Source organism: Sphingobium limneticum, assembly GCF_008710155.1.
GTDB lineage: Bacteria > Pseudomonadota > Alphaproteobacteria > Sphingomonadales > Sphingomonadaceae > Sphingobium > Sphingobium limneticum.
The window spans coordinates 1-55638 of sequence record NZ_VYPZ01000014.1 but is presented as its reverse complement, the minus strand read 5'-3'; the positions used below and the strand labels follow the sequence as shown (position 1 = coordinate 55638).

General features: G+C 64.2%; 56 protein-coding genes and 2 tRNA genes (1 of these 58 only partly in view). 35 read left to right on the top strand and 23 right to left on the bottom strand.

All coding sequences use genetic code 11. The features are described from left to right. The 4 genes from F4U94_RS16025 to pgl form a co-directional block, all read left to right on the top strand. Positions 1-2071: the 3' portion of a 3-hydroxyacyl-CoA dehydrogenase NAD-binding domain-containing protein gene (locus F4U94_RS16025; protein ID WP_150412012.1), read on the top strand. It extends 107 nt beyond the left edge of the window; the window shows 2071 of its 2178 coding nt (coding positions 108-2178); its start codon lies off the left edge, out of view; its stop codon occupies positions 2069-2071. A 93-nt stretch (positions 2072-2164) separates the two neighbouring features. Further along, positions 2165-3160 (top strand): UDP-glucose 4-epimerase GalE, encoded by a 996-nt coding sequence (gene galE, locus F4U94_RS16020; protein WP_120249559.1) that lies wholly within the window; start codon positions 2165-2167, stop codon positions 3158-3160. After that, on the top strand, positions 3157-3636 hold the full coding sequence (locus F4U94_RS16015; protein WP_120249558.1) for a YbaK/EbsC family protein: 480 nt from the start codon (positions 3157-3159) through the stop codon (positions 3634-3636). The genes galE and F4U94_RS16015 overlap by 4 nt, the downstream gene beginning before the upstream one ends. Positions 3637-3640: 4 nt before the next feature. Beyond that, on the top strand, positions 3641-4333 hold the full coding sequence (gene pgl, locus F4U94_RS16010) for a 6-phosphogluconolactonase (protein WP_120249557.1): 693 nt from the start codon (positions 3641-3643) through the stop codon (positions 4331-4333). Positions 4334-4356: 23 nt separating this feature from the next. Here the strand turns inward: pgl and F4U94_RS16005 are convergent, their stop codons facing one another. Further along, a complete protein-coding gene (locus tag F4U94_RS16005) occupies positions 4357-4620 on the bottom strand; it encodes a hypothetical protein (RefSeq protein ID WP_120249556.1) in 264 nt (87 codons plus the stop codon). A gap of 56 nt (positions 4621-4676) precedes the next feature. On the opposite strand from F4U94_RS16005, the gene F4U94_RS16000 reads away from it, so the two are divergent. After that, positions 4677-5813 (top strand): pyridoxal phosphate-dependent aminotransferase, encoded by a 1137-nt coding sequence (locus tag F4U94_RS16000; RefSeq protein ID WP_120251958.1) that lies wholly within the window; start codon positions 4677-4679, stop codon positions 5811-5813. A gap of 228 nt (positions 5814-6041) precedes the next feature. On the opposite strand, the gene F4U94_RS15995 is transcribed toward F4U94_RS16000, so the two are convergent. Together F4U94_RS15995 and F4U94_RS15990 are read right to left on the bottom strand one after the other, a co-directional pair. Then, positions 6042-6227 (bottom strand): hypothetical protein, encoded by a 186-nt coding sequence (locus tag F4U94_RS15995; protein ID WP_120249555.1) that lies wholly within the window; start codon positions 6225-6227, stop codon positions 6042-6044. 79 nt (positions 6228-6306) lie between these two features. Then, a tRNA-Leu gene (locus F4U94_RS15990) sits at positions 6307-6391 on the bottom strand. A 154-nt stretch (positions 6392-6545) separates the two neighbouring features. Between F4U94_RS15990 and F4U94_RS15985 the strand changes: the two genes are divergently transcribed. The 6 genes from F4U94_RS15985 to F4U94_RS15960 all read left to right on the top strand — a co-directional run bounded on the left by F4U94_RS15985 (position 6546) and on the right by F4U94_RS15960 (position 12732). Then, on the top strand, positions 6546-6980 hold the full coding sequence (locus F4U94_RS15985) for a MerC domain-containing protein (RefSeq protein WP_120249554.1): 435 nt from the start codon (positions 6546-6548) through the stop codon (positions 6978-6980). Positions 6981-7151: 171 nt separating this feature from the next. Next, the gene (gene zwf / locus F4U94_RS15980; RefSeq protein ID WP_120249553.1) at positions 7152-8615 is read left to right on the top strand and encodes a glucose-6-phosphate dehydrogenase; all 1464 of its coding nucleotides are present in this window, start codon (positions 7152-7154) and stop codon (positions 8613-8615) included. Beyond that, positions 8608-10434 (top strand): phosphogluconate dehydratase, encoded by a 1827-nt coding sequence (gene edd, locus F4U94_RS15975; protein ID WP_120249552.1) that lies wholly within the window; start codon positions 8608-8610, stop codon positions 10432-10434. The genes zwf and edd overlap by 8 nt, the downstream gene beginning before the upstream one ends. Before the next feature lie 120 nt (positions 10435-10554). Beyond that, the gene (gene glk, locus F4U94_RS15970; RefSeq protein WP_120249551.1) at positions 10555-11529 is read left to right on the top strand and encodes a glucokinase; all 975 of its coding nucleotides are present in this window, start codon (positions 10555-10557) and stop codon (positions 11527-11529) included. A 2-nt stretch (positions 11530-11531) separates the two neighbouring features. Continuing rightward, positions 11532-12152 (top strand): bifunctional 4-hydroxy-2-oxoglutarate aldolase/2-dehydro-3-deoxy-phosphogluconate aldolase, encoded by a 621-nt coding sequence (gene eda / locus F4U94_RS15965; RefSeq protein ID WP_120249550.1) that lies wholly within the window; start codon positions 11532-11534, stop codon positions 12150-12152. 67 nt (positions 12153-12219) lie between these two features. Then, positions 12220-12732 carry a hypothetical protein gene (locus F4U94_RS15960; protein WP_150412011.1) on the top strand — a complete coding sequence of 171 codons (513 nt, stop codon included), beginning with the start codon at positions 12220-12222 and terminating at the stop codon, positions 12730-12732. A gap of 146 nt (positions 12733-12878) precedes the next feature. Here the strand turns inward: F4U94_RS15960 and F4U94_RS15955 are convergent, their stop codons facing one another. The 3 genes from F4U94_RS15955 to hemB form a co-directional block, all read right to left on the bottom strand. Then, the gene (locus F4U94_RS15955) at positions 12879-13463 is read right to left on the bottom strand and encodes a gamma carbonic anhydrase family protein (RefSeq protein WP_120249548.1); all 585 of its coding nucleotides are present in this window, start codon (positions 13461-13463) and stop codon (positions 12879-12881) included. Between the two features lie 13 nt (positions 13464-13476). After that, positions 13477-15723, bottom strand: a complete 2247-nt coding sequence (locus F4U94_RS15950; RefSeq protein WP_120249547.1) for a spermidine synthase — start codon at positions 15721-15723, stop codon at positions 13477-13479. A 61-nt stretch (positions 15724-15784) separates the two neighbouring features. Then, on the bottom strand, positions 15785-16780 hold the full coding sequence (gene hemB, locus F4U94_RS15945) for a porphobilinogen synthase (RefSeq protein WP_120249546.1): 996 nt from the start codon (positions 16778-16780) through the stop codon (positions 15785-15787). 184 nt (positions 16781-16964) lie between these two features. Between hemB and F4U94_RS15940 the strand changes: the two genes are divergently transcribed. Together F4U94_RS15940 and gloA2 are read left to right on the top strand one after the other, a co-directional pair. Beyond that, entirely contained in the window at positions 16965-17354 is a 390-nt protein-coding gene (locus F4U94_RS15940; protein WP_120249545.1) for a hypothetical protein, read from the top strand. A 42-nt stretch (positions 17355-17396) separates the two neighbouring features. Beyond that, on the top strand, positions 17397-17786 hold the full coding sequence (gene gloA2 / locus F4U94_RS15935) for an SMU1112c/YaeR family gloxylase I-like metalloprotein (protein ID WP_120249544.1): 390 nt from the start codon (positions 17397-17399) through the stop codon (positions 17784-17786). A 5-nt stretch (positions 17787-17791) separates the two neighbouring features. On the opposite strand, the gene F4U94_RS15930 is transcribed toward gloA2, so the two are convergent. Next, a complete protein-coding gene (locus F4U94_RS15930) occupies positions 17792-19372 on the bottom strand; it encodes a M28 family metallopeptidase (protein WP_120249543.1) in 1581 nt (526 codons plus the stop codon). Positions 19373-19494: 122 nt separating this feature from the next. On the opposite strand from F4U94_RS15930, the gene F4U94_RS15925 reads away from it, so the two are divergent. From F4U94_RS15925 to F4U94_RS15895, 7 genes are all read left to right on the top strand, one after another. Then, a complete protein-coding gene (locus F4U94_RS15925; RefSeq protein WP_232015838.1) occupies positions 19495-20256 on the top strand; it encodes a head GIN domain-containing protein in 762 nt (253 codons plus the stop codon). Then, positions 20208-21035: a GIN domain-containing protein gene (locus tag F4U94_RS15920; protein ID WP_120249541.1), complete on the top strand. Its 828-nt coding sequence runs from the start codon at positions 20208-20210 to the stop codon at positions 21033-21035. Before F4U94_RS15925 ends, F4U94_RS15920 begins: the two co-directional genes overlap by 49 nt. 54 nt (positions 21036-21089) lie before the next feature. Further along, positions 21090-21368, top strand: coding sequence for a type II toxin-antitoxin system RelE/ParE family toxin (locus F4U94_RS15915; protein ID WP_120249540.1), 279 nt, complete (start codon positions 21090-21092; stop codon positions 21366-21368). 10 nt (positions 21369-21378) lie between these two features. Beyond that, the gene (locus F4U94_RS15910; protein WP_120249539.1) at positions 21379-21663 is read left to right on the top strand and encodes a HigA family addiction module antitoxin; all 285 of its coding nucleotides are present in this window, start codon (positions 21379-21381) and stop codon (positions 21661-21663) included. A 267-nt stretch (positions 21664-21930) separates the two neighbouring features. Beyond that, positions 21931-22233 (top strand): LysR family transcriptional regulator, encoded by a 303-nt coding sequence (locus tag F4U94_RS15905; RefSeq protein WP_232015837.1) that lies wholly within the window; start codon positions 21931-21933, stop codon positions 22231-22233. 355 nt (positions 22234-22588) lie between these two features. After that, positions 22589-23860, top strand: a complete 1272-nt coding sequence (locus F4U94_RS15900) for an ammonium transporter (RefSeq protein WP_120249538.1) — start codon at positions 22589-22591, stop codon at positions 23858-23860. A 4-nt stretch (positions 23861-23864) separates the two neighbouring features. Further along, positions 23865-24713: a glycosyltransferase gene (locus tag F4U94_RS15895; RefSeq protein WP_120249537.1), complete on the top strand. Its 849-nt coding sequence runs from the start codon at positions 23865-23867 to the stop codon at positions 24711-24713. Here F4U94_RS15895 and F4U94_RS15890 read toward each other — a convergent pair. Next, the gene (locus F4U94_RS15890) at positions 24710-26041 is read right to left on the bottom strand and encodes an MFS transporter (protein WP_120249536.1); all 1332 of its coding nucleotides are present in this window, start codon (positions 26039-26041) and stop codon (positions 24710-24712) included. The two genes, F4U94_RS15895 and F4U94_RS15890, sit on opposite strands and share 4 nt — an antisense overlap. A gap of 187 nt (positions 26042-26228) precedes the next feature. Here F4U94_RS15890 and cyoA point away from each other — a divergent pair, with 187 nt between their 5' ends. Genes cyoA through F4U94_RS15855 form a run of 7 tightly spaced genes read left to right on the top strand, consistent with a single transcriptional unit; the run spans position 26229 to position 33010 of the window. Next, positions 26229-27347: a ubiquinol oxidase subunit II gene (cyoA, locus tag F4U94_RS15885; protein ID WP_120249535.1), complete on the top strand. Its 1119-nt coding sequence runs from the start codon at positions 26229-26231 to the stop codon at positions 27345-27347. Between the two features lie 5 nt (positions 27348-27352). Further along, positions 27353-29353 (top strand): cytochrome o ubiquinol oxidase subunit I, encoded by a 2001-nt coding sequence (gene cyoB, locus F4U94_RS15880; RefSeq protein WP_120249534.1) that lies wholly within the window; start codon positions 27353-27355, stop codon positions 29351-29353. Between the two features lie 5 nt (positions 29354-29358). Next, positions 29359-29982, top strand: a complete 624-nt coding sequence (cyoC, locus tag F4U94_RS15875) for a cytochrome o ubiquinol oxidase subunit III (protein ID WP_120249533.1) — start codon at positions 29359-29361, stop codon at positions 29980-29982. Continuing rightward, entirely contained in the window at positions 29979-30425 is a 447-nt protein-coding gene (gene cyoD / locus F4U94_RS15870; protein ID WP_120249532.1) for a cytochrome o ubiquinol oxidase subunit IV, read from the top strand. The genes cyoC and cyoD overlap by 4 nt, the downstream gene beginning before the upstream one ends. After that, a complete protein-coding gene (locus tag F4U94_RS15865) occupies positions 30422-31141 on the top strand; it encodes an SURF1 family protein (RefSeq protein WP_120249531.1) in 720 nt (239 codons plus the stop codon). Before cyoD ends, F4U94_RS15865 begins: the two co-directional genes overlap by 4 nt. Next, complete coding sequence (locus tag F4U94_RS15860) at positions 31138-32487, top strand: ATP-binding protein (protein WP_120249530.1); 1350 nt, start codon at positions 31138-31140, stop codon at positions 32485-32487. The genes F4U94_RS15865 and F4U94_RS15860 overlap by 4 nt, the downstream gene beginning before the upstream one ends. Further along, the gene (locus tag F4U94_RS15855; protein WP_120249529.1) at positions 32477-33010 is read left to right on the top strand and encodes a response regulator transcription factor; all 534 of its coding nucleotides are present in this window, start codon (positions 32477-32479) and stop codon (positions 33008-33010) included. Before F4U94_RS15860 ends, F4U94_RS15855 begins: the two co-directional genes overlap by 11 nt. Positions 33011-33031: 21 nt before the next feature. Here the strand turns inward: F4U94_RS15855 and F4U94_RS15850 are convergent. Then, positions 33032-33105: transfer RNA gene (locus tag F4U94_RS15850), tRNA-Gly, on the bottom strand. A 46-nt stretch (positions 33106-33151) separates the two neighbouring features. After that, entirely contained in the window at positions 33152-34063 is a 912-nt protein-coding gene (locus tag F4U94_RS15845) for a sugar kinase (RefSeq protein WP_120249478.1), read from the bottom strand. Between the two features lie 167 nt (positions 34064-34230). Between F4U94_RS15845 and F4U94_RS15840 the strand changes: the two genes are divergently transcribed. Together F4U94_RS15840 and F4U94_RS15835 are read left to right on the top strand one after the other, a co-directional pair. Further along, positions 34231-36195: a hybrid sensor histidine kinase/response regulator gene (locus F4U94_RS15840; RefSeq protein WP_150412014.1), complete on the top strand. Its 1965-nt coding sequence runs from the start codon at positions 34231-34233 to the stop codon at positions 36193-36195. A 97-nt stretch (positions 36196-36292) separates the two neighbouring features. After that, positions 36293-37222 carry an alpha/beta fold hydrolase gene (locus tag F4U94_RS15835; RefSeq protein ID WP_120249477.1) on the top strand — a complete coding sequence of 310 codons (930 nt, stop codon included), beginning with the start codon at positions 36293-36295 and terminating at the stop codon, positions 37220-37222. On the opposite strand, the gene F4U94_RS15830 is transcribed toward F4U94_RS15835, so the two are convergent. Beyond that, positions 37178-38110 (bottom strand): NAD(P)H-dependent flavin oxidoreductase, encoded by a 933-nt coding sequence (locus tag F4U94_RS15830; protein WP_120249476.1) that lies wholly within the window; start codon positions 38108-38110, stop codon positions 37178-37180. The two genes, F4U94_RS15835 and F4U94_RS15830, sit on opposite strands and share 45 nt — an antisense overlap. A 240-nt stretch (positions 38111-38350) precedes the next feature. Between F4U94_RS15830 and F4U94_RS15825 the strand changes: the two genes are divergently transcribed. Beyond that, positions 38351-39409 (top strand): hypothetical protein, encoded by a 1059-nt coding sequence (locus tag F4U94_RS15825; RefSeq protein ID WP_120249475.1) that lies wholly within the window; start codon positions 38351-38353, stop codon positions 39407-39409. Positions 39410-39504: 95 nt separating this feature from the next. Further along, positions 39505-39636: a hypothetical protein gene (locus tag F4U94_RS25370; protein ID WP_282957473.1), complete on the top strand. Its 132-nt coding sequence runs from the start codon at positions 39505-39507 to the stop codon at positions 39634-39636. A 341-nt stretch (positions 39637-39977) separates the two neighbouring features. On the opposite strand, the gene F4U94_RS15820 is transcribed toward F4U94_RS25370, so the two are convergent. Continuing rightward, positions 39978-40319, bottom strand: a complete 342-nt coding sequence (locus F4U94_RS15820; RefSeq protein ID WP_120249474.1) for a DUF2794 domain-containing protein — start codon at positions 40317-40319, stop codon at positions 39978-39980. Beyond that, complete coding sequence (gene epsC, locus F4U94_RS15815) at positions 40319-41026, bottom strand: serine O-acetyltransferase EpsC (RefSeq protein ID WP_120249473.1); 708 nt, start codon at positions 41024-41026, stop codon at positions 40319-40321. Before epsC ends, F4U94_RS15820 begins: the two co-directional genes overlap by 1 nt. A gap of 180 nt (positions 41027-41206) precedes the next feature. Here epsC and F4U94_RS15810 point away from each other — a divergent pair, with 180 nt between their 5' ends. Further along, positions 41207-41980, top strand: coding sequence for a sulfite exporter TauE/SafE family protein (locus F4U94_RS15810; protein ID WP_120249472.1), 774 nt, complete (start codon positions 41207-41209; stop codon positions 41978-41980). Positions 41981-42019: 39 nt separating this feature from the next. Further along, positions 42020-42949: a hydrogen peroxide-inducible genes activator gene (locus F4U94_RS15805; protein WP_120249471.1), complete on the top strand. Its 930-nt coding sequence runs from the start codon at positions 42020-42022 to the stop codon at positions 42947-42949. Here F4U94_RS15805 and F4U94_RS15800 read toward each other — a convergent pair. From F4U94_RS15800 to pgsA, 3 genes are read right to left on the bottom strand one after another with little or no spacing between them, the layout of a single operon-like run. After that, positions 42946-43389 (bottom strand): molybdenum cofactor biosynthesis protein MoaE, encoded by a 444-nt coding sequence (locus F4U94_RS15800; RefSeq protein ID WP_120249470.1) that lies wholly within the window; start codon positions 43387-43389, stop codon positions 42946-42948. The genes F4U94_RS15805 and F4U94_RS15800 overlap by 4 nt on opposite strands. Further along, positions 43386-43640 carry a molybdopterin converting factor subunit 1 gene (gene moaD, locus F4U94_RS15795; protein ID WP_120249469.1) on the bottom strand — a complete coding sequence of 85 codons (255 nt, stop codon included), beginning with the start codon at positions 43638-43640 and terminating at the stop codon, positions 43386-43388. Before moaD ends, F4U94_RS15800 begins: the two co-directional genes overlap by 4 nt. A 4-nt stretch (positions 43641-43644) precedes the next feature. Continuing rightward, positions 43645-44208, bottom strand: coding sequence for a CDP-diacylglycerol--glycerol-3-phosphate 3-phosphatidyltransferase (pgsA, locus tag F4U94_RS15790; protein ID WP_120249468.1), 564 nt, complete (start codon positions 44206-44208; stop codon positions 43645-43647). Positions 44209-44338: 130 nt separating this feature from the next. On the opposite strand from pgsA, the gene F4U94_RS15785 reads away from it, so the two are divergent. Further along, a complete protein-coding gene (locus F4U94_RS15785) occupies positions 44339-45649 on the top strand; it encodes an MFS transporter (RefSeq protein WP_120249467.1) in 1311 nt (436 codons plus the stop codon). A 20-nt stretch (positions 45650-45669) separates the two neighbouring features. On the opposite strand, the gene F4U94_RS15780 is transcribed toward F4U94_RS15785, so the two are convergent. Further along, complete coding sequence (locus F4U94_RS15780; RefSeq protein WP_120249466.1) at positions 45670-45867, bottom strand: hypothetical protein; 198 nt, start codon at positions 45865-45867, stop codon at positions 45670-45672. A gap of 108 nt (positions 45868-45975) precedes the next feature. Between F4U94_RS15780 and F4U94_RS15775 the strand changes: the two genes are divergently transcribed. Further along, entirely contained in the window at positions 45976-48030 is a 2055-nt protein-coding gene (locus tag F4U94_RS15775; protein WP_120249465.1) for a transglycosylase domain-containing protein, read from the top strand. A gap of 337 nt (positions 48031-48367) precedes the next feature. On the opposite strand, the gene lpdA is transcribed toward F4U94_RS15775, so the two are convergent. The 6 genes from lpdA to F4U94_RS15745 all read right to left on the bottom strand — a co-directional run bounded on the left by lpdA (position 48368) and on the right by F4U94_RS15745 (position 55571). After that, positions 48368-49768, bottom strand: a complete 1401-nt coding sequence (lpdA, locus tag F4U94_RS15770) for a dihydrolipoyl dehydrogenase (RefSeq protein ID WP_120249464.1) — start codon at positions 49766-49768, stop codon at positions 48368-48370. A 1-nt stretch (position 49769) separates the two neighbouring features. After that, positions 49770-50162 (bottom strand): lysozyme inhibitor LprI family protein, encoded by a 393-nt coding sequence (locus F4U94_RS15765; protein WP_120249463.1) that lies wholly within the window; start codon positions 50160-50162, stop codon positions 49770-49772. Positions 50163-50203: 41 nt separating this feature from the next. Next, the gene (gene odhB / locus F4U94_RS15760) at positions 50204-51454 is read right to left on the bottom strand and encodes a 2-oxoglutarate dehydrogenase complex dihydrolipoyllysine-residue succinyltransferase (protein ID WP_120249462.1); all 1251 of its coding nucleotides are present in this window, start codon (positions 51452-51454) and stop codon (positions 50204-50206) included. Positions 51455-51462: 8 nt separating this feature from the next. Then, positions 51463-54258: a 2-oxoglutarate dehydrogenase E1 component gene (locus F4U94_RS15755; RefSeq protein ID WP_120249461.1), complete on the bottom strand. Its 2796-nt coding sequence runs from the start codon at positions 54256-54258 to the stop codon at positions 51463-51465. A gap of 89 nt (positions 54259-54347) precedes the next feature. Next, positions 54348-55232 carry a succinate--CoA ligase subunit alpha gene (gene sucD, locus F4U94_RS15750; RefSeq protein WP_093013212.1) on the bottom strand — a complete coding sequence of 295 codons (885 nt, stop codon included), beginning with the start codon at positions 55230-55232 and terminating at the stop codon, positions 54348-54350. Between the two features lie 48 nt (positions 55233-55280). Continuing rightward, on the bottom strand, positions 55281-55571 hold the full coding sequence (locus tag F4U94_RS15745) for a GIY-YIG nuclease family protein (RefSeq protein ID WP_120249460.1): 291 nt from the start codon (positions 55569-55571) through the stop codon (positions 55281-55283). Positions 55572-55638: the final 67 nt, after the last annotated feature.

The following is a 55638-nucleotide window of genomic DNA, read 5'->3' as shown; positions in this document are numbered from 1 at the left end:
GGATGCCGCGATCACGCGCATCGCGTCGGAAGAGGGCATCAAGGGCGCGGTCATCGCGTCGGGCAAGGGCAGCGGCTTCATGGCCGGCATGGACCTGAAATATTTCGGCGCGACGCTGGCGACCAGCGATGGGGAACGCCCTGCCCCCTCCGCGATCTTTGACAAGCTGTTCGTGCTGAACGCTTTGTTCCGTCGCCTGGAAACCAGCGGCAAGCCGATCGCCTGCGCCATAGAAGGCACCTGCGTCGGTGGCGGGTTCGAACTGGCGCTGGCCTGCCATCGCCGTTTCGTCGGCGACAGCAGCAAGACGCAGTTGGGCCTGCCCGAAATCCTGATCGGCCTCTTCCCCGGCGGTGGCGGGTCGCAGCGCCTGCCGCGCCTGATCGGCGTGCAGGCCGCGCTGATGTACATGCTTCAGGGCAAGCTGTTCCGCCCGGCCGAAGCGGCGATGCTGAAGGCGGTGGATCAGGTCGTGCCGCAGGGCACGGCGGTCGAAGCTGCGCGTGCATGGGTGAAGGCCAACCCGACCGCCAACACCCAGCCCTGGGACGTCAAGGGTTTCAAGGTTCCGGGCGGCGCGGGCGGCTTCAACCCCGCCTTCGTCCAGACCATGGCCGGCGCCCTGCCGATGACGCTGAAACAGACGCAGCGCAACATGAACGCGCCGATCGCTTTGCTGTCGGCCGTCTATGAAGGCATCACCTTGCCGATGGACCGGGCGATCCGGATCGAAAGCAAATATTTCGCCAAGGTCGCCGCCGATCCGCAGGCATCGAACATGATCCGCACCCTCTTCGTCAACAAGCAGGCGGCCGAACGCGGTGCGCGCCGCCCCAAGGATCAGCCCAAGGCAGCGACGACCAAGCTGGCCATGCTGGGCGCGGGCATGATGGGCGCTGGCATCGCCACCGTCGCGGCGCAGGCGGGGATCGAAGTCGTCCTGTTCGACCGCGACCTGGCCTATGCGGAAAAGGGCAAGGCCCATGTCGAGGCGGTTTTGAAGAAGCGCCTGGGCAAGGGCATGACGCCCGAAAAGCTGGAAGCCACGCTGGCCCGCGTGACCCCCACCACCGACTATGCGGCGCTGGCCGGCGCGGATTTCGTGATCGAAGCGGTGTTCGAGGATGTGAGCATCAAGGCGGAAGTGACCAAGCAGGTCGAAGCCGTGCTGGGCGCCGACACCATCTTCGGCTCCAACACCTCCACTTTGCCGATCACCAAATTGGCGCAGGCCTGGACCAGGCCGGAGAATTTCATCGGCGTCCACTTCTTCTCGCCAGTCGAGAAGATGCCGCTGGTGGAAATCATCCTGGGCGAAAAGACCGGCCCGGCCGCCATTGCCAAAGCGCTAGATTTCGTCGCCCAGATCAAGAAGACGCCGATCGTCGTGCATGACAGCCGCGGCTTCTACACCTCGCGCAGCTTCGGCACCTATGTGCAGGAAGGTGCGGAGCTGGTCGGCGAAGGCGTCAACCCGGCGCTCATCGAAAATGCCGGCAAGCAGCTGGGGATGCCCACCGGCCCTCTGGCCGTCAGCGACGAAGTATCGATCGAGCTGGGCTGGAAGATCATGAGCGCAGCCAAGAAGGAACTGGGCGACGCCTATGTGCCCCAGGGGTCGGACGACATCATGGTCAAGATGGTCGAGGCCGGACGTCTGGGCCGCAAGAATGGCAAGGGCTGGTACGATTATCCCGAAGGCGCGAAAAAGCATCTGTCGCCGGCACTGGGCGAGATGTTCCCGCGCGCGGCCGAACAGCCCGATGTCGAGGCGGTGAAAGAACGCCTCCTCTATCGCCAGCTGATCGAATGCGCCCGCTGTTTCGAGGAAGGCGTGCTGGAAACGCCGGAAGATGGCGACATCGGCGCGATCTTCGGCTGGGGTTTTGCGCCTTATACCGGGGGGCCATTCAGCCATATGGACACGGTCGGGATCGCCCACGTCGTGGCCGTGCTGGACCGTCTGGCCGCCGAGCATGGCCCGCGCTTTGCGCCCACCCAGCAGTTGCGCGACATGGCGGCGAGCGGCGGGCTATTTTATCGGCCGGCACCCATACAGGCTGCCGCATAAGCTGTTCCCCGGCGAAGGCCGGGGAACAGCCCCTATAAATCGCAACGACACTCGGCTAGGTCTTCCCGAATATTTCGGGGAGACTTTTTTCTTATGAGCAAACCCACGGTACTGGTCACGGGCGGCGCGGGCTATATCGGCAGCCATGCTGTGCTGGCGCTCAAGGACGCCGGCTATGGCGTGGTGGTGATCGACAATCTGGTCACCGGCTTCGATTGGGCCGTACCTGAAGGGGTACCGCTGGTGCGCGGCGACATTGCCGACCAGCCGCTGGTGGAAGCGACGTTGCGCGACCATGACATAAAGGCGATCATGCACTTCGCCGGCTCTGTCGTCGTGCCGGAATCTGTCGAGAACCCGCTCAAATATTATCACAACAACAGCGCCAAGACCCGCGACCTGATCGAGAGCGCGGTGCGGGTGGGCGTGCCGCATTTCATCTTCTCGTCCACTGCCGCCACCTATGGCACGCCGGATGTAGAGGCTGTGCGGGAGGATACGCCGCAGCGGCCGATCAATCCCTATGGCATGTCGAAGCTGATGACCGAATATATGCTGCGCGATGTGGCGGCGGCGCATCCGATGAACTTCTGTGCGCTGCGCTATTTCAACGTCGCGGGCGCCGATCCGCAGGGTCGGACCGGCCAGTCGACCGCCGGCGCGACCCACCTGATCAAGGTCGCGGTCGAAGCCGCGCTGGGCAAGCGGGAAAGCGTCGGCGTGTTCGGCACGGATTTCGATACGCCCGACGGCACGGGCGTGCGCGATTATATCCATGTCACCGATCTGGCCGCCGCGCATCTGCTCGCGCTGGAGGCACTGATCGCCGAGCCGACGCGCAATCATCTGCTCAATTGCGGCTATGGCCGGGGCTTTTCAGTGCTGGAAGTGCTGGATGCGGTCGACCGCGCGACCAACAATCCGATCAAGCGGGTCATGGCGCCGCGCCGGGCAGGCGATCCGGGCCAGTTGATTTCGGACAATGGCGCGATTCTGCGGACATTCCCCTGGACGCCGCGCCATGCCGATCTGGACCAGATCGTGACCCATGCGCTGGCCTGGGAGCGCAAGCTGGGCGAGCGCGGATGAGCGAGGCGAGCGTCCGCGCTTTCTTCGCGACCCATGCCCCCGACGTCAGCCTGATCGATCAGGGTGTCAGCACCGCGACGGTGGCGGACGCTGCCGCCGCGCTGGGCGTGGAACCGGCGCGGATCGCCAAGACGCTGTCGCTGCGCATCGGCGATACGGTCGTACTGGTCTGCGCACGCGGCGACGCGCGCCTGTCCAATGGCAAGGCCAAGGCGGCGCTGGGCGCGAAACCGCGCATGCTGGGCGGGCATGAGGTGGAGGAATTGACCGGCCATCCGGTCGGCGGCGTGTGCCCGTTCGGCCTGCCCACGCCCCTGCCCGTCTATTGCGACGTGTCGCTGCGCGATTTCGCCACCGTCTTTCCGGCCGCCGGGTCGCGCACCACGTCGGTCGAACTGACGCCGGATCGACTGGCGGCCTTGACCGGCGCGACATGGGTGGACATTTGCACCCTACCAGACGCCATCGCGGAGTAGCCTCATGCCGACCGAACATCTTTTCGCCACCGGGGCGCAGGCCGCCGCCGATATCGCCACGCGCATCGCCACGCTGCTGGCCGAGGGAATCGCCGCGCGCGGGGTCGCCAGCATCGCCGTCTCAGGCGGCCGTTCGCCCCGCCCGGTGCTGGAGGCGCTCAGCGCGGTCGACCTCGACTGGAGCAAGGTCGTCGTGACGCTGGTGGACGAACGCTGGGTCGCGCCCGACAGTGCCGACAGCAATGAACGTCTGGTGCGCGAGACATTGTTGCAGGGAGCGGCGGCAAAGGCCCGCTTCGTGCCGATGAAGAATGACGCGGCGGATGCCTATGCCGGGCAGGCTGCGGTGGAGGCGGAGTTCGCCACACTGCCCTGGCCGCTCGACATCATATTGCTGGGCATGGGCGATGACGGCCATACCGCCTCGCTCTTCCCAGAAGGCAAGGAACTGGCGGACGGGTTGGCGAGCAAGGCGCTGACCATCGCCGCCACGCCACCTGTCGCGCCGCACCAGCGCATGTCCCTGACCGCCCATGCGATCGTGCAGAGCCGCCATATCTTCCTGCAAATCAGCGGCGCAGGGAAGAAGGCCGTCTATGATCGCGCACTGGCGGGCGGCGCCGTGGAGGAACTGCCGATCCGACTGGCGCTGTTGCAAGACGATGTGCCGGTCGAGGTGTGGATCGCAGACGCGTAATTCCTCTCCTTGCAGGGGAGGATTTAATCCCGCACGTCATGTTTGGAAATCAGATAGCGCCACACACCCACGGCATTGATCCCCAGCAGCGCAATATTCTGCCAGCCGATCCCCTCGCTATCCTTGTCCAGAAATCCCCAGCCGATCAGCGCGATCGAACTGGTGACGAACAGCACGAATGCCCATCCGGTTATGCGTCGGCCCAGATTGAGCGAAACGACCAGCGCCGCGATGGTCGCCGCCCCCGCACCATAATATTGCAGGACGGTGAGCAGCGTCTGATCCATGGCGGCACAACGCCCGCCTTATGGACATGGTTGCGGCGGCACTCTACGTCCCGGCCATGGTTGCCGACATCTCCCCCTTCCACGCCATCGCGATCAGCCGCGAGGCCCATGCCCTCGAAGCGCAGGGGCGATCCATCCTGCACATGGAATTCGGCCAGCCGTCGACCGGCGCGCCGGCCGAAGCGATCGCCGTCGCGCACCGCGTGCTGGACACCGAACCGATGGGCTATTGGGAAAGCCCGGCGCTGAAGGAACGGATCGCGCGCCATTATGGTGAGGCGCATGGCGTGGCGGTCGATCCGGAACAGATACTGCTGACCTGCGGCGCGTCGCCTGGCCTTGTGCTGGCGCTGACCAGCCTGTTCGCGCCCGGTGCCCGCGTCGCCACCGCGCGGCCGGGCTATGTCGCCTATCGCAACAATCTGAAGGCGCTCTATCTGGAACCGGTGGAGGTCGCCTGCGGCCCCGCCGAACGCTACCAGATCAGCGCCGACGCGCTGGCCGCGATCGATCCCGCCCCCGATGGCCTGATCCTCGCCAGCCCCGCCAATCCCACCGGCACGATCATCCCAGCGGACGAGCTGGCGCGAATCGCGCAGGTCTGCGCGGACCGCGGCATCCGTATCATTTCCGACGAAATCTATCATGGCCTCAGCTTCGGCGAGCCGGCCCGGTCGATGCTGGAATATGCGCCCGACGCACTGATCGTGAACAGCTTTTCCAAATATTACAGCATGGCCGGCTGGCGGCTGGGCTGGATCGTGGTGCCGCCAGCGCTGATCGACGTGGCGCGGGCGCGGATGGGCAACCTGTTCCTGACGCCGCCGGTGCTGGCGCAGCGCGCGGGCCTGACCGCCTTCGATTGTACCGAGGAGTTGGAGGGGCATGTCGACAACTATCGCCGCAACCGGCAATTGCTGCTGGACGCCCTGCCCGCGCTCGGCCTTGCCAGCATCGCGCCGCCCGACGGGGCCTTCTACATCTATGCCGACATCAGCCATCTGACCAATGACAGCCTGAGTTTCTGCCAGAAGCTGTTGCGCGAAACCGGGGTGGCGACGGCGCCGGGCGTGGACTTCGATCCCGTGGACGGCCACCGCTTCATCCGCTTCAGCTTCGCGGTATCGACGGATCGGGTCGAGGATGCGATCGCGCGCATGGTGCCATGGTTCCAGGCGCAGGGCGGGCGTTAAGCGTTGACGGAAAAGGCCCGCTTTCTTAGCCCTCTCCCGTCTTCACGGGAGAGGGTTGGGTGAGGGTGTTCTGTCCAACTTTCCTGAGATTGGCTTCCAGAAAGAAGACCCTCACCGACATCGACTAGGCAGCAAGCTGCCAAGTCTCCGTAGCCTCTCCCGTGAAAACGGGAGAGGGAAAGTCAAGCGCCTGCGATAGCCCGCTTCCAGCCCGTCCGCCCCTTCAAATCACCGCACCGTGCGCTTGTAGAGATGCACCAGCCACAGCCCCGTCAAAACCGCCACCGTCAACAAGCGCGGCGGGAGTTTTTCGATCGCGTGGGGCACGCTCCAGAAGAGCGCATCGCCCACGCTGATGACGATCAGCACAAACAGACCGAACAGCAAGGGCGGCAGAATATGACGAGCCTTCATGGAATCGGCATAGCATGGCCGCAGGCCGTCCGCGACAGTGGGACCCCGATAATCGAAACTACAATGTCGGGAATGCCAGTGGTGCGGGTGGTCGGAATCGAACCGACACTCCTTGCGGAACCGGATTTTGAGTCCGGCGCGTCTACCAGTTTCACCACACCCGCACGGCTGGTTCGGCGCAAATGACAAAATCCGGCGCGGGCGTCCAGCCGAAAATCAGCATGAGGCATAAAAGGCCCTCCCGTCGCTTGACAGCATGGGGTGTCGCGCCCACATGCCGCCCAGAATATGTAATGTTATATCATTGATTGGATCGTCATGGCCTCCTTCCCCGACCAGCAGCCCGCCGCGCACTGCCCGAGCGCGCAGGACGGGAGCGTCTCGCGCGCACCCACCGCCTGGATGGACGGCCTCGCGCTCTGCGCTTCCTCGCTCTGCACCCTGCACTGCCTGGGCCTGCCGCTGCTGTTCGCGCTCCTCCCCGCATTCGCCAGTCGCATCGATCCGGGCGAATCCTTCCACCTCGTCATGCTGGCGCTGGCGGTGCCGACCAGCCTGTTCGCACTGGTGCAGGGCCGGCGTCGCCATGGCGGGTGGGCGCCCCTGCTGATCGGAATCGCCGGACTGACGCTGATGAGCGTCGGCGCCCTCATCGCTGAAGATGCGCTGGCCGAAACCCTCTGGACCGTCGCGGGCAGCCTGATGCTGGCGGGCGCACACATCCTCAACTGGCGGCGCGGGCTGGCCCGGTAAAGCGGTCCGCCTGATCCGATTCGCGAAATATCCGGCGCTTGCGACAACCGCCCTGTCATGATGTTGCTGCAAACCGGCTTCCACGATAGCCTTCTTGCGTAACGATCCGCGCGCGCTATAAGGGCGGCCGTGCAGACATAGATAATTTCAAAAACGGAGAAGGACCATCCTTTGACCGAGCCGTCTGCTACGTTCCTGTTATTTGGTGCCACCGGCGATCTGGCGCGCCGGATGATATTTCCCTCGCTCTACAATCTGCTGTCCGATGGGCTGCTGCCTGACGATTTCCTGATCGTCGCGTCCGGCCGATCCGAAATGGACGACGCCGCCTTCCGCAAGGAGGTGGACGATGCGCTGCGCCAGTTCCTGGCCGCCGACCGCTATGATGCCGATGTCGCCGCCCGCTTCGGCGCGATGATCGGCTATCAACCGGTCGATGCCGGCAATGCCGACCAGTTCGCGAAACTGGCCCAGCGGATCGACGGTCGGCTGGAGCGCGGCCTGTCGGTCTATCTCTCCACCCCGCCCTCGCTCTTCGCACCGACCGCGCAGGGCCTGGCCGACGCCGGCCTCATCACGCCGCACACGCGGATCGCGATGGAAAAGCCGATCGGCAAGGATCTCGCCTCATCGAAGGTCGTGAATGACGGCATCGGCGCCCTGTTCGCCGAAAGCCAGATTTTCCGCGTCGACCATTATCTGGGCAAGGAAACGGTCCAGAATCTGCTGGCGCTGCGCTTTGGCAACGTCATGTTCGAACCGCTGTGGAACACCACGGCGATCGACCATGTGCAGATCACCGTGGGTGAGACGGTCGGGCTGGAAGGCCGCGTCTCCTATTATGACGGCGTGGGCGCGCTGCGCGACATGGTGCAGAATCACATCCTGCAAATTCTGTCGATCATCGCCATGGAGCCGCCCGCCCGCATGGACCCGACCGCCGTGCGCGACGAGAAGGTGAAGGTGCTGCGATCGCTGCGTCCCATGACCGACGAAACGGTCAAGACGCACAGCGTGCGCGGCCAATATACGCCGGGCGCCGTCAGTGGTCAGATCGTCACCGGCTATGCCGACGAACTGGGCCAGCCGTCCGATACCGAGACGTTCGTGGCCTTGAAGGCCTATATCGACAATTGGCGCTGGCAGGGTGTGCCCTTCTACCTGCGCACCGGCAAGCGCATGCCCGCGCGCCAGTCCGAAATCGTGATCCAGTTCAAGCCGGTGCGTCACAGCATCTTCGGCCGCGACGGGCATGGTACGGGGCTGGAGCCGAACACGCTGGTCATACGCTTGCAGCCGGAGGAATATATCCGCCTCGCCATCATGAGCAAAAGGCCGGGGCTGGAACGGCAGGTGAAGCTGGACGAGGTGACGCTGGACGTCTCGCTGACCGCCGCCTTTGCCGGGCAGCGCCGCCGCATCGCTTACGAACGATTGATCCTGGACCTGCTGGCCGGTGACCAGACCCTCTTTGTCCGCCGTGACGAGGTGGAGGCGCAATGGACATGGATCGATTCGATCATCGACGGGTGGAAAGAGGCCAATGTGAAGCCCGCCGCCTATTCTTCGGGGAACTGGGGTCCGTCTTCGGCCATTGCCCTAATCGAACGAGACGGAGCCAGCTGGCATGACTGAATTGAATCCGGTGATCGCAAAGGTCACCGACCGCATCGTGCAGCGCAGCGCCGCTTCGCGTCTGAAATATCTGGACCTGATCGAACGGGGCCGCGACGCCGGCACCAATCGCGCGCAACTGTCCTGCGGCAATCTGGCCCACGCCTTTGCCGCCAGCGGCGACGACAAGGCGGTGATCCGCACCGGCGCGGCGATGAACATCGGCATCGTGACGTCCTATAACGACATGCTATCGGCGCATCAGCCCTATGGCCGCTATCCGGAGATCATCAAGATCGCCGCGCGCGAAGTCGGCGCCACGGCGCAGGTGGCCGGCGGCGTGCCGGCCATGTGCGACGGCGTGACGCAGGGACAGGCGGGCATGGACCTGTCGCTGTTCAGCCGCGACACGATCGCGCTCGGCACCGCAGTCGCGCTCAGCCACGCCATGTTCGAAGGCGCGATGCTGCTGGGCATTTGCGACAAGATCGTGCCGGGCCTGCTGATCGGCGCGCTGCGTTTCGGTCATCTGCCGACCATCCTGATCCCGGCCGGCCCGATGCCATCGGGCCTCGCCAACAAGGAAAAGGTGCGCATCCGCCAGCTTTATGCCGAAGGAAAAGTCGGCAAGGACGAACTGCTGGAATCCGAAAGCGCCTCCTACCATGGCGCGGGCACCTGCACCTTCTACGGCACGGCCAATAGCAACCAGATGATGATGGAGATGATGGGCCTGCACATGCCCGCCGCCTCATTCGTCCATCCAGGTACGAAGCTCCGCACCGAACTGACCCGCGCGGCGACGCATCGCATTGCGGAAATGGGCTGGGATGGCGACGATTATCGTCCACTGGGCCATTGCATCGATGAAAAGGCGATCGTCAACGCGATCATCGGCCTGATGGCGACGGGCGGATCGACCAATCATGCCATCCATTTGCCCGCCATCGCGCGGGCGGCGGGCATCCATATCGACTGGACCGACTTTGCCGAGATTTCGGACGTCGTGCCGCTGCTCGCGCGCGTCTATCCCAATGGTTCGGGCGACGTGAATAATTTCCATGCGGCCGGCGGCATCAGCTTCGTGATCCGCGAATTGCTGGGCGCCGGACTGCTGCATGGCGATATCCTGACCGTCGCGCGCGGCGGCATGGCCGGCTATGGGCAGGAACCGGTGCTGGAAGACGAAAAGCTGGTGTGGCGCGACGTGCCTGCGTCGCGCGACGAAGCGATCCTTCGCCCCGCCGCCAACCCGTTCCAGGCCGATGGCGGCATGAAGCTGCTGGAGGGCAATCTGGGCCGCTGCGTCATGAAGGTGAGCGCGGTGGACAAGGAACGCTGGACGATCGAGGCGCCCGCCGCCGTCTTCCACGATCAGGACGATGTGCTGCGCGCGTTCAAGGCCGGCGAACTGGAGCGCGACGTCGTGGTCGTGGTCCGCTTCCAGGGGCCAAAGGCCAACGGCATGCCGGAACTGCACAAGCTGACCCCGGCGCTGGGCGTCTTGCAGGATCGCGGGTTCAAGGTCGCCTTGCTGACCGACGGCCGCATGTCCGGCGCATCCGGCAAGGTGCCCGCCGCCATCCATCTGTCGCCCGAAGCCTTGGCGGGCGGCGCGATCGGCAAGCTGCGCGATGGCGATCTGGTGCGGGTCTGCGCGGAGACGGGCGACGTCACGGCGCTGGTCGATGCGGCGACATGGGACGCACGGGACATCCCCGCCGCTCCGCCCCCGCCCTACGACACCGGCCGCGAACTGTTCGCCCTCTTCCGCCATCATAGCGATCTGGCCGAACAGGGCGCGTCGCCGATCCTGGCGGCGATGGAAAGCGAGATTTGAACCATTAATCCTCGTCATTCCCGCGAAGGCGGGAATCCATCTCCTGACATCGCGGCCAGCCTCTAGGCCCGGAGATGGATCCCCGCCTTCGCGGGGATGACGAATAGAAAGGGTCTGAACATGACCGACATCATCGCCGCCGACATCGGCGGAACCAACGCCCGCTTCGCCCGCGCCTCGCTCGATGAAAAGGGCGTGCCGACGCTCGGCACCGTGCGCAAATATAAGGTCGCCGACTATCCCAGCCTGCAAGCCTGCTGGGCCGCCTTCGCGCAGGACGAACAGAAGGAAGGCGACGGCGACCTGCCTCGCGCCGCCTCCATCGCCTTCGCCACCGCGATCGGGCGCGACGTCATCAAGCTGACCAACAGCAATTGGGTGATCCGCGCCGATACGCTGGCCAGCGACATCGGCGTCGATACCGTACGCCTCGTCAACGATTTCGAGGCGGTGGCCCATGCGGTATCCCGCCTGCCGGCCGAAAACCTGCCTTTGCTGTTCGGGGAGGATCGCCCCTTCCCCACCGATGGCGGCGTGACCATCCTTGGCCCCGGCACGGGCCTGGGCGTCGCGATGATCGCTTATGATCAGGGCCATCCCCATGTGATCGCGACGGAAGGCGGCCATCTCGACTTCGCCCCGCTCGACCATATCGAGGAGAAGATCCTCTCTTACCTGCGCGACAAGTTCCTGCGGGTGTCGACCGAACGGATCGTGTCCGGGCCCGGCCTCAATTATATCTACAAAGCGCTGGCGACGATCGGCCATGATCGGGTCATGCTGATGGAAGACCCAGAATTATGGCAGGCGGCGCTCGATGGCAGCGACGAATTCGCCCGCCGCGCGCTCGACCGCTTCTGCCTTTGCTATGGCTCCGTCGCGGGCGATCTGGCGCTGGCCCATGGCCCGCACAGCGTGGTGCTGGCCGGCGGCCTGACTCAGCGGATGAAGGATTTTCTGCAAACGAGCGGGTTCCACACTCGCTTCAAGGCGAAGGGCCGGTTCGAAAGCCTGATGGCGACCGTGCCGATCCGCTGCGCCATTCATGATGAAATAGGGCTGTTCGGCGCTGCCGCAGCGTTCAGGGAGAAGTGATAATGAGCAAGCTGACCGTCGAACAGGTGATGGACCTCGCCCCGGTAATCCCGGTGCTGGTGGTGGATCGGGTCGAGGATGCGCTGCCGATCGCGCGCGCGCTGGTCGCGGGCGGCCTGCCCGCGCTGGAAGTCACGCTGCGCACCCCCGCCGCGCTGGACGTGATCCGCGAAATGGCGAAGGTCGAAGGCGCGGTCGTCGGCGCCGGCACGGTGCTGAACCCCGCCCAGCTGGACGCCGCGATGGAAGCCGGCGCGCGCTTCATCGTCAGCCCCGGCCTCACCAAGTCGCTGGGCAAGGCCGCGATCGCCGCGAAAATCCCCTTCCTGCCCGGCACCGCCACGGCCGGCGACATCATGCGCGGCATGGACATGGGCCTCACCCATTTCAAATTCTTCCCGGCCGAAACATCCGGCGGACTGCCAGCGCTCAAGGCGCTCGCCGCCCCGCTCCACACCGCCCGCTTCTGCCCCACCGGCGGCATCACGCCGCAAAGCGCGCCCGAATGGCTGGCCCAGCCCTTCATCAAATGCGTCGGCGGCAGCTGGGTCGTGCCCAAAGGACCGGTCGATCCCGACAAGATCGAAGCGCTAGCCCGCGAAGCCGCGGCATTGCCGCGCTGAGATCGGCATATTGGGGACAAGATGCGGGGCCATTGCGCCCCGCATCTTGTCCGCCTAGATGAAGCCTATGAATCCGCGCCGTCTCCTTGCCGCCCTGGCCCTGTTCCTGTCCGGCTGTGCCGGCGCGCCGCAAAGCTATCCCTCGCTCGCCAAGCGCGCGGTGGAAAGCGCCCCCGTCGCGAAGATCAGCCCGCCCTCCGCCCCTGTCCCGGCCGATGCCGCCCTGTCGGCGGAAATCGCCAAATATATGGGTCAGGCAGACAAGGGCGCAGCCGCCTTCGACGCCGCTTATGCCAAGGCCGACAAGGCGGTGCGGGCCGCATCGGGCGCAGCCGTATCGAGCGACCCATGGGTCGCGGCACAGGTGACGATCAGCGCGCTCGAATCCGCCCGCAACGACAGCGTGTCGGCGCTCGCCAGCCTCGACACCCTCTATGTCCAGCGCAGCAAAGCGGTTGCCGATGGCAAGGCCGCCGGTAGTCTTGAGGATGTGGACGCCGCCCGCAGCGCCGCGCTGGCGCTCGTCGACCAGCAGAATGACCGCATCGACGCGATGAAGACGCGATTGCCGCAGCCCTGACGGGCAGCAGAAACTGACGTCAGCGATAACGTCATCCCGGGCTTGACCCGGGATCCCGCTTTTCTTTCGATCCCGGCTTTGGGAAGGCAGCGGGACCCCGGGTCAAGCCCGGGGTGACGACGCTTGGGTATTCCGCTACGTCCGCCTTATTCCCCCATCGCCTTTACTGCGCCCTTATGCGCCTTGGCGTTGTGGACATAATGATCCACCCCTTCGCGCATATCCAGGATCGCTTCGTCGCTCAGGTCGCGCATATATTTGGCCGGGCGCCCGGCCCATAGCTGGCGGTGCAGCACCCGCTTGCCCGGCGACAAAAGCGCCCCCGCCGCCAGCATCGCGTCGCTCTCCACCGTACAACCGCTCATCACGATCGCGCCCAGTCCCACAAAGGCCCGATCCTCCAGCACGCAGCCATGGATCATCGCCATATGGCCGATCAGCACATCGTCGCCGATGATCGCGGGATAGCCATCTGCCGGTCGCCCGTCCGCCCGGTCGCCGGGGCTGTCGCAATGGATGACGCTACCGTCCTGTACATTGGTCCGCGCGCCGATCCGCACCCGGTTCACGTCGCCGCGAATAACGCAATTATACCAGATGCTGGCATCCTCGCCGATCTCGACGTCGCCGATAATGCGGCATCCCGGCGCGATGAAGGCGCTGGGGTGGATGCGTGGGACTTTGCCGTTGAAGGGGATGATGCTGACATCCGGATAATCGCTGGCGGCCATTGCGGCTTTCCTCTCAAGGTCTGATTTTCAGCACGGGCAGGATACTGGCGTGATCATCGGTCCAGGCCGAAAATCCCGGTCGGGGCTTCAGATATTGCCATTGTTCGCGGCCGGACAAGGCGACCAGCCGGTCCAGTTGGGCCGGATCGCGCGACAGGGCGACCCAGATCGACGCCGCATAGTTGCGATCCGCGTCCCGCTTGTCGGGCAGATAATGGCGCAGCCGCACATGCCATCCTGCCGCCGCCGCATCGCCCGCGACCACTGGACGCAGATCGAGATAGCGGTTGGAGATATGGATCAGCAGGACGCCATTGCGCGCCAGCCGCCGTCCGTAAATGTCCAGCGCCTCCCGCGTCAGCAGGTGCATCGGGATGGAATCGGAAGAGAAAGCGTCGATCACCAGCAGGTCCGCCCCGCCCACAGGCTGCCGCGCCAGCGTCATGCGCGCGTCGCCGATGATGATGTTCGCTCTGGGCTGGCATCGCGACAGGAAGGTGAAGTCGGCCGGATCGCGGGCGATCGCCACCATCGCCGGGTCGATCTCGTAAAAATGCCATGTCTGGCCGGGGCGAATATAACAGGCCAGCGTCCCCGCACCCAGGCCGACCACATCGATCCGCGCGCGCGGCCCGAACAGCGCCGGCGCATTGCGCATCGCCAGCCCCACGCCCGAAGCCGGCGCATAATAGCTGGTCGGGTCCAGTTCCCTGTCCTTCGCCCGGTTCTGAATACCGTGCAGCGTCGTGCCGTGGAACAGGATGCGCTCGCCCGCTCCCCGGTCAGCATCCCTGTTCGCCACGCCATAGACCCCGAAATAGCTGCGGGTCAGCATGCCGCTGGCCGATTGGGACAATTTCTCCCACCCGCTCAGGCACAGCATCAGATAGACGAGCATCCCCGCCGTCAGCCAGCGATGCCCCAGCGCCACTATCGACAAGCCGATGATGGTGACGAAGCTGATGGTCTTGAAAATCTGCGTATCGAGTCCGGGTACCAGCCCGCCGCCGACCAGCGACAATATGAGGCCGATAAGCAGGATGATCGTCGCCAGCCAGACACGCCGCTGCGGATTTTCCCAGATCAGGCGCGGCAGACGCAAGGCCGCCTCCCGATCCGGCAGCAACAGCGCGGCCGCCGCCAGCAGGATCGGATATTCATAGGTCCAGTCGAAGATCAGCGGCGCGATCAGGGCGCAGAACAGCCCGCCCAGCATGCCGCCTACCGACATCAGCAGATAGAAACGGGTCAGATGCGCAGGCGCCGGCCGCAATTCGTAGAGCCGGGCATGGAGCGCGGTCGATGCCACGAACAGCACGGCCACGATGCCCAGCGCAATGAAGACGGGGAAATGGACGCCGCCGGTAAAGGCGATGCAGGCACCGATCAGCAGGATCAGCGGCGCAATCGACACGCAGAAGTCCGCGCCGCCCCGCCCCGCCGCAAAGGCCAGCGAGAAGCTGAGCAGATAGAGGCCCAGCGGCACGATCCACAGCAACGGCATGGCGACGATATCGGTGGTCAGGTAGAGGCTGGTCGCCAGCATCAGGCCCGATGGCACGGCCGACAGCGCCAGCCAGTGCAGCATGCGCCGGGTGCCCGGCGGCGGCGCGTCGCTCGCCTCCACCGCCACTTCGCCGGGGCTGTCCGCCGGCAATCGCCTTGCGCTCATATAGACCAGGAAGAAGAGCGCCCCATAGCCGAGCGACCAGAGGATGCTTTGCGCCTTCAACGCCAGCAACGGCTCCACCAGCAACGGATAGGCGATCAGCCCGGCAAAACTGCCCAGGTTCGACGCGGCATAGAGCGGATAGGGATCGCGTCCTTCCGACAGCGCATACCAGCGTTGCAGCAAAGGCGCCTGCGCCGCGACCACGAAGAAGAGCGGGCCGATCGACGCGCCCAGCAGCCACAGCACCCACAGGGCCGGCTCGATATCGGCGGACGGTTGCCACCCCATCAGGCCGATCGGCAGGAAAATGGCGGAAATCAGGAACAGGCCGAGGTGGATCAGCGCCTGCCGCCGCGCCGGAACACGGCCCAGCAGATGTGCGTAGGCATAGCCCGCCAGCAGCAGCGCCTGATAGACCAGCATGGCGGAATTCCACACCGACGGCGCCCCGCCCAGACGCGGCAGCGCCATGCGGGCGATCATCGGCTGGACCAGGAACAGCAGGAACGACCCCGCACAGATCGTGACGACGAAGCGGGTACGCGTGCCTATCAAATTCCGGTCCTCCTGCCGCCCGGCCCCTGTCATGGGGCAGCAGGCGGGCAGGACACAAGCAGGATTGTGGCAGAAGACGAACGATGTCGGTGGATTACCCGCCCAACAACCGCGCCGCATGCAGCGCATGATAGGTCAGCACGCCCGAGCAACCGGCGCGCTTGAACGCCATCAGCGTTTCCAGCACCATCGTGTCGCGATCCGCCGCACCGGCGGCGACCGCATGTTCGATCATCGCATATTCGCCCGACACCTGATAGGCGAAGACCGGCACGGCGAAGCGGTCGCGCACGCGCGCGACGATGTCCAGATAGGGCAGGCCCGGCTTCACCATCACGCTGTCGGCGCCCTCGGCCAGGTCCAGCGCCACTTCGCGCAGCGCTTCCTCGCCATTGGCGGGGTCCATCTGGTAATTTTTCTTGTCGCCCTTCAGCAACCCGCGCGATCCCACCGCATCGCGGAACGGGCCGTAGAAGGCGCTGGCATATTTGGCGGCATAGGCCATGATCTGCACATTGGCATGGCCGCCCTGTTCCAGCGCGGCGCGGATCGCGCCGACCCGGCCGTCCATCATGTCGCTGGGCGCGATGATGTCCGCGCCCGCCGCCGCCTGGTTGAGCGACTGGCCGACCAATATGTCGATGGTCGCGTCATTGAGGACATAGCCGGTATCGTCCAGCAGCCCGTCCTGCCCATGGGCGGTATAGGGGTCCAGCGCCACGTCGGTCAGGATGCCGATATCGGGCACCGCATCCTTGATCGCGCGGATCGCCCGGCACATCAGATTATCGGGATTGAGCGCTTCGGTCCCGTCGTCGCTGCGCCGCTCCGCCTGGGTATTGGGGAAGAGGGCAAGGCAGGGAATGCCGGCATCGCGCGCGTCCTTCGCCCGCTCGACCATCAGGTCCACCGACCAGCGCGACACGCCGGGCAGCGCGCCGATCGGTTCTTCCACGCCGGTCCCTTCGGTCACGAACAGCGGCCAGATGAAATCGCTGGGCGACAGGCGGTTTTCGGCATGCATCGCCCGGCTCCAGGCCGATGCACGGGTGCGGCGCAGGCGCAGCGCCGGATAGGGTGCGTATGTCATGCCAGCGGATGTAGGCCGGGGGTCCGGGGCGATCAAGCCGGGCAGTTTGTCCCAGGCGCCTTGCGTTCAAAGCGGAGGAAGATTTTACCGATCGTTTAGACATTGGTCTAACCACCGAAAGAATATTAGCTTTCGTTAACCCCGATATCGCAGGGCTGGATCAGCGACGGACAGGAAAGCCCCCATGATCAGCATCACTTCGGACCCAAGCCGCAGCCTCGTCATCGCCCAGATGACCGGCTTTCTCGAACCGGCGGACGTTCGGCGTTTCAGCGACGAGAAAGAGGCCGCCGTCATCGCCATGGGGCTGGGGTCCGACGAATATTATCTGCTGGTCAACACCGAAGGCTGCGTCATCCAGTCGCAGGAAGTGGTGGCGACCTTCATGCGCGTGATGCTGGAATCACCCTTCCGCTCGCGCCGTCTGGCGGTGGTGCGGCACGACAATCTGACCCGCATGCAGACCCGCCGCATCCTGAGCGTCCGGGACGAGGCCGACATCTTCGCGTCCGTGGCAGAGGCGGAAGAATGGCTGTTCGCCGCCCCGGTGCAAAGGCGCGCCGCGCACGGTTAAGGAACGCTTTGACCGCCGCCACGCATCCCCTATGGACCGCCGATGCGCGTCATCCATCATATCGCCCTCATCTGTTCCGACTATGACCGTTCGCGGGCCTTCTATCGCGACATATTGGGCCTGCCGGTGATCCGCGAAGTGTGGCGGGCGGAACGGCAATCGTGGAAATGCGATCTGGACGCGGGCAATGCGCAGATCGAACTCTTTTCCTTCCCCGCGCCCCCGCCCCGGCCCAGCCGCCCCGAAGCGCTCGGCCTGCGCCATCTCGCCTTTCTGATCGACGATCTGGACGCGGAAGTCGCGCGGCTGGCGGCGGCCGGCGTCGATTGCGAACCCATCCGCATCGACGAATATACCGGTCAGCGCTTCACCTTCTTCGCCGACCCGGACGGACTGCCGCTGGAACTCTATGAAAGCGCGCCAGCGGCCTGAGGCCGTTATTTCGCGAACCGCTTGAAGAAACTGTCGTCGTTCCACGCCGGCCGCGCCGCCGCATTGGCGACGCGCAGCGTCACCGCAGTCACATAGGCATTGAGCTTCGCCGTCTCCGCCGGCAGCACCGGCTGGTTCAGATCGTCGAACGGCGAATGATAGATATTGGCCCGCCACGCCTTTTCCGTGGTCGCTTCGGGTGTCCCCGCCTTGAACCCATATTTGAAAAACAGCGCCGGGATGCCCTGCCGAATGAAGGCATATTGGTCGGACCGGATGAAAACGTTGCGATCCGGGAAGGGATCGGGCGTTATCGGCAGGTTCATCTGCGCGCTCACCACTTCGGCGTCCTTGCCCAGGCTGCTTTGGTCATAGCCCACCGGCGTCACGCTGGTCAGCGGAAAGATGGGCAGCGCCATATCGAAATTCAGGTCCGCCACGATGCTCTTGGCCGGCACGGTCGGCCGCCCCGCAAAATAGCGCGCGCCCAGCAGCCCCTTCTCCTCCGCCGTGACGATGGTGAACAGGATGGAGCGCTTGGGCTTCACCTTGCTCGCCTTCAATGCGCGCGCGATTTCCAGCAGGCTGGCCACGCCCGACGCATTGTCGAACGCCCCATTATAGATGGCGTCGCCCTTGATCGGCGTGCCGATGCCATAACCGTCCAGATGCGCCGACAGCACGACATGCTCGGCCTTCAGCCTGGGATCGCTGCCCGGCATGACCGCCACCAGATTGGGCGAAGTCAGGTCGCGCCGCGTGGCCGCCACCTGCGCCTTCAAACGCAGCGCCAGCGGGAAGCTGGCGACCGGCGCGGACGCATCGGCCGCCGCCGCGATGGCCGCGAAATCCTTGCCCGTGCCTGCGAAGAACTGCGCCGACTTGGCCGGATCGAACTGCGCGCTCAGGAAGGGCAGCTTCGTTTCCCGCATGGCATCGTCGGCAAAATAGAGCGCCGGCGCCCCGGCCAGCGCGACCCGGCGCACCCAGGGGATTTCCACCTGCCCCGGCGTCACCAACGCGATGAGGCCGACCGCCCCCTGCTCGGCCAGCCATTGCGACCGTTCCGACCGGGCATGGGATTTCAGCGCGCCGGAGATATCCGCCGGCCCGCCCGACAGCACCACCACGATCTTGCCCTTCAGGTCCAGCCCGGCAAAATCATCATGCCCCGCTTCCGGCAGATGCAGGCCATAGCCGGCAAAGACCATCGGCGCGTCGATGCTTTCGGGCACCGGCCCGCCGCTCCCTGAAAAGATGAGGTCGCCCGGCACCGCCAGCGCCGTCTCCCCCTGCGGCCCCACCAGCGCGGCGCTGCTGCGGTCCGACTGGATGCGCTGCTCGACGAAGGCGACCGGCTGCTTGTAGCCATCCACCCCGGCGGGCTTCAGCCCCAGCGCCTTGAACTGGCCGATCACATAATCGGCCGCCCGGTCATAGCCCGGCGTACCGGTCCCCCGCCCTTCCATGCCATCATTGGCCAGCGCCTCGACATGCGCCCACCAGCGCGCGCCGTCATCGACCTGCGCATGGGCCGTGCTCGCGATCAGGGACAGCAGGGGAAGAGCGATGAGGGACAGGCGCATAGAGGCGGACTCCGCTTATTATCAAGGGGCTAACATGCCAGACCCTGTCTGACGAACAAGGGGGCTTGGAACCGCCACCGCGCATGTGTATTATCGCTGCAATACACAAACAGGAGATAGCGATGTCCCGCCCCCTTCCCCTTTTCGCCCTCATGGTCGCGGGCATGGCTCTGTCGACCGCCGCCTGCTCGCGCACCGACGAAACCCCCGCCGCCGAAACAAGCGCCGAAAAGGTCGCGCAAGGCACGCAGGACTGGGCGAAACTCAGCCAGTTCGACGCGATAGAGGCGACCGGCCCGGACAATGTCGTCGTCACCATCGGCGAGCATTTCAAGATCAGCGCCGACGGCGATGCCAAGGCGGTTGCCGATCTCGACATCCGCACGAAAGGCGGCACGCTCATCATCGGCCGCAAGTCCAAGGGCGACTGGAGCTGGGGCCGCAAGGATGGGGATAAGGGCGCGACCGTCCATGTCACCATGCCCATGATCACGTCCGCCGACCTGACCGGCGCAGGCGATTTCGATCTGGACAAGGCGCAGGGCGACAGCCTGACCCTGTCGCTGACCGGCGCGGGCGATTTCCGCATCGGCGCGGTGACGCTCAAGTCGCTGACCACCGACATTACCGGCGCCGGCTCCATGAAGATCGCCGGCACAGCGGACCAGGCGAAATTCTCCATCACCGGCGCCGGCAATATCGACGCCGAAGCGCTGAAGGTCGGCACGGCGAAGGTCGACATATTGGGCGCGGGCGACATCGACTTTGCCTCCGACGGGAAGGTCGCTATCAGCATCATGGGTCCGGGCGACGTGACGGTGAAGGGCAAGGCGCAATGCACGAAGAGCGGAATGGGACCGGGCGAGGCACGCTGCGCGCCCTGATCATCGCGGCGCGGCTGCTGCCCGTCGCGTTGGCAAGTGCGGCGCGGCCGTTGCCCGTTGCGTTGGAAAGCGCCGCGCGGCTGTTGCCCGTCGCGGCGGCAACCAGCGCGGCGGCACTGCTGTTCGCCGCGCCGGCCAGTGCGGCGACGCGTGGCTTCACCATCACCAGTTTCGACGGCATCCGCGTGGATGCGCCCGTCACCGTGGTTCTGACCACCGGGCCGGGCGCGTCGGCGCGGGCGGAGGGCGATCAGGGCGCGCTCGACCGGCTGAAGGTCGATGTGTCCGGCCGCCTGCTGATCGTGTCGATGGAGCGCCCGCGCGCCGGCGAAAAGAGCAGCGGCGCGGCGACCCTGCGCCTGTCGACGCCCATGGTCGATCGGATCATCCTGACTGGCGGCGGCTCGGTCGCCGTCAATCGGATGAAGGGCTTGCAGGGACAGGTTTCGCTGGGCGGCAATGGCGATATCAGCATCAGCGACGTGCAACTCGACCGGATCGACATATTGCTGGCGGGCAGCGGCCGGGCGACGCTGGCGGGCCGTACCGGCATCGCCAATGTCCATGTCACCGGCCCCGGCGCGATCGCCGCCGAACCGCTGCGCGCACGTCAGGCCAGCATCCGCAACGAAGGCCCCGGCACCATCGCCCTGACCGCCGACGTCACGGCCAAGGTCGTGACATCGGGATCGGGCAACATCAGCGTAGCCGGCAAGGCCGCCTGCACCGTGGACAATCGCGGCACCGGCCGCGTGACGTGCGGGGGCGAGAGTTATTAGGGCACACGGGCATGGAGGCATTGCATTCTGTATCGTTATGCGATACAATGCACCATGATCGTCGGACTTCGACACAAAGGGCTCGAAGCCTTTTATCGTACCGGCACAACGCGAGGCATTCAGGCGTCGCATCAAAAGAAGCTGGGACACATATTGGGGCTGCTCGACGTAGCCACCAGCCCCGATGACATGAACTTGCCATCGTTCAAACTGCATCCGTTGAAGGGCGACTTGAAGGGGCATTGGTCGGTCTGGGTCAACGGTAACTGGCGCATCACCTATCGCTTCATTGGTGCGAACGTCGAACTGGTCGATTATCAGGATTATCATTAGGACCATGACTATGATGCACAATCCGCCTCATCCCGGCACTATATTGCGCGACGAGGTGGTTGCCGCGCTGAACTTGTCCGTCACGGAGGCTGCCGACCGGCTTGCCATGTCGCGTGTCGCGCTGTCGCGAGTACTCAATGGCAAGGCTGCGATCAGCCCCGATCTGGCCGTGCGCCTGGAACAGGCCGGCGCAAGCACCGCACGCGCATGGCTCGCGATGCAGGCCAATCATGATCTTTGGAAGGCCATGCAGCACAAGCAACCGCCTGTCCGGCGCTTGGAAGATGCCGCTTGAGGGGTGGCTTTTGATCCGACATTACCTCTGAGAGGGATGATACAGCCAATCGGGGCAGGCTTCCTGTCATTCCCCTCCCGCTTGCGGGAGGGGCAGCGAGACTTGCGCGCGCAGCGCGTTAGTCGCAGCGGGGTGGGCGGTCGCGACGTCCAGCCCACCCCCTAGCCCCTTTCCGCAAACGGGAGGGGGAATATGTCGGTTTCTAGTCTACATCACCCCCTTCACCCACGCTTTCCTATTCCCGCTTTCTCTGATCTATCCTTGCAGATGGAACAGCAAACCTCCCCCGCCGAGCGCGATCGCGCGCCCGTCACTGATCGCGTCATCGATCGCGCGCACTGGACGCCTGCCCGACAGCGCCTCTTCCTCTCCGTCCTGCTGGACAGCGGCCATGTGACCATCGCCGCGCGCGCGGCGGGCATATCGCGGTCCAGCGCGCATCGGCTGCGGCGCAAGCTGGCCGGCACCCCGTTCGATCAGGCCTGGGACCGGGCGCTGGCCGTCCACGCCCATCTGATGGCGGACCCCTTCGCCCAGCCCGGCCGCGGCGCACCACCGCAACAGCCGTGAGGCGAACCGACATGGGAAGGTCATTGGCCTGTCGCCAACCCGTCGCCCGTCTGTGGCGCCCTTGTCGCCCCCTTGGTGCCAGGGTGGCGCGCACCGGTCGCGCAACTGTAGCGTCGATGGCGCCTCGGTGGAGCGCACCCGTCACCCTTCCCTCGCGCAGATGGCGCAACTGTGTAGCCCAAGCAGTACATGCCCGTCGCACCCCCGTCGCAATTGCCCCTTATTGGCCCGACGACGGTGTGAACTTTGGCCTGTCGCGTCCCGGCGACCTTTGTTTCAGCTAACCAGTGCTTATCGAAAACTTTACCAGCCTGTGGTTAGACAGGCCCCACTCTTGACAGCCGGATTCCCGACTATGCGCCTTTCCTTCGCCCTCCCCCTTCTGGCCGCACTCGCACTGCCCCAGCCTGCATGGGCGCAGGTGGCCGTTGCCGATAGCGGCGATACCGGCTGGATGATCCTGTGTGCACTGCTGTTGCTGCTCGCCGCGCTGCCGGGGTTGATGCTGCGCCATGCGGGGCAGGTGAATGTGCGCAACGCGCTGTCGGTGTCGGCGCAGGGTGCCGCCGTCGCCGCCGTCGCCACGCTGACCTTCGCGATCGCCGGCTATAGCCTCGCTTATGCACCGGGCAGCCCATGGCTGGGTGGCGGCTCGAACCTGCTGCTCGCAAACCTCGGCGAATTGCGGGACGGGCTGACCGTGCCCGAATCCGCCTTCGTCCTGTTCCAGCTTGCCCTCGCGCTGCTGGCTGCCTGCCTGTTGGTCGGCGCCGTGGCGGAACGGGTGCGGATCGGCTGGTGGATGGCCTTCACCCCGCTCTGGCTGTTGCTCGTCTATGCGCCGATCGCCCATGCGGTGTGGGGCGGCGGCTGGCTCGCGGATCTGGGCGTCATGGATTTTGCCGGCGGGCTGGTGCTGCATGGCACGGCCGGCTTCTCCGCCCTCGCCCTCGCCATCATCGCCGGGGCGCGGCGCGAGCCATCGGACCCCGGCCATACGCCGCTGCTCGCCATGGCGGGCGGCGCGCTCTTGTGGATCGGCCTGTCCGGCGCGGTCGGCGGCTGGGCCCTGGGCGCGACGGACGATGCGGCGACCGCCATCCTCAATCACCTCTTTGCCGCCTGCGCCGCCGCCCTCGGCTGGGGCCTGCTCGACAAGCTGCTGGGCGCACGGACCCGCGCCACCGGCATCCTGTCCGGCGCGCTGGCCGGCGTCGCCGCCATCTCCGCCTCCGCCGCGCTGGTCGGCACTGGCGGCGCGATGCTGATCGGCCTGATCGCCGCCATAGTCGCGCGCACCGGGGCCGGGCTCGTTGCGGGCAAGGTCGACGACAGCGCCGGCACCTTCGCCATTCATGGCCTGGGCGGTCTGACCGGCACGCTGTTGCTGCCGGTCTTCGTCCTGCCGCTGATGGGCGGGGTCGGTTTCGACGCCAATATCAGCCTGACCGGCGCGCTCACGTCGCAGGCGATCGGGCTGGTCATCGTCGCGCTCTGGGCCATGGTCGGCAGCGCGATCGCCGCGCTGATCATTTCCGTAGTGATCCCCATGCGGGTGAGCGCGCAGGAAGAATCGGATGGCCTCGACACCAGCCAGCATGGCCAGCAGGGCTGGGACTTCCGCTAACCCCATGGGTGTAGCCGTAGCCATCTTCGCCCATCAGGAAGAGCGCCGGATCGCGCTCTGCCTCGCCTCGATCCCGCTCGACCGGCCTGACATGATTTTCCATGTGCTGGTAAACGGCACCACCGATAACACCGTCGCCCGCGCCCGCGCGGCAGCAGGCGACCGGCCCCATGTCATCGTCCACGACATCAAGGCCGGCGGCAAATCGCGGACCTGGAATCATATGGTCCACGACCTGCTGACCGGTGACGAAGAGGCGGTGATCTTCATGGACGGCGACGCGGAAATCGCACCGGCGTCGTTCGACGCCCTGCTCGCCGATCTCGCCGCCCATCCTCAAGCCAATGCCGCCGCCGGCATGCCGATGAACGGCCGCATGGTGGAAGTCTATCGCCAGACGTTGCGCGACGAAGGCGGGATGTTCGGCGATCTCTATGCGCTGTCAGGCCGCTTCGTCGCCGCGATCCGGGCACACGGCCTGCGCTTGCCGGAGGATCTGATCGGCGACGATGGACTGGTCGCAGCCTGGGCACATACCGACCTTATGGATGACAGCCATTGGGTGCATGATCGGGTGCTGGCCTGCGAAAATGCAGGCTTCATCGCCGAGCAGGTGAGCCTCGCCCGCCCCTCGACATGGGCGATGCAGTATAAAAGGCTGATCAATTATTCGGTGCGCTTCTATCAGAACCGCATCGTGTCTGACATCATGACGCGCGAGGGACCGGTGGGCCTCCCCGCGCGTCTTGCGAGCCTTTACGGTAACTGGCTGCCCCGCTGGCATCCGCGCCCCGGTCTGACCGGATGGTTCGACCGGAAGGCGCTTGCCCGCATGCGAAAGGCCGCCTTTTAGCGGTCCTTACCCGCCAGTTCCTTGTTGACGTAGAGCGCGACCATAGTGGCCACCGCGCCGGACAGGAGGTAGATGCCCGAGGCCGCCAGGCCGAACTTGACCGACAGCAGCAGCGCCACCAGCGGCGCGAAGCCGGCACCGACCAGCCAGGCCAGATCGGACGTCAGCGCCGAACTGGTATAGCGGGCCTCGGTCGCGAAATTGGACGCCACGACGCCCGACGACTGACCGAAGGAGAGGCCAAGCAGCATGAAGCCCAGGATCATGAAGGCGACTTCGCCCAATTCCCCGCCATTCAGCAGCAGCGGCGCCATCAGCGCGAAGATCGCGATACCCAGCGCCGACCAGCCGAGCAGCGAACGACGACCGATCTGGTCGGCGATGAAGCCGGAGACGACGATGGCGAGCAGACCCACGGACGCGCCGATCATCTCGATGATGAGGAAGCGGTCGAGCGGCTGGTCGGTATAAAGCGCAACCCAGCACAGCGGGAACACCGTAACCATATGGAACAACGCAAAGCTGGCCAGCGGCGCGAACGCCCCGATGACGATGTTGCGCCCTTCCTTCTGCAGAGTCGGCAGGACCGGCGAAGGCACCAGATCGCGCTGTTCGAACAGACGTTCGAATTCATGCGTCACCACGATGCGCAGACGGGCGAAGAGTGCCACGACGTTGATCGCAAAGGCCACGAAGAAGGGATAGCGCCAGCCCCAGTCGAGGAAATCGGCCTGCGTCATGTTGAGGATGGAGAAGGCGAACAGACCGCTCGCCACGATCAGCGCCAACGGCGCGCCAAGCTGCGGCACCATCGCATACCAGCCACGCTGATGCTGCGGCGCGTTGAGCGAAAGGAGCGAGGCCAGACCGTCCCAGGTGCCGCCCAGCGCGATACCCTGCGCGGCGCGAAGGATGATCAGGACCACCGCAGCATAGTGGCCAATCGTCTCATATCCGGGTAAGAAGGCGATGGCGACGGTAGAGCTGCCGAGCAGGAACAGGGCGCCCGTCAGTTTCGTGCCGCGACCATAGCGTCGATCGATCGCCATGAAGATCAGCGAGCCGATCGGCCGGGTGATGAACGCCACGGCAAAGATCGCGAAGGAATAGAGGGTGCCGGTCAGCGCATCCACATAGGGAAAGACCAGACTCGGAAACACGATCACCGAGGCGATGGCATAGACGAAGAAGTCGAAAAACTCGGAGGTGCGACCGATGATCACACCGATGGAAATGTCCCCAGGCGCAATCGAATGGTCGCGCGCGTTGATGGCGCGCGCGTCGTCCTCAAGTGGCGTGGAGGTGAAGGCAATGGCCCCTGAACTCATAGACATCCGCTCCTTGGCTTGGCCACCGGTGCGGTTTTCTCGTCTGCCAGTGGCCGTGGAATGGCAGCATAACAGAAAACGAGCAGAGTCTAAGCAGTATCCCATATCCCAAACATTTTTTGCATTCGCACACAATTGGACAAATTGCCCACTATCCGACTCTGTGCAGAGTCTTTAGGCGCGCGCCATGGCTAACCCTCCCTCCCCCAACAGGATCAGGCTCTTGCGCTGGTCCGCTCCGATTCTTGCGGCGCCGCTGGCGGGCTGCAACTGGGTCGTGATGAACCCGTCGGGCGATATTGCGGTGCAGCAGCGCGATCTGATCCTGATCTCCGTCGCGCTGATGCTCCTCATCGTCATCCCCGTCATGGCGATGGTCGTGTGGTTCGCGGTGCGTTATCGCGCCACGAACGAAGCGACTGAAAAGGACTATGATCCCGACTGGGATCACAGCACCAAGCTGGAATTGCTGATCTGGTCGGCGCCTCTGCTGATCATCATCGCGCTGGGCGCGCTGACTTGGGTCAGCACCCACAAGCTGGACCCCTATCGTCCGCTCGACCGGATCGACGCGAAAACCGCGATCGACCCCAAGGTCAAGCCGCTGACGGTTCAGGTCGTCGCGCTCGACTGGAAATGGCTCTTCATCTACCCGGATCTGGGCATCGCCACCGTCAATGAACTGGCGCTGCCGACCAACGTTCCGGTCCGCTTCGACATCACCTCCTCGACCGTGATGAACAGCTTCTACATCCCCGAACTGGCCGGCCAGATCTACGCCATGCCCGGCATGAAGACGCAGCTCCACGCCGTCGCCAACAAGCCTGCCAAGGGCATCGGCTTCTCCGCCAACTATTCGGGCGCGGGCTTTACCCATATGCGCTTTGGCTATCAGTCGCTGGACCAGGCCGGTTTCAACGCCTGGGTCGCCAAGGTGAAGGGCAGCCAGACGGGCCTTGACCGCACTGTCTATCAGGCGCTGGCCAAGCCGTCCGAAAAGGCGCCGGTCGCCTATTTCGGTACCAGCGAAGCCAATTTGTTCGATGCCGTCGTCAACCTGTGCGTCAAGCCGGGCCAGCGCTGCATGAAGGAATTGATGCACATCGACCAGATGGGCGGCGCGGGCAAGGAATCGGCCCACGATACCAAGGGGCTGCAATATGACTTCCCCAACAGCCATGTGATCGACCAGGAAGACCGGAACAAGGGCCAGGAAACTGCCCCCGACGCGCCCGGCGCGTCGGATGCTCCGGCTGCGGATCACTCCTCTCACAGCGGCGCTGATGCGCACGCGCAGCATCGGTAAGGCCCATGACTGGCACAATGACAACAGCACAGATGATCTTCGGTCGTCTGACATGGGACAGCTTCCCATGGCATGAGCCCATCGTCGTCGCGACATTCTGCGCGGTGGTGCTGGGCGGCGCGGCCGTCGTGGCGGCGCTCACCTATTTCAAGCTCTGGGGCTATCTCTGGAAAGAGTGGTTCACCAGCGTCGATCACAAGAAGATCGGCATCATGTACATGGTGCTGGGCCTCATCATGTTCCTGCGCGGTTTTGCCGACGCCGTCATGATGCGCCTGCAACAGGCGCTCGCCTTCAACGGGTCGGAGGGCTATCTCAACGCCCACCATTATGACCAGGTGTTCACCGCCCATGGCGTGATCATGATCTTCTTCGTGGCGATGCCGTTCATCACCGGTTTGATGAACTATATCGTCCCGCTTCAGATCGGCGCACGCGACGTCAGCTTCCCCTTCCTGAACAATTTCTCGTTCTGGATGACAACGGGTGGCGCGGTGCTGGTGATGGCTTCGCTGTTCCTGGGCGAATTCGCCCAGACCGGCTGGCTCGCCTATCCGCCGCTGTCGGGGATCGACTATAGCCCGGCCACGGGGGTCGACTATTATATCTGGGCGTTGCAGGTCGCAGGCGTGGGCACGACATTGTCGGGCATCAACCTGATTGCGACCATCGTGAAGATGCGCGCGCCCGGTATGTCCATCATGAAGATGCCGGTGTTCACCTGGACCTCGCTCTGCGCGAACATCCTGATCGTCGCCTCCTTCCCCATCCTGACCGCCACTTTGGTCCTGCTCTCGCTCGACCGTTATGCCGGCACCAACTTCTTCACGAACGACTTCGGCGGCAACCCGATGATGTACGTGAACCTGATCTGGATCTGGGGTCACCCGGAAGTCTACATCCTCATCCTGCCGCTGTTCGGCGTCTTCTCGGAAGTCACCTCGACCTTCTCGGGCAAGCGTCTGTTCGGCTATACCTCCATGGTTTACGCCACCTGCTGCATCATGGTGCTGTCCTACCTCGTGTGGCTGCACCACTTCTTCACCATGGGCTCTGGCGCCAGCGTCAACAGCTTCTTCGGCATCACGACGATGATCATTTCGATCCCGACGGGTGCGAAGCTCTTCAACTGGCTTTTCACCATGTATCGCGGCCGCGTTCGTTTCGAACTGCCGATGATGTGGACCGTCGCCTTCATGCTGACCTTCACGATCGGTGGCATGACCGGCGTGATGCTCGCCGTGCCGCCCGCAGACTTCGTGCTGCACAACTCGCTGTTCCTGATCGCGCATTTCCATAACGTGATCATCGGCGGCGTGCTGTTCGGCCTGTTCGCGGCGATCAACTATTGGTGGCCCAAGGCATTCGGCTTCAAGCTCAACCAGTTCTGGGGCCATGTGTCCTTCTGGTGCTGGCAGGTCGGCTTCTGGCTCGCCTTCACGCCGCTCTACATCCTTGGCTTCATGGGTGTGACGCGTCGTATGCGCGTGTTCGACGATCCGTCGCTTCAGATCTACTTCGTCATCGCCGCGATCGGCGCCGCCATCGTCGCGGCCGGCATCGGGGCCATGCTGGTACAGTTCGCCCTGTCCATCTGGAAGCGCGACGAACTGAAGGTCGAAGGCGATCCGTGGAACGGCCGTACCCTGGAATGGGCGACCAGTTCGCCCCCGCCGGAGTATAATTTCGCCTTCACGCCGGTCGTCTATGACGCCGACAGCTGGGCGGACATGAAGCGCCACGGCTATCAGCGTCCGCTGACCGGCTATCAGGCGATCCATATGCCCAGCAGCACCGGCACCGGCGTGATCCTGGCCGGCCTGGCCACGGTCTGCGGCTTTGCCCTGATCTGGTATATGTGGTGGCTGGCCGCCCTCAGCTTCGTCGGCATGATCGGCTTCGCCATCTTCCACACCTTCAACTACAAGCGCGACTATTACATCCCGGTCGAGGATGTGACGCGTACCGAGGAAGAGCGTACGCGCATCCTCGCCGCTGGAGTCTGACTGACATGAGCAGCGCAACTGCAACCACGGAACCTCGGGCATATCATCTGCCCGAGGAACCGCACCTCCACGAAGGCCACAGCACCATGCTGGGCTTCTGGATGTACCTGATGAGCGATTGCCTCATCTTCGCCATCCTGTTCGCCACCTATGCCGTGCTGGGCGGCAATTTCGCCGGCGGCCCCGGCCCCAAGGATCTGTTCGACCTGCCGCTCATCGCGATCAACACCGCGATGCTGCTCTTCTCTTCGATCACCTATGGCTTTGCCATGCTGGCGATGGAAAAGAACAAGGTCAGCGCCACGCAGGGCTGGCTGTTCGTCACGCTGCTGTTCGGCGGGGCGTTCCTGTTCATCGAACTCTACGAATTCTCGCACCTCATCCATGAAGGCGCGGGTCCGGGACGTTCGGCCTTCCTGTCGGCCTTCTTCACGCTGGTCGGCACGCACGGCCTGCACGTCACCTTCGGTTCGATCTGGCTGATCACGCTGATGGTTCAGGTCGCCAAGAAGGGCCTGATCCCCGCCAACAAGCGCCGCCTGCTGTGCCTTTCCATGTTCTGGCACTTCCTCGACGTCATCTGGATCGGCGTCTTCACCTTTGTCTATCTGATGGGAGTCCTGCGGTGAGCGACGCTGTCCATCCCCACGACGCCCATGGCCATGGGCATCATGACGATCATCATGAAGAAGGCGCCCATGGCACTTTCGGCAGCTATATGATCGGTTTCGGCCTGTCGGTGATCCTGACGGCCATCCCCTTCTGGCTGGTGATGTCCGGCGTGCTGGGCGACCCCAAGCTGACCGGCATCGTCATCGTCGCCTTCGCGGCGGTGCAGGTGATCGTGCACATGATCTATTTCCTGCACATGAACACCCGCGTCGAAGGCGGCTGGTCGTTCATGGCGATGGCGCTGACGCTGGTGCTGGTCGTCATCGTTCTGGCTGGTTCGACCTGGGTCATGTATCATATGAACAACAATATGATGCCGCATGCGGACATGGATATGACCGGCGAAATGAACGCCGGCCACGACATGTCGACCATGGCGAACATGAGCGAAATGCCGTGACAACGGCGAACACCGGGGGGCGTGGCAAACGCTCCCCGGCATTCACGATCGGCTTGACGCTGATCGCCCTGATCCTGTTTTCCGGCTTAGGTGCGCTTGGCGCCTGGCAAATCCAGCGCCTTGGCTGGAAGCGCGACCTGATCGCCCGTGTCGATGCCCGCATCCACGCCGCGCCGGTCCCCGCCCCCATCACCGCCACCAAAGCCGACGAATATCGCCGCGTCACCCTGTCCGGCACCTTCCTGCATGACAAGGCCGCCCTGACGCAGGCCGTCACCGTGCGTGGCCCCGGCTTCTGGCTGATGACGCCACTGCGCGCCGCCGATGGCGCCGTCACCCTCATCAATCGTGGCTTCGTGCCCAGCCGCACCGCATCCTATGAGCGGCCGCAGGGCAAAGTGCAGGTCACAGGTCTGCTGCGCCTTACCGAGCCCAATGGCGGCTTCCTGCGCAGCAACGATCCTGCCGCCGACCGTTGGCATTCCCGCGACGTCGCCGCCATCGCACAGGCGCGCAACCTCGGCAGCACACGCCCCTATTTCATCGATGCGCAGCGCGGCCCCTCCCCCACTGCCCTGCCGATCGGCGGCCTGACCGTCGTCAGCTTCCCCAACAATCATCTGCAATATGCCATCACCTGGTTCGCGCTGGCGGCGATGACGCTGGGCGCCTATATGCTGGTCATGCGCCAGACTGGAAAAGATCGCCGGGAATGACCGCGCCGTCCGCCAGACGCAGGCGCTGGCTGCCCGGCCGGTGGCCCGCCGATGCAGCCGGGCGGCGCAACATGGTGCTGCTGGTGCAACTGCGCTGGATAGCCATTGCCGGCCAGATCGCGACGATCGGCTTCGTCCATTTCGGCATGGACATTCATCTGCCGATCGCCTCCATGCTGGTCGTGCCGTGCATCGCCACCGCCATGAACGCCGGCAGCCTGATGGTGCTACGGCGGCGCACCGACATCACCCATGCCGAACTGTTTCTGGCGCTGCTGTTCGACGTGTTCGCGCTCACCACGCAGCTCTATCTCAGCGGCGGCGCGACCAATCCGTTCGTCTCGCTCTATCTGGTGCAGGTCGCGCTGGGCGCCATGCTGCTGCATCGCTGGAGTGCCTGGGGTATCGTGGTGGTGTCCACGCTCTGTGCCGCGATGCTGGCCTTCATCTACCGACCGCTCGATCTCAACGAAGCGCTGGAAGGCCATTTGTTCGACCTGCACATCGTCGGCACATGGGTCTGCATCACCATGATCGCGGTGCTGCTGGTGCTGTTCATGACGCGCGTGAACCAGAATCTGCAACAGCGTGAAGCCTATCTGGCGCAATTGCGGCAGCAGGCGGTTGAGGAAGAACATATCGTCCGCATGGGCCTGCTCGCATCGGGCGCCGCGCATGAACTGGGCACCCCCCTCGCCCAGTTGGCCGTGGTCCTGGGCGACTGGCGGCACATGCGGGAAATCAAGGCGCATCCCGCGCTGGTCGAGGAAGTGGGCGAGATGGAGGCGGCGGTCAAACGCTGCAAGACGATCCTGACCGGCATCCTGATGTCGGCGGGCGAAGCGCGCGGCGAGGCGCCGGAAGTCACCAATGTTCGCGATTTCATCGACATCATCGCGCGCGACTGGCGCAATGCCAATCCCGGCATGCCGCTACGCTGCGACTTTGGCCCGCACAGCTATCCCCGCATCATCGCCGACCCGGTGATCCGCCAGGCCGTGACCAACCTGCTCGACAATGCGCGTGAGGCCGGCGCCAGCTATATCAACATCATGGTCAGCCGCGACAGCCAATGGCTCCACATCGCCGTGCGCGACAATGGCCGGGGGTTCGATCCGGCGATGCTGGCCGATGTCGGCAAGCCCTACCGATCGAGCAAGGGCAAGCAGGGCGGCGGCCTGGGCCTGTTTCTGGTCGTCAATGTCGTGCGCAAGCTGGGCGGGCGCGTCGATGCCAGCAATGGCGCGGATGGTGGCGCGATGGTCCAGTTGCGGCTGCCTCTCGACACGCTGGCCATGGAGGAGGAAGAGGAGACTCTTCAGGAGGAGACGGGCGATGACGCATGACCGGCAATTGCTGATCGTCGAGGATGACGAGAGTTTTGCCCGTACCCTCAAACGCTCCTTCGAGCGGCGCGACTATGATGTGCTGCTCGCCGATAGTCTGGAAACATTGACCGCGGTGCTCGCCGAGCATCGGCCGGGCTTTGCCGTGGTCGATCTGAAGCTCGGGCCGCAATCCGGCCTCGCCTGCGTCCAGGCGCTCCATGCGCATGATCCCGCAATGCTGATCGTCGTGCTGACCGGTTTCGCTAGCATCGCCACCGCGGTGGAAGCGATCAAGCTGGGCGCGACCAACTATCTGGCCAAGCCGTCCAACACCGACGATATCGAAGCCGCCTTCGCCCGCGCCGGCGGCGATCCCGCCACGCCCCTTGCGCCCCGGCCGACGTCGATCAAGACGCTGGAGTGGGAGCATATCCACGAAGTGCTGAAGAATAGCGACTTCAACATTTCCGAAGCCGCACGGCGACTGGGCATGCACCGCCGCACCCTCGCCCGCAAATTGGCCAAGCGGCAGGTCGGCTGATCTTCAACGCTGTCGGAAATCTGGAGCGGGTGAGGGGAATCGAACCCCCGTCGTCAGCTTGGGAAGCTGCTGCTCTACCATTGAGCTACACCCGCGTCTGACCCGCCCATGGCGCAAGCCATGGGCCGCTGTCAACTCGGATCAGCCGTAAGGCGCGTCCGCATCGCGCGCCGGGATCGCACCGCGCCGGCCGATATTCCATCCCGCCAGCCGGTGCCCGGCCAATGCCGCATCGCGCGGACTGGCGCCGGCAAGACGCGCATGGAGATAGCCGCCGTTGAAAGCATCGCCCGCGCCGCTCGAATCGATCACATCGACACGCTGCGGGATTGCGACGACCTCGCCCGCCACCAGGCAGCCGTCGCCGCCCAGCTTGACGACGACATCCTTGCCTTCGCCCGCGCCCCAGCGCGTGGCCGCATCTAGCGCATCGTCCGCCTCCCCCATCTCGACCTCGTCGGCCAGGGTCGGCAATCCCATGTCGCTGACCGTGATCGCCCGGTCGCGCCAGTGGCACGCGGTCGCCGCATCGTCCCAGAGGCGCGCGCGATAATTGCCGTCGAAGGCGATCTTGCCGCCATGGGCGCGCACCTGCGCGCACAGGTCCAGCAATGCCTCCCGCCCGGCATCGGGCAGGATCGCCAGTGTGATGAGCGAAAAATAAATCAGGTCGGATTGGGCCGCCTGCGCCACCATGGCTGCGCTTTCAGGGAATTCGAACATGCGTCGGGCCGCCGCTTCGCTGCGCCAATAGTGGAAGCTGCGCTCGCCGGTCGCATCCGTCTCGATCGCGTAGAGGCCGGGCAGACGGCCCTGCGCCGCGATCACCAGCGACGTATCGACGCCCTCAGCCTCCCACTGGCCTAGCAGCTGGGCGCTCATGGGGTCGGCACCCAGGGCGCTGGCAAGACGCACCCGATCGCCTGCCCGGGCGAGGTGGATGGCGGTATTGATGACGTCGCCGCCATAGCGCAGGTTCCAGCCGTCGCCTTCGCTCCGGCTCAACTCCAGCATCGCTTCCCCAATGACCGTGATCGTCGCCTTCGTCGCCATGCCTGCTCCGCTCCCAATTTGAGCGGGCTTGGTGGTCAGAGCGGCGCGCCAAGTCAAGGGGGCAGACGTGATCCGCGCGTTCATCGCGTCACGGAACATTTGCACATGACCGCCGTTTTGCCGAAGGCAAAGGTGCAGCATCCGCTCGCGCCTGATTCGGGGACATGATGATTACCGCCTCCAACCATGAATCGGGCAACCGCTTCGAACTGCTGGTTCAAAGCGTGACGGACTATGCCATTTTCATGCTCGACCCCGATGGCATCGTCGCCAGCTGGAATACGGGTGCCCGCCGCTTCAAGGGCTATGAGGCCGACGAGATTATCGGGCAGCATTTCTCGCGATTCTATACGGCGGAGGAGCAGGCTGCAGGCATCCCTGCCATCGCGCTGCTGACCGCGCTGCAGGAAGGCCGGTTCGAGGCCGAAGGCTGGCGCATCCGCAAGGATGGCGGGCGTTTTTGGGCCAATGTGGTGATCGATCCGATTCTCGCGCCCGACGGGCAGTTGCTGGGCTTTGCCAAGGTCACGCGCGACCTGACCGAACGACGTGCTGCGCAGGAGGCCTTGCGCGAAAGCGAAGAACGCTTCCGGCTGCTGGTGCAAAGCGTGACCGATTACGCCATCTACATGATCGACCCCTTCGGCACGATCACCAGCTGGAACATGGGCGCCCAGCGATTCAAGGGATATGACGCAGACGAAATCCTGGGTCAGAATTTCGCCCGCTTCTACAGCGAGGAGGACAGGCTGGCCGGCCTCCCGTCCCGCGCGCTGCATACCGCCGAAACGGACGGCCGGTTCGAGGCGGAGGGATGGCGCATCCGCAAGGACGGGTCGCGCTTCTGGGCCAATGTGGTGATCGACCCGATCCGTACGCCCGACGGGCAATTGCTGGGCTTTGCCAAGATCACCCGCGACCTGACCGAGCGGCGCGAAACGCAGCACGCGCTGGACGAAGCCCGCGACGCCATCGTCCAGACGCAAAAGATGGACGCAATCGGCAAGCTGACCGGTGGCGTCGCACATGATTTCAACAATCTGCTGGCGGTGATCGTCGGCAGCCTGGACCTGGCGCGACAGCGGCTGGCGAGCGGCGGCGATATCAGCCGCTATCTCGACAATGCAATGACGGCGGCGGATCGCGGCGCGACGCTGACGCAGCGCATGCTGGCCTTTGCCCGCAAGCAGGAACTCAAGCTGCAAAGCGTCGATTGCATCGCGCTGGTGCAGGGCATGGCCGAACTGTTCCGCACTACGCTGGGCGCTTCGGTCATCATCGAAACCCGTTTTCCGTTGGCGATGCCTGCTGCCCATGCCGATGCGGCGCAACTGGAACTCGCGCTGCTGAACCTGGCAGTCAATGCGCGCGACGCCATGCCCAATGGCGGACGCATCACCGTGGAGGCGACGGAAATCGTCGTTGCACAGGATGAGCGGCCCGATCTGGGTGCCGGCACCTATATCCGCCTGTCCATGATGGATGAAGGCGAAGGCATGGATGCCGCGACGCTGGAGCGAGCGCGGGAGCCCTTTTTCACCACCAAGGGCGTGGGCAAGGGGACGGGCCTGGGCCTGTCGATGGTCCATGGCTTCGCGCAGCAATGCGGCGGATCGCTGAGCCTGAAGAGCGAGCCGGGTGCAGGCACTACCGTGTCCCTGTGGCTGCCCGTGGCGTGGAGCGAAGCGGATGCCCTGCCCATCGTCCAGTCGGGCGACACGGGCATAGCGGGCGATAGGCCGCTGGTCATATTGGCGGCGGACGACGACCATCTGGTGCTGACGAATACGGCGGGCATGCTGGAAGAATTGGGCCATACGGTCTTTCAGGCCTCGTCCGGCATGGATGCGCTGCGCCTGCTGGAACAGGGGCGGGTAGACCTGATCGTGACGGACCATGCGATGCCGGGCATGACCGGTGCGCAACTGGCCGACAGCATAGAGGAAAAATGGCCGGGCCTGCCGGTCATCGTCATCACCGGCTTTGCCGAATTGCCGCCGCACGCCTCCCGCCGTCCGCGACTGGACAAGCCGTTCCGGCAGGCCGAACTGGCCCGGATCGTCGCCACGACCATGCGCGCATCGTCCATGGAGGCCGATCCGGTTGCAAATATAATACTTCGCGACTGCTAAGGCAGTTTTTCAGAAATCGAACCGAAATATTGGAAAAGCGGCATTTTTCCGTCGCTCTTTGCTTGCAACATCGGCGCAGTTCGCCAATGGGGTCTTTATGCTGGACCGCACGGACATATCGCCCGCCCCGACGCCGACTTCGCATTTCTTCACGTCGTTGCGGACCCGGTTGCATTATCTCGACTGGGGCAATCCATCCGCGCCCACGCTGATCCTGGTGCATGGCGGGTTCGACCATGCGCGCAGCTGGGACTGGACGGCGCGCGCGCTCTCGCGCGACTATCATGTCATCACGCCGGATCTGCGGGGCCATGGCGACAGCGGATGGTCGCCGGACGGTTCGTACATGATGGGCAATTTCATCTACGACCTCGCGCAATTGGTGGACCTTCTCGATCGGCCGCCGGTCACGATCGTCGGGCATTCGCTGGGCGGCGCCATCAGCCTGCGCTATGCCGGCCTCTTCCCCGACAAACTGCGCAAGCTGGTCGCGATCGAAGGGCTGGGCCTGTCGCCGGGCCGGTTGCAGGAAAAGGCGGAGCAGCCCGCCCCCGACGTCTGGCGCGCCTGGATCGACGGGCGCCGCGCGCGCGCCCGCACGATGCCGCGTCGTTACCCCACCATAGAAGCCGCGATCGGGCGCATGCGCGAACGCAACGAGCATCTGACGGTGGAGCAGGCACTCCATCTGACCAGCCATGGCGTCAACCGGAACGAGGATGGCAGCTATAGCTGGAAATTCGATCCTTATCTCAAAGGATTGGCGCCGCAGGCAGGCGCGGATGATGAACTGCCCGCTTTCTGGCAGCGCATCACCTGCCCCACTTTGCTGTGCCTGGGCAGCGACAGTTGGGCGTCCAACCCGGAAAAGGACGGGCGCATTCAGCATTTCGCCGACGCCCGGCTGGTCGAGTTCGCCGACGCCGGCCATTGGCTGCACCATGACCAGTTCGATCGTTTCATCGGCGAACTGCGCAGCTTCCTAAAGGGTGAAGCCGGCGATAGCCCCACGGTAGTCAGCCTTTAACCCGGCGATGAAATCGGCGGTCGGCTGCACCTTGTCGACCGCGCCGATACCCTGACCGCAACCCCAGACGTCGCGCCACGCCTTCTTGTCGCCGCCAGTCATCGCGGCGAAATCCATGTCCTTCGCCTTGGGCAGGGCGTCGGGGTCCAGCCCCGACGCGACGATGCTGGGGCGCAGATAATTGCCGTTCACCCCGGTGAAGACGTCGGAATAGACGATGTCGGCTGCATGGCTGTCCACGATCATCTGCTTGTAGGCGGGATCGGCATTCGCCTCTGTCGTGGCGATGAAGGGGGAACCCATATAGCCAAGGTCGGCGCCCATCATCCGCGCCGCCGCGATGGCACGGCCGGTGGCGATGGAGCCGGACAGGGCCAGCGGCCCGTCGAACCATTGGCGAATTTCCTGGATCAGCGCGAAGGGCGACAGGGTGCCGGCATGACCACCCGCCCCGGCCGCCACCGCGATCAATCCGTCCGCGCCCTTTTCGATCGCCTTGCGGGCGAAGCGGTTGTCGATCACGTCGTGCAGGACGATGCCGCCGTAGCTGTGGATCGCCTGATTCACATCCTCACGCGCGCCCAAGGAGGTGATGACGATCGGCACCTTATACTGCACGCAGAGCGCCAGATCCTCCTCCAGCCGGGCATTGGTGCGATGGACGATCAGGTTGACGGCGAAGGGCGCGTCGGCGTCCGTCAGTTCGGCCTGCAACTGCTGCAACCACGCCTCGAACAGGCCGGACGGCCGCGCGTTGAGCGAGGGGAAGGCACCGACGATACCGGCGCGGCATTGCGCCATGACGAGCGCGGGCTGCGAGATGATGAACATCGGCGATCCGATCAGCGGCAGCGCCAGGCGCCCCTCCAGCAATGTCGGCAGGGTCATGAACCAATGTCTCCTCTCTTCTAGAGCATCATCCGATGAGATTGAATCGGATGATGCTCTAATTTGCTTTGTTTACCGCATTCTGCGAGCCGTCGGCTGTTCCAGCCGACTTCAGAATGCTCTATCTTCCCCGGCGCTAACACCGGTCGCGCCGGGGAAAAAGGCCAAAATCTACTGTATTGATGTATTAATACAGCAATGCTAAAATCCCCTTATGCGAACAGGCTGAGGAGCCGGACGATGTATAGCGAAAGCGATTTACAGGATGCCGTAGCGGCGGGTGCCATCCGCCCCGAAGTGGCGCAGGCATTGCGCGATCATGTGGCGGGGCTGCGCGCCACGCCGCTGGTCGATGAAGAACATTTCCGGCTGCTGACCGGCTTCAACGATATCTTCGTGTCGATCGCCAGCGTCATCCTGTTGCTGGCGGTCGGCTGGCTGGGCAATGCCGTGCGATTCGGGGCGCCGGAGCATCAGCCTGTCTTCATGTCCGGCCTGCTGGTCGCGGCCGTCAGTTGGGGCCTGGCCGAATATTTCACCCGGACACGGCGCATGGCGCTGCCCTCCATCCTGCTGCTGATCGCCTTCGTCGGCGGGGCCGCCTTTGCCGTCGGCGCGATCGGCATTCAGATGTTTCCGCGCGCGGGCGACAGCCTCGGCTCGTTGATCCTGTGCCTCGCGGCGGCAGCGGGCGCGCTGGCCGCATGGCTGCACTGGCGCCGTTTCATGGTGCCGATCACCGTGGCGGTCGGCGCTGCAGCCGCGGCCGGCGTGGGCGTGACGCTGATATTGGCGGCGGCGCCCGGCAACGGCACCCTGCCCTTTCTGCTGTTGCTGGCGGCCGGCATCGCCATCTTCGCGCTCGCCATGTGGTGGGACATGAGCGACCGGGCACGCACCACGCGCCGGTCCGACGTCGCTTTCTGGCTGCATCTGGCCGCTGCGCCGATGATCGCCCATTCGCTCTTCCATCTGCTGGGCGTGCTGGATAGCGATCAGATCAGCGTCGGCCGCGCCGTGCTGGTGGTCGCGCTCTATGTCGCCTTCGGCCTCGTCGCACTGGCGATCGACCGGCGGGCGCTGCTGGTGTCCAGCCTCGCCTATGTGCTCTTCGCCCTCTACGCCCTGTTCCGGCAGGCCGGCGCGGTCGAATTGTCCTGGGCGCTGACGGCGCTGGTGATCGGATCGGCACTGCTGCTGCTCTCGGCCCTGTGGCACCATGCCCGCGCCTGGATCGTCCATGGCCTGCCGGATTCGGTGACGCAGCGCCTGCCCTATCTGGACCGGGCGGCGGTTTAAGAGGGCGTACAGGGTCACGGTAAAGTCACCATCGGGTCAGGCCAGCGAAGTTCACACCGTCGCTGGCCTGTTGTTTTGGGCCTTTTGCGCCGGTCATGCGACGCCAAAGCAGCGGCGACGCGCCACCCATGCGCCGTCAGAGCGCCACTTCGATCATGGATGCGCGCCTGTCGGATCACGCCGACGCGCCACCGACGCGCCGTGCGGGTCATCATGGAGGGGCGTGAAAGACGGATGTGAAGCGCGCTCATCCGACAGGATAGATCAAAGATTATCCTACATTGGAAGGATGATGTGGGACACCCTTCTCCCCAAGAGGGAGAAGGATACGAAGCCTTACCGCGTAGCGGTTACGCAGAGTTGGATGAGGGGGATGGCGCGAGGTCAGATGGCTCTTGTGAGGCTGTCCCCCTCACCCAGCTTCGACTAGGCAGCAAGCTGCCAAGTCTGCGCAGCCCTCTCCCTCAAGGGAGAGGGGTAAGCAGATGGCTGCTCCCGACCAGATGCGGACTGTTCCCCCTCCCGTTTACGGGAGGGGGGATGGCAAGAAACCACCCTTCCCCGCCACTCAATCCTCGACGATCCGCAGCAGTTTGCGTTCGACCGGCGCCAGTACGCCCTGCAATTCCTGGCCGCGCTTCAATATCTGGCCGCCTTCGCCGACCAGCGTCCACATGCCCTGTCGGTTACGCAGGGCCGGTCGTTTTTCGATGCGATATTCGGGGCGTTCGGCGGCGCGGCGGAAGGCGCTGAAGATCGCGGCTTCGCGGCCCATGTCCATCGCATAGTCGCGCCAGTGGCCGGCCGACACCATGCGGCCGTACAGGTCCATGATCCGTTGCAATTCCAGCCGGTCGAACCCGACCTGGCTGGCCGCCCCATGCTGTGGAAACGGCGTCACATTCGTCATCAGGCCCGGTCACGCTCCCTGAACAGCCGCACGTCGCTGCTCCCATCCTGTCTCTCGGCCATCAGTTCGGCAAGCCTCTTTTGCAACTGCTCGACTTCGCACTGGAGCAGTTCCAGCTTCTGCTTTTCCGGGTCGAAACAATCGGTGCAGGGCGTGCCATAAGGCATGAAGTCGCGCTGATAGGCGGTGACGTCCACCAGCATCGCGCGGGCGGGGATGCCCACCATGGTCGCGGCTTCGGCCACATCCTTGGTCACCACCGCATTGGCGCCGACCCGCGCACGGGCGCCGACCTGAATCGGGCCGAGCACCTGCGCGCCGGAACCCACGATCACGCCGTCATGCAGGGTCGGATGACGTTTGCCGGCGATGCCGTTGGCCGGATCGGTGCCGCCCAGCGTGACATTCTGATACAAGGTGACGTCGTCGCCGATCTCCGCCGTCTCGCCGATCACGGTGAAGCCATGGTCGATGAAGAAGCGCTTGCCGATCTTTGCGCCCGGATGAATGTCGTTGCCGGTCAGGAAGCGCGACAGATGATTGACCGCACGGGCGAGGAAGAAGAGGTCGGCGCGGTAGAGGCGATGCGCCACGCGATGGAAGGCCAGCGACCAGACGCCGGGATAGAGCAGGATTTCGGCACGGGACCGGGGCGCGGGATCGCGGCTCTTGACCGAATCCAGATAGGCAATGAGGTTGCGCACCATCGAACGTCCCTGATCGTTTCAACCGTTGTTATGAGCAACGCATATAAGGGAATGAGCCGGTCTTTTCCAGATGGCGACATCGCGCCCGCTTTTTAGCAATAAATAGAAACTTGCTTGGCCGTTCAGGATATTCCAATCATGAGAGTAGACAATTAGACATGACGACATGAAGGGTAGCGGATGATCGACACATTGGTCGCCAATTTCGGCGACATCTGGCCCTTCATCCTGGTCGGGTTCGGCGCACAGGTGATCGATGGCGCGCTGGGCATGGCCTATGGCGTCATTTCCAGCACGTTGTTGCTGACATTGGGCGTGCCGCCCAGCCGCGCGTCGGCCAGCGTCCATGTCGCGGAAACCTTCACCACCGGCGTGTCGGCGATCAGCCATATCCTGCACCGCAATGTCGACTGGAAGCTGTTTTCCAAGCTGATCATTCCCGGCGTCATCGGCGGCGTGACCGGCGCCTATGTGTTGTCGAACATCGACGGCGCGGTGGTGAAGCCGCTGGTGCAAATCTATCTGGCGTCGATCGGCCTCTACCTCATCTGGCGCGGATTCCACCTGCCGCCCAAGCCGCGCGATCCCAAATGGGTGACGCCGCTGGGGCTGGTCGGCGGCTTCATGGATGCGTCGGGCGGTGGCGGCTGGGGGCCGGTGGTGACGTCCAACCTGCTGCTACAAGGGTCCAGCCCGCGCCACACGATCGGCACGGTCAATACGGTCGAATTCATCCTGACCACCGCGATCAGCCTGACCTTCCTGCTGCATCTGGGCTGGGAAGCCTTTACCACCTATACGCTGGGCCTGCTGATCGGCGGCGTGGTGGCCGCGCCCTTCGGCGCGATGCTGGCGCGCCGTGTCGCACCGCGCACATTATTTTCGGCGGTGGGCGTGGTGTTGACGCTGACGTCGATATTCGGCGTGGTTAAATGGCTTGGACTTATCGGCTGAGTCTCTTATATTCGGCTTTCTGATCGAGGAAGCCGATAAATGTCCAGTTACCTGCCCACGTTGAAACAGCTGCAATATCTGGTTGCGCTGAAGGAACAGGGCCATTTCGGCAAGGCGGCGGACAGTTGTTTCGTCACCCAGTCGACCCTGTCGGCGGGCATCCGCGAACTGGAATCGCTGATCGGCGTGACTTTGGTGGAGCGGACGCGGCGGGTGGTGCGCTTCACGGCGCTGGGCGACCGGATCGTGGAGAAGGCGCATCGCGTCCTGCGCGAGGCGGAGGAACTGGCGGCGATCGCGCAGGCGTCGGGCAAGCCGCTGAGCGGGGAACTGCGCATGAGCGTGATCCCGACCATCGCCCCCTTCCTGTTGCCGCGCCTGCTACCTCGGTTGCGGAGCGATCGGCCCGAACTCAAACTCTATCTGCGCGAGGAAACGAGCCAAGCGGCGATCGAATCGCTGCGCCATGGCAATGTCGATTGCGTGCTGCTGGCCCTCCCCTTCCCCATGGGCGACATGGAGAGCGAAATCCTGTTTCAGGACCGGCTCTATGTCGCCTTCCCCAAGGACGAGCCGACCAATCCGCCCGAATGGATCGACCCGGACATGATCGATGAGAGCAAGCTGCTGCTGCTGGAGGACGGGCATTGCCTGAAGGACCATGCGCTGGCCGCATGCAACCGGCCCGACCTGCGCGCCAGCACGACGATGATGGGCACGTCGCTGCACACGCTGATCCAGATGGTCGACAATGGGCTGGGCGTGACGATGATCCCGGAAATGGCGATCGCCAGCGGGATATTGGAGCATACGAACATCACCGCGCGGCCCGTGGATTCGGCACGGTCGTCGCGCGATATCGCGCTGGTGTGGCGGCGTAACAGTCCGCGCGAGAAGGAATTTCACCTGCTCGCGGGGATTTTGCGCGACGCGGCGGTGACCAATTGCCGGTTGCCCGAGGCGGCCTAAGCCGTCCAACCCTTCGCTTTCGCCTCATCCTCCGCGCGGGCGGCGACCCATGCGGTGGCGCCGTCGGCGAAATGCTCCTTCTTCCAGAAGGGCGCGTCGGATTTCAGCCAGTCGATCAGGAAGGCGCAGCTTTCCAGCGCGGCGGTGCGGTGGCGGGACACGGTGCCGACGAAGACGATGCGCGCGCCCGGTTCCAGACGGCCGAAGCGGTGGATGATGTTGACGCCCAGCAGCGGCCAGCGGGCCAGCGCCTCGTCCACGATGCGGTCGACCTGCGCCGCCGTCATCGCCGGATAATGTTCCAGCTCCAGCGCGATCAGGCCGCCCTCGCCCCGCACGATGCCGGTAAAGCTGGCCACGCCGCCGCCGCCGAGCGCTTCCAGTGCGGCCAGTTCAGTAGCGACATCGAAATCGGCCGACTGGATCGCGACCCGCTTCATCCGCCGGTGACCGGGGGGAAGAGCGCGACTTCCTTGGCGTCACCGATCACGGTGTCGAGCGGCACGAAACGCTGGTCGATCGCGGCGCGCAACTTGGCGGGATCACTCAAAACTTGCGCATAGCCGCCGCCGCGCGTGGCCAACTGCGCGATTAGGTCGGCGACTGTGACGCCCGGCGCCGGGCGTTCCACCCGCTCCTCGTCATGGCCGATGCTTTCGCGGACCCAAGCGAAATAGACGATGGTGATCACACCGTCAGTCCATATGCTTGATGCCGACGCGCAGATAATCCCAGCCGGTGATCAGCGTCAGGATCGCGGCGGCCCAGAGCGTGGCGATGCCGACCAGTTGCACGAAGGGGAAATGCGGGACGGCGCCGGCGAGAATCAATGCGCCCAGCGCGATGATCTGAAAGGTCGTCTTCCATTTGGCGAGGCGGGATACCGGGACCGACACCTGCAAGCCTGCCAGAAATTCGCGCAGGCCCGACACCGCGATCTCCCGCAGCAGGATGATCATCGCGGCAGCGATGTGGATGCCGGCGATATCGCGGGTCGCCGCCAGCATCAGAATGACCGCGCCGACCATGATCTTGTCCGCGATCGGATCGAGGAACACGCCCAGTTTCGATACGGTCCCCTGCGCACGCGCCAGATAGCCGTCGAAATAGTCGGTAATGCCCATCAGGCAATAGAGGCCGAAAGCCAGCGCATAGCCGGTGGTCCAGCGCGCGCCCAGCTCAGCTGGCCACAGGAGTGCCACCAGCAGCGGCACGGTGAAGATGCGCGAAAGCGTCAGCAAATTGGGCAGCGTCAGCATGGCCGCGAAGTGCCACAGTCCGGGTCGGGGCACAAGCCAGACTGTATCCCGTTCAACGCTATTGGACATGGACGTCGCCAGCGGCTAGACCCCGCCCCGGTCGCTAACGGGAAAGAAGACCCCCTTATCCATGCAAGCCTCTCTCAGGCTCTTGAACAAGCGCCGCTTTCTGCCGCTTTTCATCACTCAGCTGCTGGGTGCGTTCAACGACAATCTGTTCAAGAACGCGATGGTGCTGTTCGTCGTGTATCAGGTGTATAACGACGAACGGTCGGAAACCTGGTTCAGCGCGCTGGCCACCGGCGTCTTCATCCTGCCCTTTTTCCTGATGTCCGCGCTGTCGGGCCAGTTGGCCGACCAGCGCGACAAGGCCGTCATCATCCGATGGGTGAAGGCGGCGGAAATCGGGATCATGGTGGTGGGCGCGACGGGACTCGCGCTGATCTGGAGCGGGATCGCCATCCATACGCTGGCCATACCGCTGCTGCTGGCCGCGCTCTTCGCCATGGGCATCCACTCGACCTTCTTCGGCCCGATCAAATATGCGATCCTGCCCCAGCATCTGCATGACGACGAAGTGTTGGGCGGCACGGGACTGGTCGAGGCCGGCACCTATATCGCGATTCTGGCCGGCACGATTCTGGCCGGCATCATCCCGGTTCAGGTCGCCGCCGTCGGCATCATCATCACCGCGCTGATCGGCTATGTCGCCGGGCGCAAGGTGCCGCCGGCCCCGTCGCTGCTGGAAGCGCAGCCGATCGATTTCCACATCATCCGGTCCTCGGTCCGGCTGGTGCGCGGCACGATGCATATCCGCCGCCTGTTCCTGGCTATCATGTCGATCAGCCTGTTCTGGGCGGTAGGCTCCATCCTGTTCATCCAGTTTCCGCCGCTGGTGAAGAATGTGCTGACCGCCGACAAGCCGGTCGCCAGCCTGTTCCTCGCCATCTTCTCGATCGGCATCGCCATCGGTTCGATCGCGATCAATCGGCTGTTGCAGGGCCATGTATCGGCCAAATATGCCCCCGCCTCCGTCATTGGCATGGGCCTGTGCATCGTCGCCTTCCACATCGTGTGCGATCTGTGGACGCCGGCCGCCAATGGCCAGATGCTGTCGCTGACGGGCTTCCTGTCCCATCCGCTCGCCATTCCGCTGTCCTTCTGCCTGCTGGGCGTCGCGACGTTCGGCGGCATGTTCGTGGTGCCGCTCTACGCCTTCCTGACCACCACGGTCGAAAAATGCGAAGCGGCGCGCACCGTGGCGGCGAACAATATCGTCAATTCGGGCGCGATGGTGATCGGATCGCTCTGCGCCATTGGCCTCAGCATCGCGGGCGTATCGGTGGTGATGCAGTTGCTGCTGGTCGCGATATTGACGCTGCCCTGCGCGGCCATGGCCTGGGCGCTGCACAAGGCCTGTGACGGGCCCTTATGCCATTGACCGAGCGCCCGGTCCGCTATTCAGAAAATGAAGCTGTAGAAGGCCGTGAAAAAGGCCACGAAGCTCAGGCCGAACAGCTTCCAGTCGCTGTCGTCATTGCTGAGGCGCCTGGCGCGCGCGGAGCCTTTTTCGGCCACGCGCAGCACATGGGCCGGCAGCCGCTGGCGAAAAGGATGGCGGGCCGATTCGGTGGTGAGGACGAGAGGTCGGTTTCGCATGACCGCGGGTTAACGAAATATTTACCATTAAGGCCAGTGCATTTTGTGGTTAAAATCGGCCTGTCCCGGTGCGGGACAGACTTGACTGTATGATGTGAATAATACAGCATGAACGAAGAGATGAACGAGTCCCACCCTGTCGATGCCCCCGCCGCGTCGGAACGCCCCTTTGGCGCCGGCCCGCCCAGCGCTTTCGCGCGTCCAACGCCCTGGCGCCGACGGGTGCAGATTGCCGGATGGGTGGCGGCGGCCGGCCTGGCCGTGCTGATGATCATCATCGCCTGGCTGGCGGTCACGGCGCCGCTATCGCGATCGCTCAAGCCCATCGCTCCGCCCGCGATCAGCCTGATGTCGGCGGACGGCCATCTGATCGCCCGACGCGGCGCGGTGATCGACAAGCCGGTGACGGTCGCCGAATTGCCCGCGCATGTGCCGCAAGCGTTCATGGCGATCGAGGACAGGCGCTTCCAGAGCCATTGGGGCGTCGACCCGCGCGGCATCGCGCGCGCCATGTGGCATAATATCTGGTCGGATGGATCGTCGCAGGGCGGCAGCACCATCACGCAGCAGCTGGCGAAGGGCGTGTTCCTTTCCAGCGACCGGACCTTCGGCCGCAAGGCGCGCGAGGCGCTGATCGCGATGTGGCTGGAAGCCTGGCTGACCAAGGACCAGATCATGGAGAGATATCTTTCCAACGTCTATTTCGGCGACAATGTGTACGGGCTACGCGCCGCGGCGCTGCATTATTTCAACCGGTCGCCCGACCGGCTGACCATTCCGCAAGCGGCGATGCTGGCGGGGCTGTTGAAGGCGCCGTCGCGGCTTGCCCCCACGTCCAACCTGAAGGGCGCGCGCACCCGCGCCGCGCTGGTGACGCAGGCGATGGTCGATGCCGGCTATATCAGCCAGGCGGAACGCAATGCCCTGGCCCCGGTGCGGCTCAACGTGCATGACGATCCCGATCCGACCAGCGGCACCTATTTCGCCGACTGGGTGCTGCCGCAGGCGCGCGACCGGGCCGGCGCCGTCTATGGCGAGCAGGAGGTGGCGACCACGCTCGACTGGCGTATCCAGCGGCTTGCCGAAGCGGCGATCCGTCGCGCACCGCTGGGCGGCGCACAGGCGGCTTTGGTGGCGATGAAGCCCGATGGCAGCGTCGTCGCCATGGTCGGCGGCAAGAATTACGAGAAGAGCAGCTTCAACCGCGCGGTGCAGGCCAAGCGTCAGCCTGGGTCTACCTTCAAGCTGTTCGTCTATCTCGCCGCGTTCCGTGCGGGCATGACGCCGGACGACATGATCGACGATACGCCGATCACCACCGGCACATACCGCCCGGCCAATCATAGCGGCAAATATCGCGGGCGCATCACCCTGCGCCAGGCTTTTGCCGCGTCCAGCAATGTCGCGGCGGTGCGGCTGACGCAGAAGGTCGGCGTCGACAATGTCATCAAGGTCGCCCGCGACCTGGGCGTCACCGCGCCGCTGACCGAGGATCTGAGCCTGGCGCTCGGTACGTCGGAAATTCCGCTGGTGGAGCTGGTGGAGGCCTATGCCTCGGTCGCGGCGGGCGCCTATCCGGTGGTCGCCCATGGCCTGCCGCCCGAGGAGCAGGGCTGGTTCGAGAAATTGATGCAGCGCCAGCGCAAGTTCAGCGACGATCAGCTGGAAATGATCCGCGACCTGCTGTCGTCGGCCGCCAATCGCGGTACCGGCAGCGCGGCGGCGCTGCGCACCAGCACCTTTGGCAAGACCGGCACGACGCAGGACAGCCGCGATGCCATCTTCGTGGGCTATGCCGGCGGGCTGGTGACGGCGGTGTGGATCGGCAATGACGACAACGCCCCCCTGCCCGGCGGCGCGGCCGGTGGCGGCGTCCCCGCGCGCATCTGGCGCAATTTCATGAGCGGCGCGATCAACGAGCCGGTCGAGGATACGTCCGATGCCGAGCAAGACCCCGATCTGGTCAACGCCATCGCAAACGTGACGGTGGAAACCGGGATCGGCAATGTCGGGCTGGGCGTGGATGAAGGCGGGATGACGGTGAATATCGGCGGGGGGCAGATACGCCTGCCGGTGGATCAACCCGCTGCGCCACCAACCGCGCCACCACCCCGAATCGCGCCGACGCAGCCGGGCGAAGGCGAGTATGGCGGGCCGCAATAGGGGGCGGTGCGGCTGATTTGGGTGGTTAGTCCATACCGTCATCCCAGCGAAGGCTGGGATCTCAGGCAGACGCACGCTGCGTCAACGGATAGCGCAAGACGGCTGGCCTTCTCTACTACCGCCTGAGACCCCAGCCTTCGCTGGGGTGACGGCTATGGGACAGGTCAAAATGACCACCTGACGTCTGGCTTTTGTCGGAAGCGGCTAACCAAATCCTCCCCTAGAAGGCGAGGATTTGCAACAGCTTATGATCGTAGCCCGCCGCCTGATTCCCAAAAAGAAAAAGGCCCCCGCAACGCGGAGGCCCCTTCCCTGATATTCGCAATGGGCGAACCGATCACATATGGATCGGCTTGCCCCGAACGGCCATGGCCGCTTCCTTGATCGCTTCGCTGTGCGTCGGGTGCGCGTGGCAGGTATAGGCGATGTCTTCGCTCGACGCGCCGAATTCCATGGCCTGCGCCGCCTGCGCGATCATCGTGCCGGCAACGGTCGCGATGATCCATACGCCCAGCACCTTGTCGGTTTCGGCGTCGGCGATGATCTTCACGAAACCGTCTGGCTCGTGATTGGTCTTGGCGCGGCTGTTCGCCATCATCGGGAATTTGCCGACCTTGATCGCGCCCTTTTCCTTGGCCGCTTCTTCGGTCAGGCCCACGCCCGCGATTTCCGGTTTGGTGTAGACCACCGAGGGGATCACGTCATGGTTCACGATGCCGGTCAGGCCCGCGATATTCTCGGCCACGGCAATGCCTTCGTCCTCGGCCTTGTGCGCCAGCATCGGACCGGGGATGACGTCGCCGATCGCCCAGACGCCCGGAACCTTGGTCGCGAAGTCATGATCGGTTTCGATCTGGCTGCGCGCATTGAGTTCCAGACCGATCTTGTCGAGGCCAAGCCCTTCGGTATTGGGACGGCGACCGATCGACACGAGGACGACATCGGCCTCGATCTTTTCAGCATCGCCACCGGCAGCCGGTTCGACGGTCAGGGTCACGCCCTTCTTGCCGACTTCGGCGCCCGTGACCTTCGTGCCGAGCTTATAGTCGAAGCCCTGCTTCTTGAAGATCTTGTTGGCTTCCTTGCGGACTTCGCCGTCCATGCCGGGCAGGATCTGGTCGAGATATTCGACCACGGTGACCTTGGCGCCCAGGCGCTTCCACACGCTGCCCAATTCCAGACCGATGACGCCGCCGCCGACGACGACCAGATGGCCCGGCACCTTGTCCAGTTCCAGCGCGCCGGTCGAATCGACGATCTTGCCGCCTGCATTATCGACCGCCACGCCCGGAAGCGGCGCGACCGACGAACCGGTGGCGATGACGATATTCTTGGCCGTCACCTTTTCGCCGTTCACTTCGACGGTGTTGGCGCCGGTGAAGCTGGCCAGGCCCTTGAGCCAGGTCACCTTGTTCTTCTTGAACAGATATTCGATGCCGCCGGTCAGGCCCTTGATCGCGTCGACGCGCTGGCCCTGCATGGTGGGCAGGTCTAGGCTCATCTTGTCGATCTTGACGCCCAGCTTGGCGAGCGCGCCGTTGGCGGCCTCGTCATAGAGTTCCGACGCGTGCAGCAGCGCCTTGGACGGGATGCAGCCCACATTGAGGCAGGTGCCGCCCAGCGTTTCGCGGCTTTCGGCACAGGCGGTCTTGAGGCCAAGCTGCGCCGCGCGGATCGCGGCGACATAACCACCGGGCCCGGCGCCGATTACCAGGACGTCATAGTCGAAGTCACTCATTTCACGAATCTCCCACGCGACCCAGCTTGCTCAGATTACAGCCGGTGCCGCGACATTCCGCCAGACGGTCGGAAAGAAATTGGATACGGCCGCGCGTCGTGCTGAGCGCGCAGTCGATATTGACGGCGTTCGAATTGCCTTCGCTGCGATAGCATTGCTTGTCCCGCGCGGCGATCCAGCCACGCTGACCATCACGCAACACCTGCTTTTGGGCCGGGTTCAACAGCTTCATCAACGCCACGTAATTTTCGTTCAACTGGCGATCCAGGTCCATATAGACCTTGGCGAAGCAATAGACGTTGTCGAACCCGTTCCGAGGCGCATCGCAACTGGCGGCATAGGCGGAGACGGGCAACAGAAACGCAATCGCTACGGCAATTCCAAATTTTCTCATTCCGTCCTCCATCCTATGGCCGCCTTATGCCTGCTGACTTCTTACAGGTCGATCAGCAGACGGGTCGGATCCTCGATAGCGTTCTTCACCGCGACGAGGAAGGTCACCGCTTCGCGACCGTCGACCATGCGATGGTCGTAGCTGAGTGCCAGATACATCATCGGACGCGCCACGATCTGACCATTGCGGACGACCGGGCGTTCCTCGATGCGGTGCAGGCCCAGAACCGCCGACTGGGGCGGGTTGATGATCGGGCTGGACAGCAGCGAACCGAACACGCCGCCATTGGAGATGGTGAAGGTGCCGCCCTTCATATCTTCCATGGTCAGCTTGCCTTCCTTGGCCTTCTTGCCAAAGCCGCCGATGGTCTTTTCGATGTCCGCGACGCTCAGCGCCTCGGCATTGCGGATGACCGGAACGACGAGGCCGGTGGGCGCCGACACGGCGACCGAGATGTCGCAGAAATCATTATAGACGATTTCGTCGCCTTCGATCTGTGCGTTCACGCCCGGAATGTCGCGCAGCGCCATGCAGACGGCCTTCGTGAAGAAGCCCATGAAGCCCAGACGGACGCCATGCTTCTTTTCGAAGAGATCCTTATATTTGGCACGCGCTTCGATGATGTTGGTCATGTCGACGTCGTTATAGGTCGTCAGCAGCGCAGCGGTGTTCTGCGCTTCCTTCAGACGCTTGGCGACGGTCTGACGCAGGCGGGTCATCTTGACGCGTTCCTGCTTGCGGCTGGGGCCAGCGGCAGGCGCGTCGGCGGCAGGCGCAGCGGCAACGGCCCCTGCGGCAGCCTTGGCCGTGCCGGCGGCGGCAGCGGCGGTGACGTCGTCCTTGGTCAGACGGCCGTCCTTGCCGGTGCCCTTGATCTTGCTGGGGTCAAGGCCATGTTCCAGCACCAGACGGCGAACCGCCGGCGACAGGGTCAGGTTGCCGCCATCTTCGTCGTCCGAAGCGGCAGGGGCCGAGGCGGCCGGTGCCGGCGCAGCGGCTTCCGCCTTGGCGGCGGGTGCAGCAGCGGCAGGCGCAGGCGCGGCAGCGGCCGAACCGCCTTCGTTCACATAAGCCAGCAGCGCGCCGACTTCGACGGTGTCGCCTTCCTTGGCGATGATGTCGCCCATGACACCGGCGACGGTCGAAGGCACGTCGACCGCGACCTTGTCGGTTTCGAGGGAAACGATGGGCTCGTCGACCTTGACGGCTTCACCGGGCTTTTTGAGCCACTGGCCCACGGTTGCTTCGGTAACGGATTCGCCCAGAGTTGGGACTTTGACTTCGGTAGCCATGAGCTTGATCAGCCTTTCTTCTGGCGACGGATTTCTTCACGGACGCTGTGACCCAGCGCATCGGCGACGAGGGCACCCTGTTCGGACACATGGCGCGACGCCAGGCCCGTGGCGGGCGAAGCGGACGCCTTGCGACCGGCATAGCGGGCGCGCATCGGCGCCTTGCCGGCGTTAGCCAGCGCTTCCTCGATATAGGGTTCAACGAAGAACCATGCGCCGTTGTTGCGCGGTTCTTCCTGACACCAGACGACCTCTTCCAAATTGGTCATGCGCTCGATGCGCTTGGCCAGGGCTTCGGTCGCGAACGGGTAGATTTGTTCGATACGAACGATCTGCACGTCGCTGTCGCCGGCGGCGTCACGGGCGTCCATCAGGTCGTAGAACACCTTGCCCGAACACAGGATCAGGCGCTTGGTATCCTTGTCGGCCGACCCGTTGGGGTCCGACAGGATGCGCTTGAAGTGCGTCTGGCCCAGGAAATCCTCGGCCTTGCTGACCGCGCCCTTGTGACGCAGCAGCGACTTGGGCGCCATGATGATGAGCGGCTTGCGGAAGGGCCGCAGCATCTGACGACGCAGCGCGTGGAAGTAGTTGGCCGGGGTCGTGATGTTCGCGACCTGGATATTGCCTTCGGCGCAAAGCTGAAGGAAGCGTTCCAGACGCGCCGAGCTATGCTCCGGACCCTGCCCTTCATAGCCGTGCGGCAACAGGCAGACGAGCCCGTTGGAACGCAGCCACTTGGTTTCCGACGAAGCGATATACTGGTCGAAGATGATCTGCGCACCATTGGCGAAGTCGCCGAACTGCGCTTCCCAGATCACCAGAGCCTTCGGATCGGCCAGAGCATAGCCATATTCGAAGCCGAGCACGCCATATTCGGACAGCGGGCTATCCAGCACCTCGAACCGGCCATGCGGCACGGTCGACAGCGGGATATATTTGTTTTCGCTGTCCTGATCGGTCCAGACCGCATGACGCTGGCTGAAGGTACCGCGTCCGGAGTCCTGACCCGACAGGCGCACGCCATAGCCTTCCGACAGCAGCGAGCCGAAGGCCAGAGCCTCACCGGTCGCCCAGTCAAAATTCTCGCCGGACTTGAACATTTCCGCCTTGGCAGCGAGCACGCGCGTCAGCGTCTTGTGGACGTTGAGCCCTTCCGGAACGGTCGTCAGCGTCTTGCCCAGGCCGTCGAACAGCTTGTTGCTGATCGCGGATTCGACGCTCTGGCGCGAGGTTTCCGCGTCAGCCGGCTTGTGCAGGCCCGACCAGCGACCGGCGAACCAGTCCGCCTTGTTGGACTTGTAGCTCTTGGACGCTTCGAACTCGTCTTCCAGATGATTGACGAAATCGCCCGTCACCTTGTTGACATAGTCGTCGTCGACCACGCCTTCATTCTTCAGCCGCGCCGAATAAACGTCGCTGACCGGCGGATGCTGGCGGATTTCCTTGTACATCAACGGCTGGGTGAAGCCCGGCTCGTCGCCTTCATTATGGCCGAAGCGGCGATAGCACCACATATCGACCACGACGTCGCGATGGAAGGCCTGACGATATTCCATCGCCAGCTTCGTCGCGAAGGTCACGGCTTCGGGATCGTCGCCATTGACGTGCAGGATCGGCGCCTGAACACCCTTCGCCACGTCCGACGGATAGGGCGAGCCGCGCGAGAATTGCGGGCTGGTGGTGAAGCCGATCTGGTTGTTGATGATGAAGTGGACGCAACCGCCGGTATTGTAGCCGGGGACGCCGGAGAAGCCGAGGCATTCCCACACGATACCCTGGCCAGCGAAGGCCGCGTCGCCGTGGATCAGCACCGGCAGCACCTGATCGTGCTTGCCCAGATCGTCGCGGAACGTCTGCTGCGCGCGGACCTTGCCCAGCACCACCGGATCGACGGTTTCAAGGTGCGAAGGGTTGGGGACCAGCGACATGTGGACCTTCACGCCGTCAAATTCACGGTCGGTCGAGGTGCCCAGATGATATTTCACGTCGCCCGAACCGCCGACATCTTCGGGGTTGGCGGTGCCGCCCGAAAATTCGTGGAAGATGACGCGGAAGCCCTTGGCCATCACATTGGCCAGGACGTTCAAGCGGCCGCGATGGGCCATGCCGAACACGATCTCGCGCACGCCCGAAGAGCCACCATATTTGATGACCGCTTCCAGCGCGGGGATCATGGATTCGCCGCCGTCCAGACCGAAGCGCTTGGTGCCGACATATTTGCGGCCCAAGAACTTCTCATATTGTTCGCCCTGGATGACCTTGGCCAGGATCGCCTTCTTGCCCTCGGGCGTGAAGATGATTTCCTTGTCCTTGCCTTCCAGACGGTCCTGAAGGAATTTGCGCTCCGCCACGTCGGCGATGTGCATATATTCCAGGCCGACATTGCCGCAATAATTGGCGCGCAGGATCGACACGATCTCTGCCACGGTCGCATATTGCACGCCCAGCGTGCCGCCCAGATAGACCTTCTTGGCGGGATCGGTCAGGCCGTGATATTCCGGCGTCAGATCGGCCGGCAGGTCACGCTTGGTCAGACCCAGCGGATCGAGATTGGCGGCCAGATGCCCGCGCACCCGATAGGTGCGGATCAGCAACTGCGCGCGGATGGCGTCGTCGGCGGCGGCAACGGCGTCGGTATCCGACACGGCCTTGCCCGCAGCCTTGGCGGCGGCCTTCACGGCAACCTGCATCTGCGTGGGGTCCATCGCCCCGGTCAGATCGTCAGTCTCGCTCAGCGGCCAATTGTCGCGCGCCCAGCTTGGGCCTCGCTCTGTCTCGAATTCCTGGTTCTCGTAACCCATTACCCTAATCCCATCCCAGCCGCGTGCAGTCGCGGAGCGGGAAAATAGCGGCCGGGGTGCAGCCCGGCCGCGTCATATATAGGGGCTGATTAGCCCTTCAGCACTTCGACCAGCGTCGAACCCAGCTCGGACGGGCTGGCAGCAACCTTGATGCCGGCCGCTTCCATCGCCGCGATCTTGCTTTCCGCGTCGCCCTTGCCGCCCGACACGATCGCGCCGGCATGGCCCATGCGACGGCCCGGAGGCGCCGTGCGACCGGCGATGAAGCCGGCCATCGGCTTCTTGCGGCCACGCTTGGCTTCGTCGATCAGGAACTGGGCAGCCTGTTCTTCCGCGTCGCCGCCGATTTCACCGATCATGATGATCGATTCGGTCGCGTCGTCGGCCAGGAACAGCTCCAGCACGTCGATGAAGTTGGTGCCGTTGACCGGATCACCGCCGATGCCGACGGCCGTGGTCTGGCCCAGGCCGGCGTTGGTGGTCTGGAACACGGCTTCATAGGTCAGGGTGCCGGAACGCGACACGACGCCGACCGAACCCTTGGAGAAGATGGAGCCGGGCATGATGCCGATCTTGCATTCGCCAGGCGTCAGGACGCCGGGGCAGTTCGGGCCGATCAGGCGCGACTTGCTGCCAGACAGAGCGCGCTTCACGCGGACCATGTCCAGAACCGGGATGCCTTCGGTGATGGCGACGATCAGTGGGATTTCCGCGTCGATCGCTTCCAGGATCGAATCGGCCGCGAATGGCGGCGGCACGTAGATGACCGAGGCGTCGGCGCCGGTCTTGCTCTTGGCTTCGGCGACGGTGTCGAAGATCGGCAGGCCGATATGGCTGGAACCGCCCTTGCCCGGCGTCACGCCGCCGACCATCTGGCTGCCATAAGCCAGCGCCTGTTCGGTGTGGAAGGTGCCGGTGGCACCGGTCATCCCTTGCGTGATGACCTTGGTATTCTTGTTAATGAGGATCGACATGTGTTTTCCGGTCCTTTGCGTTCCCCGGCGAAGGCCGGGGTCCAGTTCCTACATCAGCGACAGATAGAGATCGTTCCAGTCCGGATTGATCGCTTCGATTTCCCGAAGCTTCCATGCTCGTCGCCATTCTTTCATCTGCAATTCCCGACGCCTTGCTTCATCCAAGTTGTCGAAGGCCTGAAACCAGACCAGGAATTTGCAGTCATATTTTTTGGTGAAGCCCTCGATCAGACCATTGCGATGCTGATGGACGCGCTGCACCAAATTGCTGGTAACGCCGATATACAAGGTGCCGTTACGTTGGCTGGCCATGATATAGACGTACCCGGCTTTGTTCACTTACCCCTCCTGTTCCCCGGCGAAGGCCGGGGTCCAGTTCAGGTGTCGCAACTGGACCCCGGCCTTC

Coding starts and splice junctions, on each gene's coding strand:
- galE (WP_120249559.1), top strand. CDS start 2,165: ATGAGCAAACCCACGGTACTGGTCACGGGCGGCGCGGGCTATATCGGC.
- F4U94_RS16015 (WP_120249558.1), top strand. CDS start 3,157: ATGAGCGAGGCGAGCGTCCGCGCTTTCTTCGCGACCCATGCCCCCGAC.
- pgl (WP_120249557.1), top strand. CDS start 3,641: ATGCCGACCGAACATCTTTTCGCCACCGGGGCGCAGGCCGCCGCCGAT.
- F4U94_RS16005 (WP_120249556.1), bottom strand. CDS start 4,620: ATGGATCAGACGCTGCTCACCGTCCTGCAATATTATGGTGCGGGGGCG.
- F4U94_RS16000 (WP_120251958.1), top strand. CDS start 4,677: ATGGTTGCCGACATCTCCCCCTTCCACGCCATCGCGATCAGCCGCGAG.
- F4U94_RS15995 (WP_120249555.1), bottom strand. CDS start 6,227: ATGAAGGCTCGTCATATTCTGCCGCCCTTGCTGTTCGGTCTGTTTGTG.
- F4U94_RS15985 (WP_120249554.1), top strand. CDS start 6,546: ATGGCCTCCTTCCCCGACCAGCAGCCCGCCGCGCACTGCCCGAGCGCG.
- edd (WP_120249552.1), top strand. CDS start 8,608: ATGACTGAATTGAATCCGGTGATCGCAAAGGTCACCGACCGCATCGTG.
- glk (WP_120249551.1), top strand. CDS start 10,555: ATGACCGACATCATCGCCGCCGACATCGGCGGAACCAACGCCCGCTTC.
- eda (WP_120249550.1), top strand. CDS start 11,532: ATGAGCAAGCTGACCGTCGAACAGGTGATGGACCTCGCCCCGGTAATC.
- F4U94_RS15960 (WP_150412011.1), top strand. CDS start 12,220: ATGAATCCGCGCCGTCTCCTTGCCGCCCTGGCCCTGTTCCTGTCCGGC.
- F4U94_RS15955 (WP_120249548.1), bottom strand. CDS start 13,463: ATGGCCGCCAGCGATTATCCGGATGTCAGCATCATCCCCTTCAACGGC.
- F4U94_RS15950 (WP_120249547.1), bottom strand. CDS start 15,723: ATGACAGGGGCCGGGCGGCAGGAGGACCGGAATTTGATAGGCACGCGT.
- hemB (WP_120249546.1), bottom strand. CDS start 16,780: ATGACATACGCACCCTATCCGGCGCTGCGCCTGCGCCGCACCCGTGCA.
- F4U94_RS15940 (WP_120249545.1), top strand. CDS start 16,965: ATGATCAGCATCACTTCGGACCCAAGCCGCAGCCTCGTCATCGCCCAG.
- gloA2 (WP_120249544.1), top strand. CDS start 17,397: ATGCGCGTCATCCATCATATCGCCCTCATCTGTTCCGACTATGACCGT.
- F4U94_RS15930 (WP_120249543.1), bottom strand. CDS start 19,372: ATGCGCCTGTCCCTCATCGCTCTTCCCCTGCTGTCCCTGATCGCGAGC.
- F4U94_RS15925 (WP_232015838.1), top strand. CDS start 19,495: ATGTCCCGCCCCCTTCCCCTTTTCGCCCTCATGGTCGCGGGCATGGCT.
- F4U94_RS15920 (WP_120249541.1), top strand. CDS start 20,208: ATGCACGAAGAGCGGAATGGGACCGGGCGAGGCACGCTGCGCGCCCTG.
- F4U94_RS15915 (WP_120249540.1), top strand. CDS start 21,090: ATGATCGTCGGACTTCGACACAAAGGGCTCGAAGCCTTTTATCGTACC.
- F4U94_RS15910 (WP_120249539.1), top strand. CDS start 21,379: ATGATGCACAATCCGCCTCATCCCGGCACTATATTGCGCGACGAGGTG.
- F4U94_RS15905 (WP_232015837.1), top strand. CDS start 21,931: ATGGAACAGCAAACCTCCCCCGCCGAGCGCGATCGCGCGCCCGTCACT.
- F4U94_RS15900 (WP_120249538.1), top strand. CDS start 22,589: ATGCGCCTTTCCTTCGCCCTCCCCCTTCTGGCCGCACTCGCACTGCCC.
- F4U94_RS15895 (WP_120249537.1), top strand. CDS start 23,865: ATGGGTGTAGCCGTAGCCATCTTCGCCCATCAGGAAGAGCGCCGGATC.
- F4U94_RS15890 (WP_120249536.1), bottom strand. CDS start 26,041: ATGAGTTCAGGGGCCATTGCCTTCACCTCCACGCCACTTGAGGACGAC.
- cyoA (WP_120249535.1), top strand. CDS start 26,229: ATGGCTAACCCTCCCTCCCCCAACAGGATCAGGCTCTTGCGCTGGTCC.
- cyoB (WP_120249534.1), top strand. CDS start 27,353: ATGACTGGCACAATGACAACAGCACAGATGATCTTCGGTCGTCTGACA.
- cyoC (WP_120249533.1), top strand. CDS start 29,359: ATGAGCAGCGCAACTGCAACCACGGAACCTCGGGCATATCATCTGCCC.
- F4U94_RS15860 (WP_120249530.1), top strand. CDS start 31,138: ATGACCGCGCCGTCCGCCAGACGCAGGCGCTGGCTGCCCGGCCGGTGG.
- F4U94_RS15855 (WP_120249529.1), top strand. CDS start 32,477: ATGACGCATGACCGGCAATTGCTGATCGTCGAGGATGACGAGAGTTTT.
- F4U94_RS15845 (WP_120249478.1), bottom strand. CDS start 34,063: ATGGCGACGAAGGCGACGATCACGGTCATTGGGGAAGCGATGCTGGAG.
- F4U94_RS15840 (WP_150412014.1), top strand. CDS start 34,231: ATGATTACCGCCTCCAACCATGAATCGGGCAACCGCTTCGAACTGCTG.
- F4U94_RS15835 (WP_120249477.1), top strand. CDS start 36,293: ATGCTGGACCGCACGGACATATCGCCCGCCCCGACGCCGACTTCGCAT.
- F4U94_RS15830 (WP_120249476.1), bottom strand. CDS start 38,110: ATGACCCTGCCGACATTGCTGGAGGGGCGCCTGGCGCTGCCGCTGATC.
- F4U94_RS15825 (WP_120249475.1), top strand. CDS start 38,351: ATGTATAGCGAAAGCGATTTACAGGATGCCGTAGCGGCGGGTGCCATC.
- F4U94_RS25370 (WP_282957473.1), top strand. CDS start 39,505: ATGCGACGCCAAAGCAGCGGCGACGCGCCACCCATGCGCCGTCAGAGC.
- F4U94_RS15820 (WP_120249474.1), bottom strand. CDS start 40,319: ATGACGAATGTGACGCCGTTTCCACAGCATGGGGCGGCCAGCCAGGTC.
- epsC (WP_120249473.1), bottom strand. CDS start 41,026: ATGGTGCGCAACCTCATTGCCTATCTGGATTCGGTCAAGAGCCGCGAT.
- F4U94_RS15810 (WP_120249472.1), top strand. CDS start 41,207: ATGATCGACACATTGGTCGCCAATTTCGGCGACATCTGGCCCTTCATC.
- F4U94_RS15805 (WP_120249471.1), top strand. CDS start 42,020: ATGTCCAGTTACCTGCCCACGTTGAAACAGCTGCAATATCTGGTTGCG.
- F4U94_RS15800 (WP_120249470.1), bottom strand. CDS start 43,389: ATGAAGCGGGTCGCGATCCAGTCGGCCGATTTCGATGTCGCTACTGAA.
- pgsA (WP_120249468.1), bottom strand. CDS start 44,208: ATGCTGACGCTGCCCAATTTGCTGACGCTTTCGCGCATCTTCACCGTG.
- F4U94_RS15785 (WP_120249467.1), top strand. CDS start 44,339: ATGCAAGCCTCTCTCAGGCTCTTGAACAAGCGCCGCTTTCTGCCGCTT.
- F4U94_RS15780 (WP_120249466.1), bottom strand. CDS start 45,867: ATGCGAAACCGACCTCTCGTCCTCACCACCGAATCGGCCCGCCATCCT.
- F4U94_RS15775 (WP_120249465.1), top strand. CDS start 45,976: ATGAACGAAGAGATGAACGAGTCCCACCCTGTCGATGCCCCCGCCGCG.
- lpdA (WP_120249464.1), bottom strand. CDS start 49,768: ATGAGTGACTTCGACTATGACGTCCTGGTAATCGGCGCCGGGCCCGGT.
- F4U94_RS15765 (WP_120249463.1), bottom strand. CDS start 50,162: ATGAGAAAATTTGGAATTGCCGTAGCGATTGCGTTTCTGTTGCCCGTC.
- odhB (WP_120249462.1), bottom strand. CDS start 51,454: ATGGCTACCGAAGTCAAAGTCCCAACTCTGGGCGAATCCGTTACCGAA.
- F4U94_RS15755 (WP_120249461.1), bottom strand. CDS start 54,258: ATGGGTTACGAGAACCAGGAATTCGAGACAGAGCGAGGCCCAAGCTGG.
- sucD (WP_093013212.1), bottom strand. CDS start 55,232: ATGTCGATCCTCATTAACAAGAATACCAAGGTCATCACGCAAGGGATG.